Below are 57,671 nucleotides of genomic sequence, written 5' to 3' on the forward strand. Positions count from 1 at the left end.
GATAATTATCGGTGTAAACAATACTATCAGGCTTTACCTGCTCCCGAATAATGGGTAACAAGGTGGCAGATTGCGTATTTGGAACCGCAACGGTATAAACCTTGCCATTGTGCTTGAGAAGCCCGAATACCGCAATTTTCCCTGCCGCACCACGACCACGTTTGCCTTTGCGAGCACCGCCAAAATAACTTTCATCGGCTTCAATTTCACCTTCAAACATCTCTAAGTGAAGGCTGTTTTGATAGATGAGTTGGCGTAAACGATGAAAGTAATATGCGGCAGTCGTTTTGTTTACATTGACTAACTCTGCTGCTGTCCTTGCAGTAACACCTGCAACAAATAGCTCAATGAGTTTATTTTGTTTGTGCTGACTTAGACGACTTTTTCTCATTGGTTCATTCTAACCTAAATAGATTTTTTAGTTGTTATCTAGGACAGCCCCAAAGATTTTTAAAATAGGTTTAAAACTTTAAAAATGGCAATAAAGATTAAGCAAGGCGGTTTCAAGGAAATCGCCTTGTTTTTATGATGCTTAAACTAAACTATGTCCAATGTGAACTACTTGCCCAATGATTTGGAGATCTTGGGCTTCTTCTGCAGTAATTTTGATTGGGGGGTATTCTTCTTTGTTATCACTCACAAGCTCTACACCGTCCCATTTCATTTTTACACGCTTAACCCATACGCTTTCACCGTTTTGAACTAAGTAAATTTTATCTCCGCCTTTTATTTCGTTTTTACTTAAATCTACAAGTAGTTGATCTCCATCTTCAATAGTTGGGGTCATTGAATCACCATTAGCCCAAAATACAGCACATTTCTCTGGAATAACTCTTAGGCTTTGTAGTAAGGTATCTGAATAAGGTTCTTTCCCATCTGGCTTGGTTACTCCTTCATTAAAACTACCAAAGCCCGCAGATACATTAATTGAACTAAAACTTGTAATCATTGATATTCTTAAATTAGCTAATTCATAGCTTTGAGGAATATCTACAATGGGAGCAACATCTTTTTCTTTAAGTGATAATTGCAAATCCTCTCTATATGCTTCAATAGCATCTTTAAAACCTAGACTCATTTGGGCTTTTTTAGGGAAAGAGGAAATATGGTATTCATATCCCCCTCCTTTGGTTCCTACAGCATCTCTTTTATACCAAGATTCTTTCAATGCCTTACGAGTAATATTTGTTGCCAGTTTTGGCATTTCTGGAAGATCCAATTTTTCTAATTCTTTTGCTGAGTACCAAACTTTTTCTTGTGATTTCATAAACTACCCTTCTTAATCAATTTTAGAAAATGAGATTAAAATGATTAAGTTATTTAAAAACAATAACTTAACAAAAAGATAAGAAAATTTTGAAAATTTTTCTTAATCACCCATTGATTTACAAAGGATTAAGATATATTATTCTTAATCACGGTTAATCAAGTACTTGAATGCGTAGTTAAATAACTAACCCTACAGGATAGATCAAAATGAGCAAGAAAAAAAGAATTACTGATATGCAACGAGCTGATATTCGATATGAATTGATGAAGAAAGGTATTTCTCTATCTCAATTAGGAGTCAAGCACGGATTGGCTAAAACAACATTACGCAATGTTTTTGATAAACGCTATCCGAATGGAGAACGAATTATCGCAGAAGCGTTAGGAATGAAGCCGTGCGAAATATGGCCTAGCCGTTATCAAAAGAATAGCTAAGTAAAAAGGGTTAACTATGAAAGTATGGTTTAGTGCAAAAGAATTAGCTGGTGTAGCTGGATTATCTAAATACCCTACTAATGTTACTAGATTAGCTAAAAAAGAAAAATGGACATCTCGCCCATTAGTTGGTGTGAAAGGCGGTGGTGTTGAATACGCCCTTTCCTCTTTCCCTCAAGAGGTGCAAGAGGAAATCAGAGATAAATTTGCCACATCAGTGGTGGTAGCTAAACCGAAAAAATTGCCTGTAATGCGATCGGTTGCGTTGACTGAATTGACCGAAAAACAACGCCAAGCGGCGGAAGCAAGAATGGCGTTGGTGGCGTATGTGCTGAAGTTGGAAGAAGTGCAACCCCGTTATAAAGCAGTGAAGTTTTTTTGCCAACAGGCTAAACAACATTTGTTATCACCTGAATTAATGCAATTAGTGGCTAAGGCGAATAACAAAAAAGGTGAAAGCCGTGTGATTGGTGAACGCACCTTAAATCAATGGGTGTTGGATTATGAAAAAGCGACCACCCCAGAAGAGCGTTTAAAAGCCCTTGTACCGATGCAACGGGTAGCTAAAAAAGCGGAAGAAATTAGCTGGTTGCCTGATTTTTTAGCGGAATATCGCCAAACCAACGGCATTAATGTGGCAGAAGCCTATGGCTATTTTGCTCAACATTGGCGAGAGCGTTTTGCGGATCAGCCATTAATGCTTGAAATGTTGCCAAGCCTTGATCGTGTTAGACGGGTGCTTGCCAAACTGCCCCGCCACATTAAGGAAATTGGGCGTAAAATGATCTGCACCCCAAAAGTTGGACTAAACAACCAACTGATTAAGGTGCAGATTTTTTATGACTAAATATACTCAACGTTTCAAACAACAAGTGCTCGACTTTTATCATCAAAATGGAAAAAACCGTTCGCTTACTCGCCAGTATTTTCAGCTTCCCCAAAGCACGTTAGCACGTTGGATTGCGAAATTTAATCATAATGGAATCAATGGATTAGCTGTGTTAGGTAAAAAACGATGTTATTCTGTTGAGTTTAAATTAAAGGTTATTCAAGCTATCAAAAAAGGCCAGTGCTCCGCTGAAGCCGCCTGCTTTCGCTTTGATATCCCCAGTTCAGGGATAATTAGTCAATGGTTGCAACGCTTTGAAAAACAAGGTATAGATGGGTTATTACTCAAACCTAAAGGTCGTCCAAGTATGAAACTCAACTCACCTAAAATGCCACCAACGCCCAAAACAGAAGAAGAACGCTTGCGTTACCGAATTTTGGAATTAGAAGCGGAGAATGCAATGCTAAAAAAGTTGCAGGAACTCAACCAACAAAAAATGCAGAAAAAGCCGTCATCGTAAATGCCTTACGCTCGCGTTTCCCGTTGGAATTGTTACTCAGGCTAATCGGATTGGCACGCAGTTCGTTCTTTTATCATCTCAAGCCAAAGTCGGATAAAAATGTAGCGATTTCACAGAAAATAGAGGAAATTTATCGCAAAAATGACGAAAATTATGGTTATCGTCGAATTACCTTGGAATTAAGGAAATACTTGATTATCAACCACAAAAGGGGGCAAGCGATAATGCAACGTTTGGGGTTAAAAGGAAAAAGTAAGCAGAAAAAATATCGTTCTTACCAAGGCAAAGTGGGACACATTGCCGATAATCTGTTGCAACGGGATTTTACGGCAACGATGCCGAATGAGAAGTGGGTAACGGATATCACCGAGTTCAAATGTGCGGAAGGCAAAGTGTATTTATCGCCGATTAAAGACTTGTTTAATAACGAAATTATTGCTTATGATGTGGCGAGAAGTCCGAATTTTGAGCAGATAACTAGAATGTTGACCCAGGCGGTGAACCGATTAGCGGGGGAAAAACCGATACTGCATTCCGACCAAGGATGGCAGTATCAAATGATGGGTTATCGGGAGATATTGAAAAAACACGGTATTACGCAAAGTATGTCGAGAAAAGGCAATTGCCTTGATAATGGTGCGATGGAAAGCTTTTTCGGGCGATTGAAGACGGAATGTTACTTTGGCAAGCGGTTTGAAACCTTTGAACAGCTTGAAAAAGTGATTCACGAGTACATTCATTACTACAACAATGAGCGTATTCAAGTGAAGCTCAAAGGACTAAGCCCTGTGGAATACAGAACTCAGTCCTTGAATGAAATTAGAATATAGTCTAACTTTTTGGGGGCAGATCAAATAAGGGCGTTTATTTTTATCAAGATTTAGAATAAATAACTAAATTTGACACCCCAGTTTACGCCGTGCAATTTCGTTTTCGTATAATGTGTATAGCCAATCATTGTTTCTACGTTCACTTTATCATTGAGTTTTTTACTAAAATCCAAGTTGGCATATAACTTATATTCAGATAGATTTTTTCTATAAGTGCGGTCTTTAGATTGTACATAGTAAACTTTTCTATCCGCTTGTACTGTGCTAGAAGTATCGGATAAATCAATGGATTGATAATAACCTAATTTACCAAATTCATTGGTTTCACCGGAACGGAGTTTAAAATAAGCAGCACCTAAATCAAGCCCAATAGTCCAGCCATTTTGTTGATATTGAGTGAGTAAGTTTAATCCTACACTCTGAGTTTTTAATCATGGTGAAGTAAAATCTGCACCGAGGTAGTTAGTTTCAACCTCTTTACCTTGGGTATAGTTATATTGGTAAGTTAAACCTGGGGTGAGAGATAAAGCCGCTGTTGTTTGATAGGCATAGTCAGCCTTGAAAGTAACATTTCCACTATAAAGATGGTAACGAGCCGTTGGTGGGTAAACGGTGAAAATTTCAGATTGGTTTGCCGTGAAACTTTGGTTGTGGCGAATAATGTTGGTAAGTAATGCAATAGTACTTGCTCCCCATTTGTAGCTTGCATTAAAGCCAATTCCTATAGCCTCATCGTCTTTTGAATATTTGCTATTGCGTGAAATGCTATCTACAGCAAAGTTTGCAAATGTACCTAATTTCATATTGTTACCAATTTGATACTGGTATCCCACCACCAAATAAGGCATTTTTACATTAACTTCTTTCTCATAAAGCGAAGTATTTACTAAGTCAGCATAGGCTCCAGATTGGAACTTATTCATTTTATTCAACATATGTAAATTAAATTGCAACTCTGCATATTGACTGGCGATAAGATTTGGACCATGTTGAATATCTGAAAGATATGACATATTATTCTCTTCAAATTTTCTTAGTTTTTCAAAAAGTTTATAGTGTGTACTTGAGATAATAAGGTCTTTCGCAGTTTCTCCTATGTCTACCTTTTGGCTCTGAAAGAGTGATTTAAATCCTTGTAGTCTTGGGTCTGAAGAATTACTTATCATAAGCAATCTGTTGCCAAGTAGAGAAAATTGTTCTTGCTGGCTTAATGAATTAAAATCTTTAACACCATTAAGAATATAGGGTAAAAAAGGAGTTAATTTAGCTAGGTTGGGACGAGCTTTTTTACCTGACTCAATAGCCTTATTTAACTCAATTTGAGCATCACGGTGAATCTCATCTAGTGAGGATTTGGCTAAATTATAGTTTGCTTGGGCATTTGATGAAATAAGGAGACCCATACTAAAGCAACTGTATTCAGCTAAAAAGCAAAAATACAAATTCGTTAATTAAAGTGCGTGAGCGTCCCATTGCGAGTCATCGCGGACAATCGCATTTAAAATGGTGAGAAGTTTACGCATACAGGCGTTAATCGCCACTTTGAACGCCTTACCATTAGCACGTAAGCGTTCGTAAAATTGTTTGAGTTTAGGCTCAAAACGCACACAAACAAATGTTGCCATATACAGTGCATTTCGTACGGCTTTGCGACCACCTGAACAGCGGCTTTTCCATTTGGTGTTGCCACTTTCTTTAGGATGGGGTGCAACACCAACAAGTGAAGCGATTTGTTTATGTGTGTATTGACCTAACTCAGGCAACATTGACATCAAAACGGCTATTGTTTGTGTACCCAACCCTTTGATGTCTTTAAACTTTTTTATTGTATCGTCAAAATGTTTGAGATGCTGTTCGATTTCCCTATCCAGCTCATCAATACGCAGGCTGAGATAGTCGATATGCTGTTCAACACTGAATACTTGTGTGGAATGAACTTGTTCAAGGCGGTTTTTCTCCGCAAAACGCATTTCAACAAGCTGATTACGGCGTGAAACAAGGGCTTCAAGCTGTTCCTGCTCGGGAGTGGGTGGTATGTAAAGCTGCTGTGCTACATTATCACGCATTGCGAGCATTTGGGCGTAAAAAGCCAACATTTTGGCATCTTTATTGTCGGTTTTTGCTAGTGATTGCGACATCGCAAACTGATTGGTTTGTCGCGGGTTAGCAATCACCACACGAAAGCCTGTGCGGTGGAGTGCTTTAGCTAATGGGAGTTCAAGCCCACCGGTGCTTTCAAGGACAATTAAGTCCACACTGAAACGACGTAAATACTCAATGGTATGTGCAATCCCTTTCGGGTTGTTGGTTTCGGTCTTAGTTCGTTTTTGGGTAGAAAGCCCAATGACGAAATGACGTTTAGCAACATCAATACCACAATAAGTTTGTTCATTCATCATTAACCTGCCTTGCATTCGGGTTTAAGTCTGGCAACTGTTCGGTTTTTTGGTGAAATGTTATCTGCTCTCATTGCTACAACTCGGTTTGTTGCCTAGGGCGGACGCGAGATGCAGATAACGGGGTTTTGTTGCTATTTTATATTAATTTTAATATACAAGGGCGGAAGTAAAAATGTTGAGAGGTAATGTTTTCACATTTTTCATATAGATACCTGCTTTGTAATAAAGTTTAAGTGAAACTATAGGAAGTGAAAGAGCATTCTCCCCGCCCCCCTACAGGACGAAGCAGGAAAAAATTATACACAAAAATAGGTATATTTAAAGTTATTTTAAGATGTGGATAAGAATATTGTGGAATAATTCAAGTGGTTTTTATAACCACTTGAATAAGTATTTATATTATTTTGTTATAGATTCAATTTTTTCAATTGTTGCATCTTTAACATCAGTTGCTTTTTCTACTACAGCGTCTTTAACATCAGCGGCTTTTTCTACCACAGCGTCTTTAACATCAGAAGCTTGTTGTGCTACAGCTTCTTTAGTTTCAGCGGCTTTTTCAACTACAACATTTTTAACATCTGCTGCTTTTTCTACAACAGTATCCTTTAATTCAGCGGTTTTTTGAGTAATAGTTTGTTTGGTTTCTTTATCAAAGCAGCCTGTTGTTCCCAAAGTAACGCCTAGAATTAATGTTGCTAATAATGATTTTTTCATTTTTACTCCTAATTTTTTATATGAAGATAAGTATCAGAATTGGGTTGCATAGTCTGTAACAAAAATAAAAAAAAATAAACAATTAATTATTTGTTTTGTGTATAAAACAAGCATTTTAAAATTAAATTATTCTTTTTTTCTAGTGTAATACCTCTATTTGATTAATTTGACGTGTTGAAAAATTAACAAAAAATCAATGGATAAAGCGATCTATTTTCAGCTGTTACATTACAGTTTAGTTTGGTAATTGAAATATACAGGTTAGTTTTAGTTATTTTCTATTGCTAAATACTTTCCCCCAAATGAATTTCATAGCCCAAATTGATAATATGACTTTGCATCGGAATACCTTTTAAGCGATTTAATAGCTCTTGAGCGGCAATTTTGCCAATTTCCAACCTTGGTGTGATAACAGTAGCGAGTTGAGGTGTCATTGATTGCCCTACATCGTGACCGTGAAAGCCAGCAATGGCGATGTCTTGTGGAATTTTTATGCCTAAACGTTGGCATTCAAATAATGCTCCTATTGCTAAATCATCATTCGTACAGAAAATACCGTTGGTATCAGGATATTGTTCTAGGGTTTGACGCAATAAATTTGCCCCTAAAGTGAAAGATGATGGCTCGGATGTAATTAAACTATGCGGCATTAAACCGTGTTTTTTTATTGCATTTTCATAGCCTTGCATTTTTAGCTTCGTGCGTTTATCCATTCTTGCAGTAAAATAAACGACGTTTTTATGACCATAATGAATGAGCGTTTCTACCATTGATTGTGCAGCAGCCACATTATCAAATCCCACGACTTGTTGAATCCCCATTTCACTGCTATCCATAATTTCAATGATAGGAATATTTGCCACTTCCAGCATTTTCAAAGTGCGAGGGCTATGGTGATTTTCTGATAAAATCAGCCCATCGACATTGTAAGACAGCAGGCTTTCTATGCGTTGTTCCTCTTTTTCTACACTATATCCATAGTGTGCCACCATAGTTTGATAGCCTGCTTGATCTGTGATTAGCTCAATGCCTTTGAGTACTTCAGCAAACACTTGATTGGTAAGTGACGGAAGCAGCACACCAATAGCGAGGCTTTTTGCGTTGGATAAAATATCTGGTGCCCGATTTGGAATATAACCAAATTGCTCAATCGCCGCAGCGATTTTTTGTTGCGTTTCAAGTGCAACAGAATTTGGATTGCGTAAATAACGGCTGATAGTCATTTTGGTTAAGCCAAGATGGTCGGCAATCATTTGTAACGTAGGGCGTTTTCGTCTATTCATTGGCATATTATTGAAAAATAAGGATAAGCCATTTTAACTGATTTAAGCCAAAAATCTCACAAAAAATCACCGCACTTAATAAATCGGCGTATAATGCCAACATTCACTCATCAGTTGATGGTAAAGCGAGGAAAAAATGATGCAAGAAAACGCAAATTTTAATGATGTACAAAATGCCTTAAATCAAACCGTGGCAGAAACCGTTCGTTTAACTCAATACAGCCACGGGGCGGGCTGTGGTTGTAAAATTTCCCCCAAAGTGTTGGAAAGCATTTTGCATTCAGAAATGGAAAAATTTGTTGATCCTAATTTGCTAGTCGGCAATGAAACCAAAGATGACGCGGCGGTTTATGACATCGGCAACGGGCTAGGCATTATTAGCACAACAGATTTCTTTATGCCGATTGTGGATGATCCTTTCGATTTTGGACGCATTGCTGCCACCAACGCCATCAGTGATATTTATGCAATGGGGGGCAAACCGATTATGGCGATTGCCATCTTAGGCTTCCCGATTAAATTATTACCGCCAAGTGTCGCACAGCGTATTGTTGATGGTGGACGTTTCGCCTGCCAACAAGCGGGGATTGCCCTCGCGGGCGGACATTCCATTGATGCTCCCGAGCCAATTTTTGGTTTGGCGGTAACAGGCGTGATCGCAACGGATAAAGTGAAAAAGAATGCGTCTGCACAGGCAGGTTGCAAGCTCTATTTAACCAAACCGTTAGGCATTGGCGTTTTAACGACCGCCGAGAAAAAAGGCAAACTCAAAGCGGAGCATAAAGGCTTAGCCACCGCCACGATGTGCCAAATGAATAAAATTGGTGCGAAATTTGCCGAACTTGATGGCATTACCGCGATGACCGATGTAACAGGCTTTGGCTTGTTGGGGCATTTAAGCGAGATTTGCGAAGGCTCACACCTTAATGCGAAAGTGGATTTTGACAAAATCAAAACCTTAGAAGGCGTGCTTCGTTATATCGAAAAAGGTTGCGTACTGGGCGGCACAGGGCGAAATTTTGACAGCTACGGGCATAAAATTTCACCGATGACCGATCTACAAAAAGCCGTATTATGCGATCCGCAAACCTCAGGTGGCTTGCTCATCGCCGTGAAACCTGAAACCATTGATGAGGTTATCGCACTAGCTCAGCAAGAGGGCATTGCGTTGATCGAAGTGGGAGAACTAACCGATCAAGCCCAAGATTTTCTTATTGAAGTGCGGTAAGATTAGATCCTATTTTATGAAGGTAAAAATTTTTTACTCGATTTGGAAAAGAAACTACGTTGAAAATAATGTGGGGAAAACTTATAACTAGATAGATTTCGCATTCATACAAGCGTTGAGTAGAAAGCACTTAAAGTAACCTGATATGAATGCGAAAAACATTTTTCTATAACGATACGTTAAGTTTTATCAAGTCAAGATCGGTTTATTGGTAATGTAGAAAGTGCGGTCTATTTTTTCAACAAATCTTTCAACCCCTCTTTCATTGCCGACATTTGATGTTCATAGGCGACTTTGCTTTCTCGCTCATCAATCATATAAGTGATGGTTTCAGAGAGGGTCATTTTCATTTTTTTCGCATATTTTGAGAGGCGTAACCACACGGCATATTCAAGATCGATAGATTTTTTCTTGGTGGTTTGTTTTTCGCCATTAAAAAAACGTTTACGCCGCGCACGAATGGCTTGATCCAATTTCACCACTAACTTCGGTGAAAGGTGTGTTTTCACCCATTCTTCAATTTCCGCAGAATGGTTTTGTGCTGCAATAAGCTGGCGAATCATTTCTTGCTGTAAACTACGTTCTTCATAACGTGTAATTTGCTCCCCTTCACGGGCTTTTTTGGTTAAATAGAGCCATTTCCAATGGGCTTCTTGGTTTTCTAATTTTTGATATTTCATCGTCAATTTCCCCTCTCGTTACGCGGTAACTCGTTAAGTTTACGCTGTTCTCTTTTTTTTCGCCAGTAAATTTTTGATTTAGGGCGAAATATGCGATAATCACCCTTTTCAATTAACCAAGAGAGCCTTAAGCCTTGCCTGCATTATTTAATCAATCTTTATCTTGGCAGCATTTACGTCCTAGGTTGTCGGTGCAAACTGCCACATCGCAAGCGACGGATTTTTTTGCTTTACAGCCGCGTGCTAGTGCGAGTATCACGCAATTTATGCAAAATTCTGACCGCACTTTGTTAGTGTTGAAAGCGGATCAGCAAACGGAATATGCGGCACTATTGGCGGATTACGTCAGCAATTTACAGCCGCCAGCACTACCGATCCACGGTGTGCATTATGAGATTGAACAAGGCTCAGCACAGACATTTCCTCACATCACAATGCGGGCTGCTCAACACCACGAAGCCAACTTTGCCAATAAAAAAGCGGTTGCTAGTGCGATTTATTATGATAGCCAACGGCTCTTCGGCAATGTTCGCGTTCATTCTTCATCGCAACATATTGATTTACAAAGTGGCTTGGTGCATCAGTTAAACGGTGGTGTGTTGATTTTAAGCGTTGAACCTTTATTAACGCAGGTGGGCTTGTGGGAACGTTTGAAGCAGATCTTAACTGAGCAACAATTTCATTGGCAATCTTCGCCCCCTTATAAAGCCTTGCCTTGTGAAATTCCGAGCTATCCCCTTGCTTTGAAAGTGATTTTGCTCGGCGATCGCACACAACTTGCCTTATTAGAAGAACTGGACGAAACCCTCTATCAGTTGGCAGATTATAGCGAAATCGAAAGCTATTTTTCTTTAGAGAATGAACAAGATCAGCAACAATGGGGCGATTATGTGCGATCTTATGCACAATCTTTCGGGCTGGAAATTTCCGCAGAGGGGCTGAATAAATTGTACCAGCTCTTGGTGCGAGAAAGTGAAGATCGCTATTGCATTAGCATTTCCCCGCTGAAATTAAAAGAAATACTGAGTAACACCCGTACGCTGGTGCAGAAATCTTCATTAAGTGCGGTGGATTTTGAACAATATTTTCAAGCGAAACAACAGCAACAAGGCTTTTTGCAACAGCAAACTTACGCGGATATTCTGCACGAACAAATTTATGTTGCCACACAAGGGGAGGCAGTGGGGCAAATCAACGGGTTATCAGTGATTGAATATCCGGGTAGCCCCATTTCTTTTGGTGAACCCTCGCGTATTAGCTGTGTAGTGCAGTTAGGTGAAGGGGAAGTCGTTGATGTAGAAAGAAAAAATGAGCTAGCAGGGAATATTCACGCCAAAGGTACAATGATTGCTGAAGTGTGTTTGGCGAATATGTTAGATTTGCCTAGCCAGTTGCCTTTTTCAGCTTCTATCGCCTTTGAGCAGTCCTACAGCGAAATTGATGGCGACAGTGCGTCGTTGGCGTGTTTTTGTGTGTTGGCAAGTGCGTTATCTCAGCAACCGCTGCCACAATCTATCGCCATCACAGGGGCGATCGATCAATTTGGTTTGGTGCATTCCGTAGGGGGAGTTAATCAGAAAATTGAAGGCTTTTTCGCAATTTGCGAAAAGCGTGGGCTAACGGGCGAGCAGGGCGTAATCATTCCCACTGCCGTACAGCCTCAACTGAGCCTTTCTGAACAAGTCGTCAGTGCGGTGCAAAATCAGCAGTTTTTTATTTGGGCGGTGGAAGATGTATTCCAAGCCTGCGAAATTCTCTTCAAACGGCATTTATTAGCGGAAGAAGATTGCACTTACAATGAGGAAAACCAACCTTTAAACCTGCTGATTAATCAACGCTTATCGCTCCATTCCGAGCAACAAAAAAGTGGCTTTTGGCATTGGTTGTTTAGGCGGAAACATTAGCCGATAAAACGTGGCATCGTGCAACATCTCGAAAATAGGCGACAAGTGAGGTCGCCTATTTTTTTATTTGAAATGACATTTCAATCCCACTGATCCGATAAGTTGAGCTAACAAGTGTTAGCTCTATCTATTTTGTGAAATAGCTGATAGAATGCCTGAAAAGTTGATACAATCCGTATCGTCATCATTAAGAGGAATAAAAAATAATGAACACTTGTACACCGAATAAGAAGAGTAGCTACAGCTATGAGGATTTATTGGCATCAGGACGTGGTGAACTATTTGGTAAGCAAGGCCCACAGCTTCCCGCTCCCACAATGTTGATGATGGATCGCATTGTAGAAATGAGTGAAACAGGTGGCGATTTTGAGAAAGGTTATATTGAAGCAGAATTAGACATTCACCCTGATTTACCCTTCTTTGCTTGTCATTTTATCGGCGATCCCGTAATGCCGGGTTGTTTAGGGCTAGATGCGATGTGGCAACTTGTCGGTTTCTATCTGGGCTGGATCGGCGGCAAAGGAAAGGGCAGAGCCTTAGGCGTTGGTGAAGTGAAATTCACTGGGCAAATTTTGCCAACAGCGAAAAAAGTGATTTACCGCATTAATATGAAACGTGTGGTAAACCGCAAATTGGTAATGGGCTTAGCCGACGGTGAAGTTGAAGTGGACGGTCGAGTAATTTACACCGCCACGGATCTCAAAGTTGGATTATTCCAAGATACTTCAGCGTTTTAATTCCTTTTTGCATTCTCTATGATCTTGGCTCAAGCTGTTTTCCCCTTTTTCGCTTGAGCCTTTTTTATGTCTTCAAAATAAGACAAATCGAAATATGAGTTAGTCTTTCTCATCAAGAATATCGGCAAAGATCCCATTAATACAACGGGCAAGATCTTGCGGTGCGAGTTCAACGCTCAAGCCACGCTTTCCACCTGAAACGTAAATTTGCGTAAAGTCTAACGCGGATTGAGCAATCACAACTGTTTCTTTTGTCCTAAAGGGCTAATTCCCCCCACTAAATAACCTGAACTTTTCTGTGTCGCGTCTTTCTCTGCTATTTCTACTTTTTTCGCACCAATGGCTTTTGCCGCTTTTTTCAAATTGAGCTTATTTGCTGTCGGCAACACAAAACAAGCCAGTTTTTTCTGATCGCCATTTTCAGCAACAAGCAAAGTTTTAAAGGATTGCTCAGGCGGAATACCCAACTTTTCCGCCGCCTCATCGCCAAAATGCGTATTATTGGGATCGTGATCGTAATGATGAAGCACAAAAGGGATTTTTTGCTTTTTTAGTAAATCAATCGCGGGTGTCATTTTCCTTTCCTACAAAAATTCTGTAAAATACGGGGCTTATTTTACGCTGATTATCAAGATCAAGGGAGAAAAAATGTTAAAATTTGCGATTGCGGCAGAATTTGAGCTTGCCGAAAAACTCGCCGATAGCCTAGCCCAAAGTCAATTAGAGATTGCAGAGTTGGCTGTGGTAGAAATTTACCCATTTAATGAAGAACAAGGCATTCGTTTCAACAATAAAGCCGTTGCTCAGTTTTCACCCGAAGACGCGGACTGGTCAGCCTTCAATTATGTGTTTTTCGCGGGTGAAGTGGCTCACGCCAGCCATTTAGCCAAAGCGGCAGAAGCGGGTTGTGTGCTTATTGATCTGTTTGGCATTTGTGCCAGCTTGCCTGATGTTCCTGTGGTTATTCCAACGGTGAACGATCAGCAATTAGCGGAGTTGCGTCAGCGTAATATCGTTTCTCTCCCGAACCCGCAAGTTACGCAAAGCCTTTTGCCATTGGCGGACGTTTTACAAAATTATCCGTTAAAACAACTCATTATCAGCTCATTCCTGCCCGCGTCTTATATGGGTGATGAAAAAGTTGCTGAGCTTGCGGGACAAACTGCACGGCTTTTGAACGGCATTCCGTTAGATGAAAATGTGCAACGCCTAGCCTTTGATGTTTTCCCTGTGAAAAGTGCCAATTTATCTGCTCAAGTGCAAAAAATTTTCCCACAGCTTGATAATGTGGTGTTCCACCAAGTGCAAGTGCCCGTGTTTTATGGAATGGCTCAGCAGGTGAGTGCGTTTTTTGATTATGAGGTATCGAGCGAAGCCGTTGCGGAAATGTGGCAACAAAATGCCTTGCTTGATTATCAACCCGAAACGCTCATTACCCCTGTGATTAATGGGGAAAAGGAAAACGGCGAAAATGACGTGAAGCTGCATTTAAGCAACCTTAGCCAGATCGAAAGTGCGGTGCAAAATGGCATTGAATTTTGGTCAGTGGCAGATGACCAACGCTTTACCCTCGCTTTAATGGCAGTGAAATTAGCCGAGCAAGTGTATCAAGCAGGTTATTAAGATTTCAGCCCTACTTTATTTTGAGCTTCATTTTATTGAGCTTTAACGGCGATAATACACAGTAAAAAGTGCGGTCAGAAAAATAAGCAAATTTTCCACCGCACTTTGCTTTTTCTATTATCGTTATTTGATTGCAAAATAATACTGCCTTGCCTGATTTTGAATTGAAACAACGAGAAAAATTTGCGAAAAATCTATCGCGAAATCGTTTGCTTTCTGCTAGAATTGGCAGGAAAAACACCCTTCTTTAAGTCGCGTTTTTCATCTTTTTTATCAACGAAATTGGATTAAAAAATGGAAAATCAGTCTGTTCTACAAAAACTTTTTAAACTCAAGCAAAAAAATACCACAGCAAAAACAGAAATTATCGCGGGGATCACCACCTTCTTCACGATGGTTTATATTGTTTTTGTTAATCCGTCCGTGTTAGGCGAGGCGGGAATGGATAAACAAGTGGTGTTTGTTACCACCTGTTTAATCGCCGCTTTCGGCACGATTGCAATGGGCTTGTTCAGCAATTTGCCTATCGCACTCGCCCCCGCAATGGGGCTAAACGCCTTTTTTGCTTATGTGGTAGTGAGCAAATTAGGCTACTCGTGGCAAGTGGGAATGGGGGCGATCTTTTGGGGATCGGTTGGCTTATTAGTGCTAACGCTGTTCCAAATTCGCTATTGGTTAATGGCATCAATTCCGCTCAGTTTACGCGTCGGCATCGGGGCGGGGATTGGCTTTTTTATCTCCCTGATCGGCTTTAAAAATATGGGCCTAGTGGTGGCAAACCCCGCGACCTTAGTGGCATTAGGTGAGCTACACAATCCGCAAGTGTTAATGGGGATTTTGGGCTTCTTTATTATCGTTGTGCTAGCGGCACGCAATATTTATTCTGGCGTGTTGATCTCTATCGCAGTGGTTACAACTTTAGCCTTATTATTTGATGATAGCGTTGTGTTTCACGGGATCATTTCAATGCCACCAAGCCTTGAACCAGTGGTGGGTAAAGTGGATATTGTCGGTGCGTTGGATACCGCATTGCTCGGCATTATTTTCTCTTTCTTACTTGTCAATTTATTCGATTCTTCAGGCACATTGCTTGGCGTAACTGATAAAGCTGGGATTAGCGATGAACAAGGCCGCTTCCCGAAAATGAAACAAGCCTTGTATGTGGATAGCGTAAGTGCGGTGGCGGGATCCTATATCGGTACTTCTGCGATTAGCACCTATATTGAAAGTGGAGCGGGGGTTTCCGTTGGTGGGCGTACAGGAATGACCGCCGTTGTGGTTGGCTTGCTTTTCTTACTCACCATTTTCTTCTCACCATTAGCCAGCGTCGTGCCTGCGTATGCTACCGCAGGTGCGTTGGTTTATGTGGGAATTTTAATGGCATCAAGCCTAATTCGTGTGCAATGGGAAGATTTAACCGAAGCCACCCCCGCCTTTATCACCGCAGCAATGATGCCGTTCACCTATTCCATCACTGAAGGGATCGCCTTTGGTTTTATTAGCTACTGTGTAATGAAAGTTTGCACAGGTCGCTGGAAAGAAGTGAATGCCCCTGTTTGGGTGGTTTCCTTACTCTTCATTGCAAAATTTGTTTGGGTAGGCTAAGTTTAAATTTAAAGAAATTAAGTGGGCGAAACCGCCCACTTTTCACATCTCACCTCTAACAAAGGAAATCAAAATGCAAAAGCTGTTATTTATTCTTCATTCGTCCCCCTATGGTGACGAGCATTTTTTTAGTGCTTTGCGTTTAGCATTACAGCTACAAGAACAGCATAAAAGTGCGGTACAATTACGCTTATTTTTTATGTCTGATGCGGTGGTTGGTGGGTTAGCACAGCAAACGCCTGCCGAAGGTTATCATTTACAACAAATGATCGAAACCCTCACTGCACAAGGGGCGACCATTAAACTATGCAAAACCTGTGCCAATGCTCGAGGGATTCAAAACCTTGCTCTTGCAGAGGGCGTAGAAATTGGCACCTTGGCAGAACTGGCAGATTGGACGATGGAAGCGGATAAAGTCTTGAATTTTTAATTTATGATGACGACAAAAACAGAAATACTTAACCCAGCTACACTGCCCTTGCAAGGGGTGGGCTTGATTGAAGCCTCAGCAGGCACGGGTAAAACTTACACAATGGCTTCATTGTATATTCGTTTATTGCTCCAAGCGGGCGAAAATTGCTTTGACCAGCCGTTGCCTGTGGATAAAATTTTGGTGGTTACCTTCACGGATATGGCAACGCAAGAATTGCGGGAGCGTATTCGAGCAAGGATCTATCAAAGCAAGCAATTATTGCTTCAATATCAAGCCAGCAATGATCCGCAGGTTTTCATCGCGGGTGGTGATCCCCTATTAGGCGAGCTGGTTAAAACCTTGCCTGATTTATCGCAAAGTATTCAACGCCTGAGCTGGGCAGAGCAGAGTATGGACACCGCTGCCATTTACACGATCCATAGTTTTTGTCGTCGTATGCTAATGCAATATGCCTTTAACTCGGGCGTGCATTTTAATTTGGAATTGGTGAGAGATGAGAGCGAATTGCTCGAACGCCTCACCAATGAATTTTGGCGAGAAACCTTTTATCATCAGCCTCTTGCGATCGCACAGTTTATCCAAAGAGAACTCTATAATCCGCAAGAATTACTGAAAAAAATTGAGCCTTATTTAGGGGCAGAAACCTTTAACGTTGCCCTTTCTGACGCGAGTTTGCTGGATTTATCCCTTGATGAATTTTTTCAGCAACGCTTGCTTCCACTGTATCAATCCATTTCTCATTTCAAACAACAATGGCTGAGCAATGAACAAGCGTTGTTTGACCTGTTGGAAGAAAATAAATCTAGCCAAAAAAACTACCGCACTTCGTGGGTTGAAAGTCGGTTTAACAAAATGCGTCAATGGGCGAATAACCCCAATGATTTTGCGTTACCTGATGTTTTTGAGCATTTCACCGCTGCCAAAATTATTGAGAAAACCAAAGCGGGGAATACGCCGCTGCAACATTTTCTTTTTGAACAGGCGGAAGCCCTCGCTCAACAGCAGGAATGCTCAACGCTCAGCTTGCCACTGGTGCTGTATCATTGCATTACAGGCATTCGGCAGAAGCTCATTCACTACAAACAACAGCACGTTGAAAAAGGCTTTGATGATTTATTACGTTTGGTGCGTGATGGATTGTATGCGGAAAATGGACAAGAATTAGCAACGCTGATCCGCAATCAATATCCCTTTGCGATGATTGATGAATTTCAGGATACGGACGCACAGCAATATCAAATTTTCTCGAAAATTTATATTGAAAATGCCCCGCAACAGTCGGGCTTTATTATGATTGGCGATCCTAAGCAGTCTATTTATAAATTCCGTGGTGCGGATATTTTCACCTATTTTAAAGCCTCGCAACAGGCGGATCACCGTTTTACTTTGCAAGAAAACTGGCGTTCTACCGCAGAATTAATTGAATGCGTCAATGGCATTTTTAACTTTAGCTCGCAACCGCCCTTTTTATTTGACGGCATTCAGTTTTCCCCCGTCAAAGCGGGAAAAGCCTTGCCAGCGTTTAATCTTAACGGACAAGATGAGCCTGCATTAAGTTGTTATCTGAGCGAAAAAAATGATCGCCAAGCATTCGCCCAATATTGTGCCATTTCCATTCAACAATGGTTAAAAAGTGCGGTACAAAATCAAGCCCATTTTTCCGATCAACCGCTTAAAGCGAAAAATATCGCCGTGCTAGTGAGAAATCGCCACGAAGCGGAATTAGTCAAAACTGCCTTGCAAAATTTAGGCATTGCATCGGTGTATTTATCGGACAAAAGCAACGTGTTTGACAGCCCCTCCGCTCAAGAAATGGCATTGATTTTGCAAGCTTGCTTAAACCCGTTGAATGAACGCTATATTTTAAATGCCATCGCCACCCGTTTATTCAATTTAACCAGTGCGGAAATTTACCAAATCAAGCAAGATGAAAACGCGTGGGAGAACCTTGTTGAGCAATTTTTTGCCTATCAAAAAACCTGGCAACAAAAAGGCATTTTGGTGATGTTACACCAGCTCTTGCTCAACAGTGATTTAACCCAACGCTTGCTTGCCAATGCACAAAGCGAACGCACCATTACAGATTTTCTGCATCTTGCGGAATTATTACAACAAGCCAGCCGTCTGAATGAGAGTGAAGCGGGGTTATTGCGTTGGTTTGAAAAGCAAATTCAAGGCACAGATCGCCTTGAAGAAACCATTCGCCTAGAGAGCGAGCGAGATTTGGTGAAAATCGTTACCATTCATAAATCCAAAGGGCTGGCTTATGATTTAGTTTGGTTGCCTTTTATTTCCGCTCCTGCGAAAAACAAAAAAAATGCGATCAGCACTTATTATTCACCACAGCAAGAGAAAGTGCTGTGGGATATGGAAAATCAGCAACAAGATCAAGTGGATAAAGAAACCTTCGCGGAAGAATTACGCTTGCTCTATGTGGCATTAACCCGAGCCAAATACCAAGTGGCGATGTGCCTGCCAAAAACCTTTGAAGCTAGCTGGAATAGTTTTTTATATGTGCTAACGGAGGGGGAAATCGGGCAAGAAACGGCGTTGAAAAAGAAGGATTATCAAGTCGAGCCATTATTGCGAGCGTTGCAACAAAAAGTTGGCACGAACGCCGTTGCGTTGCGAGAGGCGAGTGAACTCACGCCAAGCGAAGCCATTATGCCAACCACAGCGGAGCAACATTTTAGCCCCGCGATATTTCGTGGCAAGATTGAATATCATTGGGGGGTAACCAGTTTTACCGACATCGTGCATAAACATCAACGTAATAAATTGAACGCCCTAGATTCCGCCCAAGATCAAAGTGCGGTGGAAATGTTTAACGTTTTTGATCAAAGCCGAGATTATGATTTTAATCTTCCCGCCGAAACCTCAATGGCAGAAAATGCGATCTTGCTAGAAGAAAATCCACTGCAAGATAGCCCTTATCCGCAAGGTTTTTCCCCTTTCGAGTTGCCAAGTGGCGTACGAGTGGGAACGATTTTGCACCGCTATTTAGAAAAAAACACCGCTCAATCAGCGATAGAAGAAGAGAACTTACAAAAACTGTGCAAGCAGTTACAACTTGATGAACAATGGATTTCACCGCTGAAACAATGGTTTGAGGCGATTTATCACAGCCCATTATTAGCGGGGGAAAGTCTCAGCTTGGCACAAATTCAACCGCAAGATTGCTTAAAAGAAATGCAGTTTTATTTGAAATTGAGCAAAAATTTTGACGCGACGGGCTTTAATCGAGCCTTGTCCCAATATCACCCTTACCCAAGCCAAGCCCTGATTTTTGAACGCTTGAAGGGAATGTTACGCGGGTTTATCGACCTCGTTTTTCGTCACAATGGCAAATATTATATTCTGGACTACAAATCGAATTTACTTGGCAATCAAGCGGAAAATTATCAGCCCGACCGCTTGCCCGCTGTGATGCAACAAGGCTTTTATGATTGGCAATATTTGCTTTATAGCCTCGCCTTGCACCGCTATCTTCGCCAACGTGATCCCCATTATCAGTATGAACGGAATTTTGGCGGCGTGATCTATACATTTTTGCGTGGAATGAACGGGCAAGATCAAACAGGCGTGTTTTTTGATAAGCCCGATTGGCGGCTCATTCAAGCTTTAGAGGAATTATTTTAATGCTCAGTCTTTTAAAAGAACTCAAACAAAAAAGCATTCTCAGCGAGGGCGATTACCATTTCGCCCGCTTGATTGCGGAAAAACAGCAAGGACAGCCTTATTCCCCTTTGCAACAAAATTTAGCCATTTTGCTTGCTGCACTTTGTCATTATTCCTATCAACAAGGGCATAGTTGCTTGCACTTAGAGGCGGATTTATTGCCCGCGTTGCTGAATTTGCCCTATAGCGAGCGGGATTATTTGCACCGTATTAATGAAAAAATTGAGCATTTGCCCGTTGAGCAGTGGCAATCTCAGTTGCAATCCCACATCGCCTTTACTCACCAGCCTCAAGACAAAGTTGCCCCGCTGGTGTTTCAATTTGAACGCTTATATTTTTATCGCATTTGGCAAGATGAATATCGCGTTGCGGAGTATTTCGCTAAAAGCACTCAGTCAATGAACGTGGCGAATGAAGCAACGCAAAAAATGCAAAGTGCGGTGCAAAATCTCGGCGTTTTTGACCGCACTTTAGAAAATGCACAAATTGCGGAGGTGTTGCAAAAATATTTCCCTGAAACGCCACAAAAAGGCGTAATCAACTGGCAAAAAATCGCGGTAGCAATGGCGATGAAACAGGCTTTCACCCTGATCAGTGGCGGGCCAGGAACGGGCAAAACCACCACCGTAACCCGCCTACTGCTCGCGTTGCAAACCCTTTATCAACAGCAGTTACGCATTAAACTGGTCGCCCCAACGGGCAAGGCAACGGCACGCTTAAAAGAGAGTATGGATAATTCCCTTGCTCGCTTGAAAAAGGAACTCGCTCTTGATGATGAATTGATCCAAGCCATTCCCACTCAGCCTGAAACCTTGCACCGCTTGCTAGGCGTGCGTTTTTTTGAGGAAAATCCAAAGCACAATAAGCAAAATCCGCTCTTGCTTGATGTGCTGGTGGTGGACGAGTCTTCAATGATCGACCTATCACTAATGGCGAAATTGCTCCAAGCCTTGCAACCGCAAACGAAATTAATTTTGCTTGGCGATAAAGATCAGCTTGCTTCAGTGGAAGCTGGGGCGATTTTGGCTGAGCTAGGTAAGTTTTTGGCTCAAGGATACAGCCCTGATTTTGTTGCCTATTTATCCCAGACCACAGGGCAAGCATTAGCGTCAAATCCAGCGGGCAATCCTATTCGCGATCACCTTTGCCATTTAACTCAAAGCCACCGCTTTGATGAACATTCAGCCATTGGGCGTTTAGCTAAGCTGATTAATCAAGGCAAAGCCGAAGAGAGCTGGCAATTTTTGCATAAAGACATCGCGATCACCCATTTTCAACAAGTCAGCCAGCAGGTAGATGATGAGATTAATTGTGATGTTGTCACAAATTCAGCCTTAAGCCTTGTGGATTTGGCACAATATCAGAGCGAAGAGGGGAATAGCCTTGTTTATCAACAACATTGTGCGAAAAGGGTAGTGCAAAGTGCGGTGTTAAATTACACCTATTTTTTGCAAGAAATCCAAAAGTTAAGCGAACAAACCTCGCCAATCACCCCTGAGCAAGTGCAACATATTTTTGCCGCCTTTAACCAAGTGCGTTACTTAACTGCGTTAAGAGTAGGCGAGTTAGGCAGCGAAAAACTCAATCAATACATCGCCGAAGGTTTGCGAGCAAAAGGGCTGGTGCAATTTCTCCAATCCCGCGAACATTATGTAGGCAAGCCCATAATGATTATACAAAATGACAGCAATGTGGGCTTATATAATGGCGATATTGGCTTATATCTCATTAGCCACGATGAACAAGGTATTAAACGCGGACGGTTTTATTTTGAAAACGGCAAACGCGAACTCGCCAGCCGTATCCCCAGCCACGAACCCGCTTTTGTGATGACCGTGCATAAATCGCAAGGCTCAGAATTTAACCACGCCCTAATGGTACTCCCCACCGACCCTAACCCCATTTTATCCCGCGAATTGGTGTACACTGGCATCACCCGAGCCAAAACCCAAGTTACCGTTTTCAGCACCGAACAAAGCTGGAAAACTGCCGTGCGAAAACAAACGAAACGACAGAGTGGCTTAGCGTTACAGCTACAACATCGCTGTGAATAAAACGGACTTTTCCCCCAAAAAACGCGGAGATTGAGTGAAAAACTCAGCGTTTTTTTATTGTGTAAAATAAGAAAAACAACCAAATTTTGTACCGCACTTAAAGTTTTACTTGAATTATTCGCTTCAGCCAATTTTACCAAACGCTGAGATTTTAAGTGAAAAACGCCGTGTTTTTTTATTGTGTAAAATAAGAAAAACAACCAAATTTTGCACCGCACTTAAGGTTTTGGCTAACATTCTTCGCCCTAAGCCAAAACAGCTAATGCAGTCAGAAACAGTCAAATTAGCCCAAGTAGTAAGAGGGATAGTAGCCACGATACACTAAATGGCTTTCACCTTTCTCAAGGGGGAAGCCTATGCCAGCACAAATCGTACAGTAAGGCGAGAAGTAACGCCAGAAAAGCGAAATAGAAAAGCGAATAGAAAAGCGAAAGAAGTGTAGCGATATGCCTTTCCTTGTGTGGTATTACTTCACATAAACGCCAAGCGAGCAAGTAAACACTCCAAATGATAGGTTATTCAGAGGGAAAAGAAAGGGAATTTCCCCGATGAATACACAGAAATAAAGGGCTTAGCAGTAAATTCTCCCTACCTCACTTTCTCTTTCCATTCACTAATGGCACGCAATGTCCGCAATAAACACGCCGAATTACAGGGCTGAGTTTGTGAAACGATCAGCAAGAAAAATCCCCGCTTTATCAGAATAAAATAAAATCAAACACATATCGCCTTAATTGAGAAAGCAAGAAATAAATACTAAAAAAGAGGTAATGAAATGCGAATAAAATCGTCAGCTAAAAAGCATTAATACATAAAATCACAAAAATAAAAGAAAAAATAATTTATAAAAATAACAATATTATTAATTACGGCTTTTTGGAATTTAAATATGCTATTTTTTAATATTATCGGGGGGGGGGTGAAAGCAAAAATGTAATATTTATATTGTAAATAAATCGGGGTATTTGTGTTAAGTTGTGTAAAGTATTTTTGTTATTTTTTGTTGTTTTGTTTTTGGGTTTGTGGCTTAACTTCTTATTTTTGTTATTTAAATGCGTTTTTTTATGTTATTTTACATAAATTAATACGTTGTTGTTTCTTGTTGAAAATTAAGAAGAAAATAAAAAGAGATAAGACAAATTCTACTCAATAAGTGTTATTTTCTGTTAGGGGCTTTTTCTATATATTGCGTTAAATTTTTTAATCGAAATTCCGCAAAATGCTCTGGTTATTTAAGGGGATTTGGGGTGATTTCAAAATGAAATAACAATGAAAATAATAAATTGGAGGAGTGCTTTTTATTCTAAGTTATTTCTGGCTGTTAATTAAAAACAGCAAAATGAAAAGGGGAATTTTTCGCCTTTTTTAACGTGTTTTCTCTCTGCCATCACTGCTTAGCAATCTGGATTTTCGCTAAATAAATGGGGGATGTGAAGGCAGAAAATAGTTATCAAATATTTTTTTTATTAAGGTTTTTATTATGAATAAGATTTTCAAAGTGATTTTTAACCGTGTAACCAATCGTCACGAAGTGGTGTCGGAATTTGCTCGAAATAGAGTGAAAGCCTCGTCGGGAAGCAGTCAAAGCACCTCAAGTTCTTTCCTTTCTCGCTTTAAACTTTCCACCCTCACCCTGATGTTATTCGGTTTAAGTGCCACATTGCCGAGTTATGCCGCAAGTTTAGTGATTAACGATACCATACCGAACGCAAATTCAGGCTCAACAAGTTCCAATGATACGGAAACCATAGAAACCTCAGGCGGTGGCTCATTGCCATCAGATAAATACATTTCCAAAAAATATGCGGGTTATCAAGCGGGGGGCGGAAAAACCGATGTGAGCTATGATCCTTCCGTGTGGAACACCCCAGATGGCTTTAACGAAAGCATTCACCGCGGTATATTGGGGCCAAACAATTCCGATGCTTCAGCGAGTAACCAGAAAAATTACACGGGAGCAAATGAAAAATATGCCAACTCCGTAGGGACGATTACCATTGGTGGCGGTGAGGAAGGGACAGAAACTCATTCCAGAAATAGTGTGGCTATTGGGGACGGGGCTTATGCGAAAGGCTCAATTGTATCCGTAAACAAAACCTATTACAGAACAGGAGATGGCGGCTTTTTGCCTTATAACCCTGCTGACCCAAGCAAGCCAGCAGTAAAAGGGGAGGGTGGAGAATGGATGGGGCCTGCCACCGCATTAGGTTATGCCGCCACTGCCGATGGTTCGGTCGCAACCAGTATCGGTGCATTCACTAAGGCAAAAGGAAGTGGGGCTGCGGCGTTAGGGCCTTCTTCACAGGCATTAGCAGACGGTGCCTTAGCCGTAGGGAATAAAGCGAAAGCTTTGGCAGATCGCTCCATTGCCCAAGGGACCGGGGCAAAAGCCACTGCAAAATATGGGGTGGCGATTGGTGACTATGCTCGAGTGGGAGACAGTGAAGAAATTAAGCAAAAAGAAAAAGAACTAGAAGAATACGGCTTAAACTATTTTAATGGGATTAAGCCAGACCAGTATACCAAAGACGGCTATGAACGAAAACAACAAGAACTGAAGGATTTATATAACCAAATCACCAATGCCACAGCCTTAGGTTCAAGTGCAATTGCAACCAGCCGAGGTTCGAGTGCTTTAGCAACTGTATTCCGCTAAAAAGCAAAAATACAAATTCGTTAATTAAAGTGATCTGCACCCCAAAAGTTGGACTAAACAACCAACTGATTAAGGTGCAGATTTTTTATGACTAAATATACTCAACGTTTCAAACAACAAGTGCTCGACTTTTATCATCAAAATGGAAAAAACCGTTCGCTTACTCGCCAGTATTTTCAGCTTCCCCAAAGCACGTTAGCACGTTGGATTGCGAAATTTAATCATAATGGAATCAATGGATTAGCTGTGTTAGGTAAAAAACGATGTTATTCTGTTGAGTTTAAATTAAAGGTTATTCAAGCTATCAAAAAAGGCCAGTGCTCCGCTGAAGCCGCCTGCTTTCGCTTTGATATCCCCAGTTCAGGGATAATTAGTCAATGGTTGCAACGCTTTGAAAAACAAGGTATAGATGGGTTATTACTCAAACCTAAAGGTCGTCCAAGTATGAAACTCAACTCACCTAAAATGCCACCAACGCCCAAAACAGAAGAAGAACGCTTGCGTTACCGAATTTTGGAATTAGAAGCGGAGAATGCAATGCTAAAAAAGTTGCAGGAACTCAACCAACAAAAAATGCAGAAAAAGCCGTCATCGTAAATGCCTTACGCTTGCGTTTCCCGTTGGAATTGTTACTCAGGCTAATCGGATTGGCACGCAGTTCGTTCTTTTATCATCTCAAGCCAAAGTCGGATAAAAATGTAGCGATTTCACAGAAAATAGAGGAAATTTATCGCAAAAATGACGAAAATTATGGTTATCGTCGAATTACCTTGGAATTAAGGAAATACTTGATTATCAACCACAAAAGGGGGCAAGCGATAATGCAACGTTTGGGGTTAAAAGGAAAAAGTAAGCAGAAAAAATATCGTTCTTACCAAGGCAAAGTGGGACACATTGCCGATAATCTGTTGCAACGGGATTTTACGGCAACGATGCCGAATGAGAAGTGGGTAACGGATATCACCGAGTTCAAATGTGCGGAAGGCAAAGTGTATTTATCGCCGATTAAAGACTTGTTTAATAACGAAATTATTGCTTATGATGTGGCGAGAAGTCCGAGTTTTGAGCAGATAACCAGAATGTTGACCCAGGCGGTGAACCGATTAGCGGGGGAAAAACCGATACTGCATTCCGACCAAGGGTGGCAGTATCAAATGATGGGTTATCGGGAGATATTGAAAAAACACGGTATTACGCAAAGTATGTCGAGAAAAGGCAATTGCCTTGATAATGGTGCGATGGAAAGCTTTTTCGGGCGATTGAAGACGGAATGTTACTTTGGCAAGCGGTTTGAAACCTTTGAACAGCTTGAAAAAGTGATTCACGAGTACATTCATTACTACAACAATGAGCGTATTCAAGTGAAGCTCAAAGGACTAAACCCTGTGGAATACAGAACTCAGTCCTTGAATGAAATTAGAATATAGTCTAACTTTTTGGGGGCAGATCAATCGCTTGCCTTTTTTATTTATTCTAAAAATAAAGTGCGGTAAGAAATTCGTGGTTTTTTCTAAGAAGTTCTATGATGATTTTGGCTTGTGGTTATAAATTTAAAGAGAAATTGTGCTAGAATAGTACCGTTTTTTGTCAGTGGATTTTATAGGTTAACAAATGAAACCCTCTATTATTAGTAAATTAGATAGCTTAAATGAACGCCACGAAGAGCTTGAAGCACTATTGGGCGATGCTTCAGTGATTAGCGATCAAGAGAAATTTCGTGCCTATTCAAAAGAATATGCACAGCTTGAAGACGTAGTGAAATGCTTTGCACGTTGGAAACAGCTGAATAGCAATATGGAAGAAGCCCAATTATTGCTCGATGATCCGAGTATGCGTGAAATGGCACAAGAAGAAATTGAAGAATGTAAAGCCGAAATTGAGCAAGTGGAAGCACAATTGCAAATTTTATTACTGCCGAAAGATCCTAACGATGAATATAACTGCTATTTAGAAATCCGTGCAGGAACGGGCGGTGATGAAGCAGGGATTTTCGCAGGAGATTTATTCCGTATGTATAGCCGCTATGCAGAAAGTAAGCGTTGGCGTGTGGAAATGCTCAGTGCCAATGAAAGCGAACAGGGCGGTTATAAAGAAGTGATCGTCAAAATCAGCGGCGAAAATGTATATGGTCAGTTAAAATTTGAATCAGGTGGGCACCGAGTTCAACGTGTGCCAAAAACGGAATCGCAAGGGCGTATTCATACTTCCGCTTGTACCGTGGCGGTAATGCCAGAATTGCCAGAAAGCGAATTGCCAGAAATTAACCCAGCAGATTTGCGCATTGATACTTATCGTTCATCGGGCGCAGGAGGTCAGCACGTTAATACTACCGATTCAGCGGTGCGAATCACCCATATTCCAACAGGCATTGTGGTGGAATGCCAAGAAGAGCGTTCACAACATAAAAACAAAGCCAAAGCAATGTCCGTGCTAGCTTCTCGCATTGTGCAAGCTGAACAAGAAAAACTTGCCGCAGAACAAGCGGATACACGCCGTAATTTACTGGGTTCGGGTGATCGTTCAGATAAAATCCGTACTTATAACTACCCGCAAGGGCGTGTTACGGATCATCGCATTAACCTTACGATTTATCGTTTAGATGAAGTGATGAATGGCAAAATGGATGAATTAATCCAACCGATTATTACCGAATATCAAGCTGATCAATTAGCTGCATTGTCTGATCAGGGATAGATACTTAAAGACTAAAAAGGTAGTGGAATTACATTATCTTTTTAGTTTTATTTAACTGTGAAGAACACAATCAAAACAGCAAATTTAAGTTCATTAGAATAATATAGATATACTTTGGAGCGGGAAACGAGGCTCGAACTCGCGACCCCGACCTTGGCAAGGTCGTGCTCTACCAACTGAGCTATTCCCGCATATTTCGTAAAGAACGAGGCGTATTATACGAAAATTTTTTTATCTCGCAAGGGGAAGAATAAAAAAATAATTCACTTGCTTGGTTTTTGATCAGAAAGCCACTATCCTCCGCTTTTTTTATGGAGGATAGGGGGAGGTTAAGGAGCTTTGATGAAATGTTCTCTATAAAAGGCAAGCTCAGCGATAGATTCGCGAATATCATCTAATGCAAGATGTGTATTTTTTTTGCTGAAGTTGTTGAGGATTTCAGGATTCCAACGGGAGGCAAGTTCCTTTAATGTGCTGACATCAAGATGACGGTAGTGGAAATATTCCGCTAAATCAGGCATATATTTAAACAAGAAGCGTTTATCTTGTGCTACGCTGTTGCCGCAAATAGGCGATGCCCCTTTGGGAACCCATTTTTTAAGGAAATCAAGGGTTTGCAATTCCGCGGCACGTTCGTTGAGTTTGCTTTGTTTCACCCGTTCAATCAAGCCATTTTCGCGGTGAGTTTTTTGACACCAATCGCTCATTTTTGCGAGCAAGCTGTCGGGTTGGTGAATGGCAAGCACAGGGCCTTCGGCAAGGATATTGAGATCTTTATCGGTTACAATGGTAGCAATTTCAATGATTCGTTCTTTTTCGGGATCTAACCCCGTCATTTCTAAATCAATCCAAATAAGATTTTGTTTATCTAACTGCATAAGTTATCCTATAATTTGTGTTAATTTTGAATATTTTAACTGAAAACTAACCGCACTTTAAGGATTTATCGTTGAACAAACAGAAATTAACCCACAATCAACAGCGTCGAATTAAATCAAATAATGTGAGAGCCTTGCAACGCCATAAACTCAAAATGAAAAAAGAAATTGAATGGCAAGATGAGATGCTTGGTCCAACACAAGAGGGAACGGTCGTTACGCGTTATTCTGTCCACGCCGATGTGGAAGACGAGCAAGGACAAATTTATCGTTGTAATTTACGCCGTACGCTATCTAATTTAGTCGTGGGCGATAAGGTCATTTGGCGAAAAGGTAATGAGCAATTACAAGGGGTTAGCGGAGTGATTGAAGCTATTCATCCGCGTAAAAATGAAATTACTCGTCCTGATTATTACGATGGTTTGAAAGTGATTGCGGCGAATATTGACCGAATTATTATTGTGTCAGCGGTTGTGCCAGAGCTTTCGTTGAACATTATTGATCGCTATTTGGTGGTTTGTGAAAATGCCAATATTCCCGCGGTGATTTTATTGAATAAAGTGGATTTATTGTCCGAAGAACAGCGTCAGCAGGTTGAAACGCAGTTGAAAATTTATCAAGACATTGGCTATCAAACGATGATGATTTCTGCCAAAACGGGAAAACATATGCAGGATCTGACCACACTTTTATCGTCGGGAACCTCTATTTTTGTTGGGCAGTCTGGGGTTGGGAAATCCAGTTTGATTAACGCGATTTTGCCTGAAGTGAATGCACAAGTGGGCGAGGTGAGCGAGCTGTCGGGGCTAGGCAAACATACAACCACGTCATCACGGCTTTATCATTTGCCACAAGGTGGAGATTTAATTGATTCACCTGGTATTCGTGAATTTGGTTTGTGGCATTTAAATGCGGAGCAAATTACGAAAGGTTATCGTGAGTTTCAATACTTTTTAGGGACTTGCAAATTTAGAGATTGTAAACATTTAAACGATCCTGGATGTGCTTTGAAAGAAGCTGTTGAAAAGGGCAAAATTCATCCAATTCGCTTTAATAATTATCATAATTTAATTGAAAGCTTGTCTAATATTAAAGGAAATAGGCACTTCGTTATTCAAGATAATGGTTAAATAAAGGTTAATGATCGCATAAAAAAACGTCGTCTTGGGCTATTTTTTGTGATTTAGTTCAAATTTTATGTTGATTAGGGTTGATTATTCTCTCGTTAAGTTTAATACTACGTCGAGATTTATTTTGAATAATGAAATAAATACAAAAATTAAGCAATATTGTAATGTGTTTAATTTTAAAATGACACTTATATAAAAACAATTTATCAAGAGGATTTTACTATGTACTCAAAAGATGTTGAAATTACTGCTCCAAATGGTCTACATACTCGTCCAGCGGCACAGTTTGTAAAAGAGGCAAAAGCATTTGCTTCAGATATTACAGTAACTTCTGGTGGAAAAAGTGCAAGTGCGAAAAGCCTTTTCAAATTACAAACTCTAGGTTTAACTCAAGGTACAGTGATCACAATTTCTGCTGAAGGTGAAGATGAGCAAAAAGCAGTAGATCACCTAGTTGCGTTGATTCCTACATTAGAATAATTTGAATTTAGCCACAGATATTTGCTGATATAGCCTATTTGTGGCTATTCTTTTATTTAATGTACTTCGTATTTATTTTTTAGTTCGGAAGGTTATTATGATTTCAGGTATTCCAGCGTCCCCCGGTATCGTATTTGGTAAAGCTCTTGTTTTAAAAGAGGAAAAAATTGTTCTTGATACCCAAAAAATTCAAGATGATCAAATTGAAGCGGAAGTTGAACGTTTCTATGCTGGTAGAAATGCCGCAGTAGAGCAACTTACTGCGATTAAAGATCGGGCTTATGCTTCGTTAGGTGAAGAAAAAGCAGCAATCTTTGAAGGTCATCTAATGATTTTAGAAGATGAAGAGTTGGAAGAGGAAATCATTGATTATCTTCGTTCAAATAAAGTGAATGCAGGCGTTGCGGCGAGTACCATTATTGCTCAACAAGTGGCAATGCTATCAGAAATTGATGATGAATACCTAAAAGAACGTGCGGGAGATATTCAAGATATTGGGAATCGTTTGATAAAAAATATTTTAGGTATGAAGATCGTTGATCTTGGTGAGATTAATGAAGAAGCAATTTTAGTTGCCTATGATTTAACGCCTTCAGAAACTGCACAGCTAAATCTTGATAAAGTATTAGGTTTTATTACTGATATTGGTGGACGCACTTCACATACTTCCATTATGGCTCGTTCTTTAGAGCTTCCTGCAATTGTTGGAACGAATACGGTTACCCAACAAGTCAATACGGGAGATTTCTTAATTCTTGATGCAGTGAATAATCAGGTCTATATCAATCCAACACAGGAAGAAATTGATCGTTTAAGAAAACTAGAGCAACAATTGAAAGAGGAAAAAGAAGAGTTATCGAAATTAAAAGATTTACCAGCCTTAACATTAGATGGGCACCGTGTCGATGTGGTGGCGAATATTGGGACAATCCGAGATATAGATGGTGCAGAGCGTAATGGTGCCGAAGGGGTAGGACTATATCGTACCGAATTTCTCTTTATGGATCGTGATCAGCTTCCGACAGAAGAAGAACAATTTATTGCTTATAAAGAAGTAGTTGAAGCGATGAATGGCCGCTTAGTGGTATTAAGAACAATGGATATTGGTGGCGATAAAGAGTTACCTTACTTAAATCTTCCAAAAGAAATGAATCCATTCTTAGGTTGGCGTGCAATTCGTATTGCATTAGATCGTAAAGAAATTTTACACGCTCAATTAAGAGCGGTATTAAGAGCATCGGCTTTCGGTAAATTGGCTGTAATGTTCCCAATGATTATTTCTGTGGAAGAAATTCGAGCATTAAAAGCAGAAATTGCTTTATTGAAAGAACAATTACGCAATGAAGGAAAAGCGTTTGATGAAAATATTCAAATTGGTGTAATGGTAGAAACGCCATCAGCCGCAGTGAATGCGAAATTCTTGGCGAAAGAAGTGGACTTCTTTAGTATTGGTACAAATGACTTAACCCAATATACTTTAGCGGTAGATCGTGGTAATGAATTAATTTCTCACCTTTATAATCCAATGACACCATCTGTGCTTAACTTAATTAAGCAAGTAATTGATGCTTCACACGCTGAAGGGAAGTGGACAGGAATGTGTGGAGAACTTGCTGGTGATGAAAAAGCGACATTATTATTACTTGGTATGGGATTAGATGAATTTAGTATGAGTGCGATTTCTGTACCTAGAATTAAGAAATTAATTCGTAATGTAAATTATCAGGATGCAAAAGTACTGGCTGAGGCTGCTTTGGAACAACCAACAGCAGCAGATATTGAAAGATTGGTAACCGATTTTTTAGTGGAAAAAGCGTTAAACTAAATACCAATTATTCAGATTTTGGGATAGAATAGCTCAACTATCTATCTAGTAGGAGACTAAAAATGGGTTTTTTTGATAAATTATTTGGTTCAAAAAATAGTAAAACAGTTGAAGTAGAAATATATGCACCGCTTTCTGGTGAGATTGTAAATATTGAAGATGTGCCTGATGTTGTTTTCTCTGAAAAAATAGTAGGTGATGGGGTTGCAATTCGCCCGACAGGTAATAAGCTTGTGGCTCCTGTTGATGGTGTGGTAGGGAAAATCTTTGAAACAAATCACGCATTTTCAATGGAATCAGAAGATGGTGTTGAATTATTCGTACACTTCGGTATTGATACTGTTGAACTTAAAGGGGAAGGCTTTATTCGCGTTGCTGACGAAGGTCAAAAAGTAAAGCGTGGTGATACCATCATTGAGCTTGATTTAGAAGTATTAGAATCTAAAGCTAAATCAGTACTTACTCCAGTAGTGATATCAAATATGGATGAGATTAGCCATATTGAGAAGAAGACGGGGGAAGTGATTGCGGGCGAATCTATTATACTTATTCTAAAAAAATAGAAACTCTAGTACGGAAAACCCATTTATTGATATAAATGGGTTTTTTCTTATCTTACACAAATAATACTAATATTGACTATTTTATTTTTAAACAAGGAGTTATTGAGTACTTTTATTGTAATTGATCCTGATATTTCATTCCTAATTTTCCAAAATTTTTAAATTTCAACAAAACTCATATATTTTATTAATTTTGTTAATTATTTGTAAACGCCTTTTAATAGTTGTAGAATAGGTAGGTTATAAGTATTTAATTATCTATTCGTTGTTTAGCTTTCCTAAGAGACTAAACTTAACTTTAACTTGATAAATAAGGAAAAGACTATGTCAGAAATGTTAACAAATGACGTAGATCCGATCGAAACCAATGATTGGTTATTAGCGATCGACTCAGTAATTCGTGAAGAAGGTGTTGAAAGAGCACAGTTTATTATCGAGCAATTAATGCAACACGCTCGAGCTAATTCTGTTTCTTTACCAACAGGGGTAACAACGGATTATATTAATACTATCCCTACTTCAGAAGAGCCAAATTATCCAGGAAATTTAGATTTAGAACGCCGTATTCGTGGTGCGATTCGTTGGAATGCGATTATGATGGTATTACGAGCATCTAAAAAAGATTTAGAGCTTGGTGGACATATGTCTTCATTCCAATCTTCAGCAACCATTTATGAAGTTTGCTTTAACCATTTCTTTAAAGCGCGTACAGAAAAAAATGGCGGAGATTTAGTTTTCTTCCAAGGTCATATTTCTCCGGGGATTTATGCCCGTGCATTCTTAGAAGGACGTTTAACAGAAGAGCAACTTGACAACTTCCGCCAAGAAGTTCACGGCAAAGGGCTTTCTTCTTATCCGCACCCTAAACTAATGCCTGAATTCTGGCAATTCCCAACCGTATCTATGGGATTAGGTCCATTGAATGCCATTTATCAAGCACGTTTCTTAAAATACTTACATCATCGTGGCTTGAAAGACACCGCTGACCAAACCGTTTACGCTTTCTTAGGCGATGGCGAAATGGACGAAGTGGAATCTCGTGGTGGACTTGCGTTTGCAGCACGTGAGAAATTAGATAACTTAGTTTTCGTGATCAACTGTAACTTACAACGCTTAGACGGCCCTGTAACAGGTAACGGCAAAATCATTCAAGAATTAGAAGCTCAATTCAACGGCTGTGGTTGGGAAGTGATTAAAGTGATTTGGGGTCGCCGTTGGGATCGTTTATTACAACGTGATACCTCAGGCAAATTATTACAATTAATGATGGAAGTGGTTGATGGTGACTATCAAACCTTTAAATCTAAAGATGGTGCTTACGTTCGCAAACACTTCTTCGGTCGTTATCCTGAAACTGAAGCTTTAGTGGCAGAAATGACAGATGATGAAATCTGGGCATTAAACCGTGGTGGCCACGATCCATTAAAAGTTTTTGCTGCATTCAATAAAGCAAAACAAGTTAAAGATAAACCTGTCGTGTTATTAGTGAAAACCGTAAAAGGCTACGGTATGGGTGAGTCAGCCGAAGGTAAAAATATCGCACACCAAGTGAAGAAAATGGATATGTCGGGTGTTAAACACGTTCGTGACCGTTTCAATATCGCTGTGTCTGATGAAGATATTGAGAAACTGCCTTACATTAAATTTGAAGAAGGTTCTGAGGAATACAAGTATCTTCACGAACGCCGTCAAGCATTAAATGGTTATGTGCCAACTCGTTCACCACGTTTCAGCCAAGCACTTGAAGTGCCAGCATTAGAAGAGTTTGCACAACTATTTGAAGCACAATCTCGTCCGATTTCAACCACAATGGCGTTTGTGCGTTCATTAAATGTATTGCTGAAAAATAAATCTGTTGGTAAACACATTGTGCCAATTTTGGCTGATGAAGCTCGTACTTTCGGTATGGAAGGTTTATTCCGTCAAATCGGTATTTATAATCCACACGGTCAAAACTACACCCCACAAGATCGCGAGCAAGTGGCTTATTATCGTGAAGCCATTGATGGTCAAGTGTTACAAGAAGGGATCAACGAACAAGGGGCAACCGCGTCTTGGATCGCGGCGGCCACTTCATACAGCACAAACGATGTACCAATGATCCCATTCTTTGTGTACTACTCAATGTTTGGTTTCCAACGTGTAGGTGATTTAATGTGGTTAGCAGGTGATCAACGTGCACGTGGCTTTATGATTGGCGGAACTTCAGGTCGAACCACCTTAAATGGTGAAGGGTTACAACACGAAGATGGTCATAGCCACATTCAATCCGCAGTGATTCCAAATTGTATCTCTTACGATCCTGCATTCGCGTTTGAAGTGCCTGTTATTATCCAAGACGGTATTCGCCGTATGTATGGCCCAGAGCAAGAAGACGTGTATTACTACATCACCACCTTGAACGAAACCTATGACCAGCCGGCAATGCCGAAAGGGGCTGAAGAAGGTATCCGCAAAGGTATTTATAAATTTGAAACCGTAACAGGTCAAGGCAAAGGTAAGGTGCAACTATTAGGTTCTGGTGCGATTTTACGCCACGTTCGCGAAGCAGCGAAATTATTAGCCGATGACTTTGGCGTGACTTCAGATGTATATAGCGTAACTTCATTTACTGAAGTAGCGCGTGATGGTGCAGATGTAGAGCGCTGGAACTTATTACACCCTGAAGCAGAGCCAAGAACTGCATACATTGCTCAAGTGATGAATGATGCACCAGCCGTGGCTGCAACAGATTACATCAAACTTTATGCAGAGCAAGTGCGTGCATTTGTTCCAGCGCAAAGCTATCGCGTTTTAGGTACTGACGGTTTCGGTCGCTCAGATAGCCGCGAAAACTTACGCGAACACTTTGAAGTAAATGCACATTATGTTGTGGTTGCAGCCTTAGCTGAGCTAGTTAAACAAGGTATCTTTGACAAGAAAGTTGTGGCTGAAGCGATTGCAAAATATGGCATTGACGCGGATAAAATTAATCCACTTTACGCATAATTAACATCGCTCCCCTTACTTTGGTTGGGGGAGTTTTGAGGAAAAAGAAAATGGCTAAAGAAATTCAAATTCCAGATATTGGTGGCGATGAAGTAACCGTTACCGAAGTGATGGTAAAAGCTGGTGATACGGTTGAAGTTGATCAATCAGTAATTAATGTAGAAGGCGATAAAGCTTCAATGGAAGTACCTTCACCAGAAGCGGGTGTAATCAAAGAAGTGTTAGTAAAAGTTGGTGATAAAGTATCAACCGGCACGCCAATGTTTATTTTAGAAAGTGCTGATTCAGCACCAGCTTCTGCTCCAGCAGTGGAAGAAAAAGCCGCTCCAGCTTCAACGGCCCCAACGCAAAGTGCGGTTAGTTCTGTCATCGAAATTCACGTTCCGGATATTGGCGGCGATGAAGTAAATGTAACCGAAATCTTGGTAAACGTAGGCGATAGCGTTGCAGAAGAGCAATCTATTCTGAACGTAGAGGGCGATAAAGCCTCAATGGAAGTGCCAGCACCAGTTGCGGGCGTGGTAAAAGAAATTCTTATCAAAGTAGGTGATAAAGTTTCAACAGGTTCATTAGTAATGAAATTTGAAACTACTGCCGCAGCGCCAGCAGCTCAACCAGCGGCTGAAGCACCAGCAGCACCTGCTGCAGTATCTGGTGGCGTACAAGATGTTCACGTTCCAGATATTGGCGGTGATGAAGTAAACGTAACTGAAATTATGGTTGCTGTGGGTGATAGCGTTTCTGAAGAGCAATCATTAATCACTGTTGAAGGCGATAAAGCCTCAATGGAAGTCCCTGCGCCATTTGCCGGTGTAGTGAAAGAAATCTTAGTGAAATCAGGGGATAAAGTTTCAACTGGTTCATTAATTATGCGTTTTGAAGTAGCAGGTTCAGCGCCAGCTGCAGCCCCAGCTGCTCAACCATCAGCGACAGCACCTGCACAAACTCAAGCGGCTGCACCTGCTGTGTCAGCACAATCAGCGCAGCCTGCTAACCAAGCAGAAGTTACAGCAAGTGCAAGTTTTGCTCACGCACCCCCTGTGGTTCGCCGTTTAGCCCGTGAGTTTGGGGTAAACCTAGATAAAGTGAAAGGAACAGGCCGTAAAGGTCGTATCCTGAAAGAAGACGTTCAAGCCTATGTGAAAGCCGCAGTGAAAGCGGTAGAAAGTGGTTCTGTATCTGCAGCATCAACAGGTGCAGCGAATGGTGCAGGTTTAGGCTTACTCCCTTGGCCGAAAGTGGACTTCAGCAAATTCGGTGAAGTAGAACAAGTTGAATTAGGCCGTATCCAAAAAATCTCTGGTGCGAACTTACACCGTAACTGGGTAATGATTCCACACGTAACACAATGGGATAAAGCAGACATCACAGATTTAGAGCAATTCCGTAAAGAGCAAAATGTGCTTGCGGAAAAACAAAAACTTGATGTAAAAATCACCCCACTTGTATTCATTATGAAAGCGGTAGCGAAAGCCTTAGAAGCTTACCCACGCTTTAATAGCTCATTATCTGAAGATGCACAAAGCTTGATCTTGAAAAAATACATCAACATTGGCGTAGCGGTAGATACACCAAACGGTTTAGTTGTGCCTGTATTTAAAGATGTAAACAAAAAAGGTATTATCGAGCTTTCACGTGAATTAGCAGAAATCTCGAAAAAAGCGCGTGCAGGTAAATTAACTGCATCTGATATGCAAGGTGGTTGTTTCACCATTTCAAGCCTAGGCGGTATTGGTGGTACACAATTTACCCCAATTGTGAATGCGCCAGAAGTAGCCATTTTAGGTGTGTCTAAATCTGAAATGACACCAGTGTGGAACGGTAAAGAATTCACCCCACGCTTAATGTTACTATTATCGCTCTCTTACGATCACCGCGTGATTGATGGGGCAGACGGTGCAAGATTTATCACCTTCATCAATGGTGTATTAAGCGATCTTCGTCGTTTAGTAATGTAATTCCTTAGCGTTTCTCATTAATAATGGGATACGCTGTTTAGTTAAAGTGCGGTATAAAAATCGCAACAATTTAACGAGGTAAAAAATGAATAAAGAGATTAAAACACAAGTTGTTGTACTTGGTGCAGGCCCAGCAGGCTATTCTGCGGCATTCCGTTGTGCGGATTTAGGTTTAGATACGGTGATCGTTGAACGTTATTCCACCCTTGGCGGGGTGTGCTTGAACGTGGGTTGTATCCCATCTAAAGCCTTGTTGCACGTTGCCAAAGTCATTGAAGAAGCAAAATCTTTAGCAGAACACGGTATCGTGTTTGGCGAACCACAAACTGATATTGACAAAATCTGTGGTTGGAAAGAAAAAGTAATCAACCAATTAACCGGCGGCTTAGCGGGAATGGCTAAAATGCGTAAAGTGCAAGTGGTAAATGGTTACGGTAAATTCTCAGGCCCTAACACCATTATCGTTGCAGGTGATGAAGGCGAAACCACCATTCATTTTGATAATGCTATTATCGCAGCAGGTTCACGTCCAATTCAATTGCCATTTATCCCACACGAAGATCCACGCATTTGGGATTCAACAGACGCACTTAAATTAAAAGAAGTGCCGAAAAACCTATTAATTATGGGCGGTGGTATTATCGGTCTTGAAATGGGTACGGTATATCACGCACTCGGTTCTAACATTGACGTAGTAGAAATGTTTGATCAAGTGATCCCAGCAGCGGATAAAGATATTGTTCAAATCTACACAAAACGTATCGAGAAGAAATTCAACTTATTACTTGAAACCAAAGTAACCGCAGTTGAAGCGAAAGAAGACGGTATTTATGTATCAATGGAAGGCAAAGCAGCGAACGAAACACGCCGTTATGACGCTGTGTTAGTGGCGATTGGTCGTACACCAAATGGTAAATTGATCGATGCCAATGTGGCAGGCGTAGAAGTGGACGATCGTGGCTTTATCCATACAGATAAACAAATGCGTACCAACGTACCACACATCTTCGCGATTGGCGATATTGTGGGACAACCAATGCTTGCTCACAAAGGCGTACACGAAGGCCACGTTGCAGCAGAAGTTATCGCAGGACAAAAACACTATTTCGATCCGAAAGTGATCCCATCTATTGCATACACTGAGCCAGAAGTAGCTTGGGTAGGTAAAACCGAGAAAGAATGTAAAGCCGAAGGCATTAACTACGAAGTGGCGAAATTCCCTTGGGCGGCATCAGGTCGTGCGATCGCCTCTGACTGTGCAGATGGTTTAACCAAATTGATCTTCGATAAAGATACTCACCGCATTATTGGTGGTGCGATCGTAGGAACAAACGGTGGTGAATTGCTAGGTGAAATCGGCCTTGCGATTGAAATGGGTTGTGATGCAGAAGATCTTGCATTAACTATCCACGCTCACCCAACCTTACACGAATCTGTGGGCTTAGCGGCAGAAGTGTTTGAAGGTTCAATCACCGATTTACCAAATCCAAAAGCGAAAAAGAAAAAATAATTTTCTAAGTTCTTCTCAAAAGCCTTTCTGATGAAAGGCTTTTTTATGCGAAAAAGAAAGTTTTATTAATTCTAATAGTGCAGTAAAAAATTTTTGATTTTTTCACCGCACTTTTGTTTTAATCGTTACTCAATAACAATTATTTTGCAGAGTAATAGCCGCCCATTGCGCTATATACGGCGTTTTCGCTTTGAATGAGATTGTATTTTGCATTCAAAATAGAAAGCTCGGAGTTGCGTTCGGTGCTTGCGGCGTTTAACCATTCTCTTAGTTCTGCAATGCCTGCATCATAGCGGTTTTTGTAATATTGCGTGATGCGTTTGTTGTAGTTGTAGGTTTGCTGCAAGTTGGCGAAGTTTTGACGCACTTGGTTGTAAGCAAAATAGTTGGTATCAATATCATTTAAGGCTTTGGTGATGCTTTGTTCAAAGTTGACAAGTGCAAGATCATAAGCCGATTCTGAAATTTTTACGTTCCATTTCACGGTGTTCCAGCTCAAGAATGGCAAGCTAATTCCTACCGTTCCGCCAGCGATAGGGGTGTTGAATGCGTTGTCAATTTTATTGCCGCTACCTAAACTTCCGCCCAAGGTAATGGTTGGGAACCAGCTTTTTTGCATTGCTTTGGCATCTTTGAAAGCGCTGTTTAAGCGATATTGATAGCCTTTCACGTCTGGACGGTTGGCAATGGCAGAAAGAGGCACATTAAGGTTTACCCCCACATTTTTCACTTTAAGAATATGCGGATAGTTCACTTTTAATGGATCACTTGGTTTTAAATTCAATAAGTTACGCAAGGTGGCTTCTGCCGTTTTCTTTTGCGTTTGGTAATTGATTAAGCTGTTACGCGCTGTTAAAACCGCTTGTTGTGCTTGATCGGAGCTTGCGCGATCTGCCACGCCTTGGCGGAATTTATTTTGCATAATGCGGTTAATTTCGGAATAGTAGTTGATAGTTTTATTCACGGTATTAATCGCATCATTTAAGTAACCAAGTTGATAGTAGGTTAAGATTACGGAGTTGATTAATGAAATGCGCGCTGCTTCAAGATCTTGCTCGCTTGCCGCGTGTCGCCATTCGGCAGCAGAAGAGGCATCAGCCAAACGACGCCACAAATCCAGAGTATAGCTGACATTTAATGAGCCGCCGTGGCTGATAGTGGAGTTTCCACCTGTGTTAATATTTTTGCTAGCTGAGGAAGAAAGCGAGCCACTGAAACTTGGCACTAAATTCGCACCGATTAAATTCGCATTATAAAGTGCGGTATTGACGGCGATCGCGGCTTTAGCTAAATCTTTATTGTTTTCAAGGGCTTGTTGAACTAGCTGGTTAAGTTGTGGATCGTGATATAATGTCCACCAATTTTCTTGAATATTGTATTGCTTGGTTAATTCTTCATATTGTTGAAAATCTTGCTGTGAGGTTTTGTAGGAATCATCAAGATTTGCACAGCCAGCAAGTAATACGGAAAAGCCAATGGCAAGAGAGAGTTTTGAGCGTTTTAACATCATTTTATCCTTTCATTAAAAAAGCTATGGAAGAAAAGTGCGGTGTTATTTTGACACAGTTTTTCTTTCATAAGGGTTGAAATTCTATCAAAAAATTATTCCTGAGCTAAAGCAATAATTGGATTTAATTGCGAAGCATTTTGGGCTGGCATATAACCAAAAATTACGCCAATTAAGCTTGAGCAGAGCAGGGCGGCGACAATGGAAAAGGTGGAAAAAATCATTGTGAAGTCTTGCACAAAGAGATTAAACACCGTTCCGATTAAGAGTGATAACAGGACGCCCGTACTGCCGCCGATTAAGCAAATTAGCACCTCCTCAATTAAAAATTGTTGCAAAATATTGAATTGTCTTGCCCCGATCGCCATTCGCACGCCAATTTCTTTAGTGCGTTCTGTACCTGAAACTAACATAATATTCATTACGCCAATGCCGCCCACTACAAGAGAAATCAACGCGATAGAGGAAATCAGCAATTTCATTGTATTAGTAGTGCTTTCAATGGTTTGCTTGATCGTATCCGTATTCATCACAAAAAAATCTTTTTTGCCGTGGCGTACGGTAAGCAAATTGGTTAAATCTTTTTCCGCCACTTTGGAATTAATTTCATCGCGAATTTTTACCGTAATAGAGCTAATTTTCTGGTTGCCTGAAATTTTATTCATCGCGGTGGTGTAGGGAATGTAAATATTCAAGCTGGAGCTGTTCATTCCAAAATTATTACTCTTTGCAACGCCAATGACACGCAGCGGTTTTTTGTTCATCATTAAAATTTTGCCGAGCGGGTTTTGATGATTGAACACATCTTTTAAGGTATTTTCATCAATCACTGCCACTTGTTCGCTGGTTTTCACTTCATCGGCAGTAAAAAAACGCCCTTGTGCGAGAGCCAGTCCTTTCACGTTAAAAAACTGTTCACCAACGCCCCGCACTTGTGCGGAAAAACTTTGGCTACCATAAGTTAGCGTGCCACTGACGGAACTATTGGGCGTAACGCTATCAATATAGCTTTGTTTGGCTAAAATATTGGCATCGCTCACGGTGAGATTTTGATTTTTCGCCGCTCGCTGATCGCCAAAGCCCGTACCGTTGTAAATGTCCATCGTATTTGTACCAATGGCATTGATATTGCTAAGAATTTTTTGTTGCGAACCATTTCCCAATGCCACTACGCAAACCACAGAAGTGATGCCGATGATAATGCCGAGCATTGTCAGCAAGGAGCGTAATTTATGTGCCACAATGGCATTAATGGACATTTTGAAAGATTCGACAAATTGATCGCGATAAAACTGCAAGGGTTTTTTACGAGATTGCACGCTAACGGCTTGCTTTTCGCTAATTTGCTCGGCTTTACGGCGATCTTCAATAATTTCTCCGTCTTTAATTTCAATGATGCGATTGGCGAAATTTGCCACATTTTTGTCGTGGGTAACGAGAATAATGGTATGCCCCTCGCTATGTAGCTGGGTGAGAATTTCCATTACCGTTTCGCCACTTTTGCTATCCAACGCCCCTGTGGGTTCATCGGCAAGAATGATTTCCCCGCCATTCATCAAAGCACGAGCAATACTCACGCGTTGTTGTTGCCCGCCTGAAAGTTGGTTTGGTTTATTTTCTAAGCGATCGCCCAGCCCCAATTTTTCCAACAGGCTTTTTGCTCTGGCAAGGAGGGTAGGCTGATCAATGCCCGCATAAATGGCAGGCAAGGCGACATTTTCCACTGCACTGAGGGTGGAAAGCAGGTTATAGCGTTGAAAAATAAAGCCAAATTTTTTCTGGCGTAAATTAGAAAGGGCGTCGCGATCAAGCTGGCTGACTTCTTGCCCTGCGATTTGATAAGAACCCGAGGTTGCCGTATCTAAACAACCAATAATATTCATTAGGGTAGATTTGCCCGAGCCTGACTGCCCAATAATGGCGATAAAATCCCCTTTTTGAATGTTGAGATTAATATTTTTCAGCACCTGTGTGCGGTTTTCGCCCTCGCCGAAAAACTTATTGATGTGCGTTAATTCAATAATATTCATAAAAAACCACCGCACTTTATAAAATCCGAGGGCCGCGGAAGTTGTTTCCGACTTTTTCGTCGCTGCTTACTTGCGAGGAAATCACTTTTTCCCCTTCGTTTAAGCCACTAAGAATTTGCGTGTTCATTTCATCATTTAACCCCGTAACAACGGCACGTTTTTCAACTTTATTGTTTTCTGTCAAGAGATTAACAAAGGTTTCTTTTCCCTCTTTGTGTAACGTAATGGTAGGAACAAGCAAGGTGTTTTCTTCGTCCGCAATGATAATGGTATTTTGCGTAGTCATACCAATTCGCAAATGATTATCGGGATTATCAACCAGTACATTGGCGTAATAATACACCGCACTGGTGTCAGAAACGCTTTCGGAATATTCATTATCAGTCAGCGTGGTTACCGCAGGATCAACAGAATAAATAGTGGAATGATACACTTTGTCGGGATCAGAAAGGGTGGTAAATTCCACTTTCATTCCCGCTTTCACTTTGGTGATGTCGCCCTCTGAAATTTCAGGCTTGATTAAAATCTTAGTTAAATCCGCCACTTGAACAATGGTTGGAGTGGTTTGGTTTGGTTGGCATTGACCGTTTGCCCCTCCGAAACGGGGATTGAAATTACCGTGCCATCAAGGGGGGAAAGAATTTTGGTATATTCTAAATTAGTTTTTGCCGTATCTACTTGAATTTTAGCCCGTTGAATATAAGCCTCAATTTCTGAAATCGCGGCTTTAGCTGCGGATAAATTATTTTTTGCCGCGTTTAATTCATCTAACGAGGTGGATTTATTGGCGTACAATTTTGATAAACGATCATAAGAAGATTTTGCTACATTGTAAGCCACCTGTTTGGCTTCTAACTGGGCTTGATAGGATTTCAGTTCCGCTTGGGCTGAATTGAGCGTATTCACCTGATTTTTTGAATCAATTTCGGCGATGAGATCGCCTTGTTTAATTTTTTGCCCGAGCACAACGTGGATTTTTTCAATTTTTCCCGAGGCTTGCGCCCCCACCTGAACCCGATTATACGCCCGCACTGTGCCAGCGGTGATCACCGATTGCTTGATATTACCGCGATGAACGGTTTCGGTTAAATAAGTGATGTCAGCTTGGTCGCGATGAGCAAAATAACTATAAGCACCAAAGGCAACAAGCCCGCTAATCAGCACGGTAAAAATTAATTTTTTACGCATAAAAACTCCGAAATACAATAATTGCTTAGCTTGATGATTATAGTTGATATCAGCTTAAAAATTCCTTAAGGAAAAAATTTTTATAGTGAATGAACGTTCGTTCATTTTGGTGCGGGCATTGTATCATTTATCCACCGAAAAGCAACCGCACTTTTGAATTCTGCCGTTAAACATAGTAGAATGGACAACAATTTTTTTACAAAAATCGAGAATATTTTGAGGTCAAAATGAGCCATATTATAGAGAACGAACATCAACCTACCAATTTTATTCGTCATATTATTGATGAAGATTTGGAAACAGGGAAAGTAAACCTCGTTTACACCCGTTTTCCGCCTGAGCCAAACGGCTATTTACACATCGGACACGCCAAATCCATTTGCTTAAATTTCGGCATTGCGGAAGATTATAAAGGGCTGTGCAATTTACGTTTTGATGACACCAATCCCGTTAAAGAAGATGTGGAATATGTGGATTCCATCAAACAAGATGTAGAGTGGTTAGGTTTCCACTGGGAGGGCAAAGCACGCTATGCTTCCGATTATTTTGACGCACTTTATGGCTATGCCATTGAATTAATTGAAAAAGGCTTGGCTTATGTGGACGAGCTTTCCCCAGAGCAAATGCGTGAATATCGTGGCACGCTGACCGAGCCGGGAAAAAATAGCCCATATCGTGATCGCAGTGTGGAAGAAAATCTTGCTTTATTTGAAAAAATGAAAAATGGTGAATTTGCCGAAGGAAAAGCAAGCTTGCGTGCCAAAATTGATATGGTATCGCCATTTATGGTAATGCGTGATCCTGTGTTATACCGCATTAAATTTGCCAAACATCACAATACAGGCAACAAATGGTGCATTTATCCAATGTACGATTTCACCCACTGTATTTCCGATGCGATTGAGGGCATTACCCATTCACTTTGTACCCTTGAGTTCCAAGATAACCGCCGTTTATACGACTGGGTACTAGAGCATATTTCCATTCCACGCCCATTACCACATCAGTATGAGTTTTCCCGTTTAAACTTGGAATATACCCTAACCTCTAAACGTAAATTATTGAAATTGGTAGAAGATGAAATTGTGGACGGTTGGAATGACCCGCGTATGCCAACCATTTCTGGCTTACGCCGCCGTGGCTACACACCCGCGTCAATTCGTGAATTTTGCCGTCGCATTGGGGTAACCAAGCAAGATAACGTGGTGGAGTTCAGCGCGTTAGAATCTTGTATCCGTGATGATCTTAACCAAAATGCTCCGCGTGCAATGGCAGTGATTAATCCATTAAAAATCGTGATTGAAAACTTTGACGGGCAAGAAATGCTCACCGCACCAAATCACCCAAATCGTGAAGAGCTAGGGCATCGCCAACTGCCATTCACGAAAGAAATTTATATCGACCAAGCGGATTTCCGTGAAGAAGCGAACAAACAGTACAAACGCCTTGTACTCGGCAAAGAAGTGCGGTTGCGTAACGCTTATGTGATCAAAGCGGAGCGGGTAGAAAAAGATGCTGAAGGCAATATCACCACCGTTTATTGTACTTATGATCCTGAAACCTTAGGTAAAAATCCAGCGGACGGACGCAAAGTGAAAGGCGTAATCCACTGGGTATCGGCAACGGACAACGTGCCTGCGGAGTTTCGTTTGTACGACAAATTATTCACCGTGCCAAACCCAAGTGCGGCAGAAGAGCTTTACGAAGTGTTAAATCCAAATTCATTGATTGTAAAACACGGCTTCGCAGAAAAAAGCCTTGCTAACGCCAAAGAAGAACAAGCATATCAGTTTGAACGCGAAGGCTATTTCTGTGCCGACAGCAAAGACAGCCACCCTGAACACCTGATTTTCAACTTAACAGTGAGTTTGAAAGAAGGGTTCTAATTCTTTTCTAAACAATAAGTGCGGTGAAAAATTGAGAAAATTTTTACCGCACTTTTTTATTGAATAATAACAATGCAATTAGAAAAAAACTTTTGGCAGCATAAATCGCTGTTAGAAATGAATGAAGCAGAATGGGAAGCCTTGTGCGATGGTTGCGGCAAATGCTGTTATCGTAAATTTATTGAAGGGGGAGGGCGGCGGAAAAAGTTATATTTTACTCGTATTGCCTGCAATTTATTAGATTTAGAAACAGGAAAGTGCGGTAATTATTCGCAACGTTTTCAGCTTGAAGCCGATTGTACCAAACTCACCAAAAAGAATTTGCCTGATTTTCACTGGCTTCCTAATACTTGTGCTTACCGCTTGCTATACGAAAATAAACCGCTGTTTGATTGGCATCCGTTAATTTCTGGCGATCCCAATAGCGTAAAGCTCGCACATATTCCTATTGCCAACGGCATTCACGAAAAAGAGGTGATTGATTGGTTTGAGTTTGTGATTGATGATGAGTAAAGATAAATAAAAAAGTGCGGTAAAAAACTACCGCATTTTTTCTATATAATGAATTTAGCGTGGGGGACTTGCTCATTCACTGGATTTTTAGGATCTTCGCCAAAGCGGTTTTTACCTTGTGTTCCATCTAAACAAGCAAAGACGACTAGCACTATAAAACCGATTACTGGAATAAAGGCAATTAATAACCACCAGCCAGAGCGATCGGTATCGTGCAATCGTCTTACTCTCACTGCCAAAGAAGGAATTAAGGTTGCAAGTCCATAAATGCCACTAAATCCGAAATCGTTATTAAGTAAAACAAAATCGAGTAAACCTAAAATTACATACAGTAAAAAATCAACCGCCACAAACCACCAGAATTCTTTACGCCTTGCACGCCCATTAAATTGAGCATAGTGTTTTAGCACATACAAATACCAATTCATTTTTATCCTTTAATTACTCACAGAAGTTTCATTATTCTAGAAATTGGAAATATCTCTGTCAATTAGCAATCTTTTGTCTTTAAAAGAAAAAATCTTTATTTGACAAAGATCACGAATTTAAAGGAAACCGTTTGCTTTTAACCAACGCATTTGTAGAATAAAGTTAATTCTCCAGTTTTTATGGTTGTTGGGAACGCAAATGGATATGACGACACAAATTCAATCAAGGGCAGAGGAGTTAGGCATTCAGTTTTCCCATTATGATATTGAGGGGCGGTTGATTTATGCTAACCCTGATAGTTTGGCGTATTTTACTGAGCTACTCAGCCAAACGCCTTATCAAAATGCACATCATCGGGATAATCAGAATAACCATCAGAATAAAAGTGCGGTGCGATTTGATGACGTTTTTTTAGCGCAGGAAAATGAGCCGATAAGCTATCCTGTTGAACGTTTAAATTTGCCAAGTCCGTCCCAAGCCATAAAATACGCCGTATTATTGAATGAACAACATCAACCTTTAGCCTCAATTTCGCTTTCTGAACCTTATCTTTCGCTTCCTTCTCTTCCTTTTGGTTATTATCTTTTACAGCTCACCACTGCCGATAAAACTTACCACGTTCGCTTACTGGTTAGCCCAAAAACGGCGTATCAAGCTGAAATTTTGCAACAGCAAAAAGTGTGGGGCTTGAATGTGCAACTTTATAGTTTGCGGTCGGATCGAAATTGGGGAATTGGGGATTTTGCCGATCTCGCCTATTTGGTGGAACAGGGCGTGATTTATGGAGCAGAATTTATTGGTATTAACCCGTTACACGCAATGTATTCTGCCGTGCCGGAATGGGCAAGTCCTTACAGTGCCAATTCAAGGCGTTACCTAAATTGGCTGTACTTAGCCATTGACGAGCTGCCTGAATATAAATTGTGTAAATCCGTGCAAAATTGGCTGAAGCAAGCGGAGGTTCAAGAGAAAATTTCGGCTTTACGCCAAAATGAGCAAGTAAATTATGCAGAAATTCTGCCCTTAAAATTGACCGCACTTGAAAAATTATATGCCTATTTTCAGCGTAGCCGTGCGGCGAAAATGCAAGCTCGGCAGAAAGCTTTTAAGGATTTTGTGCAACAGCAAGGTAAGGGCTTGTTATACCAAGGTTTATTTGAAGTTTTAGATCAGCAAGCCACACATCAACACAAGGAAGACGAACAGCATATTGGTTGGCTCGGTTGGCAAAAATATCAACAACTTAATGATACACAAAGGGATAAATTAGTTCGTCAGCATAAAGAAAATGTGATGTTTTATTGTTGGCTACAATGGCTCACCCACGAACAGCTTAATGGCGTGCAAAAATTATGTCGTCATAAAGGAATGTCGCTAGGCATTTATGGCGATTTAGCGGTGAGCAGTTCAAGAGGCAGTGCCGATGTGTGGGCAGATCCTGATTTATATTGCATTCAGGCTTCTGTCGGCGCACCGCCTGATCCTTTAGGGCCTGTGGGACAAAATTGGAATATTCCGCCTTATAATCCGACTGAGTTGAAAGCTCGAGGTTTCCAACCGTTTATTGAATTATTGCGTGCCAATATGCAACATTTTGGCGTGTTGCGTATCGATCATATTATGGGGCTGTTCCGTTTATGGCTTATTCCGCCAGAAAAAACCGCAGCCGATGGACTTTATGTGCATTATCCTTTCGCTGAATTAATGGCGATTTTAGCCATTGAAAGCCAACGAAATCAATGCCTTGTCGTGGGTGAGGATTTAGGCACTGAGAACATCCACACAAAGTGAGAAATTAGGACTTATGTTGAATTAAACGGAATTAAGTGGGTCAGAAGTCTTATAGAATAAGGGGTTGAGAGAGGTCAGCCCCCTTTTTTTATGGGTAAAAGTTAGAAAAACAAAATGAGAAAAAAAGTGTAAAAAGCCGTAAAAAATACACATAAAGTGAGAAAATTTAACGGCGATTTAAATAGCGTTTAAATGGTTTTAAAATATGGCATCGTTACTTGCTTGTTTATCAAGATCCATTTGCAACCATTGCGATGTTTTCATCCTTGTCATCATCGCTGGCACTACTAGTTACACAGCCTAGCATTGTGTAAGAAAGCGTTAAAATAGCTTCCCTTCCTCTATCATCCGTTTGCCGATAATTTCGTATCACGGTCATCTCTTCCACTTTTAACGGCACGCCATCAAGCACGAGGTTATCTTTTGGCTTTTGCCTTTCTATGGCTTGTTGTAAGGCTTGTAAAGCCTGTTCTACGGTAAGTTGATTAGATATATTTGCTGGTTCAGCTTTTATAACTTCTTCTTTATTCCCAGTTAATAGATAAGTTGGGGTAGTTTTTAGTATCTCGGCTAATTTAATTAGAACACCTGCCTGAGGTTCCCTTTCATTTTTTTCCCATAATGTTAAGGTTGTTAAAGATATACCTCCAAGCATATCGCAAACAACATTTCTGCTTAATCCTAATGCTTCCCTGCACTCTTTAATACGAGTTCCTATATTGAATTCATTTTTAAACTTAGGTTTCATTACTTTAAAAAATCCAAATAGACCACTTTAAAGTTTTAAAGTATAAGAAAATCAATCACATAACTCTTTTGTGTTTATTTTTTGTCAAAAATAACTTTAAAAAGCTCTTTTTAAACTTTACTTAAACATTAAAGTGTAATATTATTTACTTAGTTAAACAAAAGAGGTTATCTAATGAATACATTAAATAATGATAAAAAAACAGCGAATGATTGGCATAGAGCCGATATCATCGCTGCTCTTCACAAAACGGGTTGGTCATTAAGACAACTCTCTTTAAAACACGGTTATAGCCAAGGAAGCACATTAAAGAATGCTTTAGATCGACCTTGGCTTAAAGGTGAACGTATTATTGCTGAAGCCATTGGTATTCCCGCAGAGGAAATTTGGGCTGCACGTTACGCTCACCGTAACAATAAAAAATTTGCAGATAGATAGTTTAAAGGTGAATGTATGGTAAAGGCACACTTAAAAATACACTATTCTGCAAAAGAATTACTAGATCTAAGTTTAAACTGTTTACCTAATAGTGTGCAAGGTATTTTATATCAAGCTAAAAAGAATGAATGGAAAGGCAGAAAAAGATCAGGTCAAGGCGGAGGAATAGAATTTGAACTTTCCTCTCTTCCAGTAGATGTCCAAGCCGAAATTTTACTTAAAAACACCACCTTACCAGAACCAAGTGCGGTGAAAAAACAGGCTGAAAAGCAAATGACCGAAAGTGCTTGGAATGTCCTCGCTTCGGCTACTAATGAACAAGAACGCCGTGCTGAACGTCGTTTTAATGCGGTGATGAAGCTCAAGGGGTTGTTGGATATGCGCCTTAAATTAATGGACGCCATGGATCGGGTGGTTGAGCATTTTGCGGGGCAAGAAGGTGAAGCGGTGAGCCGTGGAAGTCTGAAGCGTTGGTGGTACAAAGTGAAAAATCACCCACAAAGCAACTGGTTGCCGTTGTTGTTAGATAGAGTTGAGCGCGACACCACAAGCCGCTATGCCAAGATTGACGAGCTTGCGTGGCAATTCTTTTTGGGGGAATACTGTCGTCAATCGCAACCTAACTTTGCCATTTGTTATGAAGAACTGATGTATGCAGCGGAGGAAAACGGCTGGGCAGTGCCAAGTCTTAACACCTTAAAACGCAAATTTAACCGAGAGCTGACGCCCGCCCAAATTGCCCTTATGCGGGGCGGTGATCACGCCCTGCGTGAGTTGGTTAAACCGCAACGCCGTAGCGTCGCCCACCTTGAAGCTCTTGAGATTATCAATGGCGATGGCTATCAGCATAACGTGTTTGTGGATTGGTATGAGGACGGCAGCCGCCCTATCCGCCCGAAAACCTGGTTTTGGCAAGATGTTCGCACCCGTCGCATTTTGGCGTACTGCGTGGACGACAGCGAAAACGGCGATCAAATCCGTCAAGCCACCCTGCGATTAATCAAACAATATGGCATCCCAAAGAAAATTTTAATGGATAACACCCGAGCCGCCTCTGATTTGCAAACCTCCACCCAAACCAAACGAGGTAAGCGGAATAAAGCCATTGTGGTTGATGGGTTGTTTGAACGCCTTGGTATCCAAGTGATCCGAACCCTTGTATTTAAAGGGCGAGGCAATGGACGAGCCAAGCCGATTGAGCGTGCGTTTAGACGTGATGGATTGCCCGCTTACATTGACCGAAACCGCCGTTGCGAAGGCTTTTTTACGGGGGATAGCCCAACGGAAAAACCCGAAAACTACCAATACAAAAAAGGCTTAGATAAAGCGACATTTTTACAAATTGTTGAAGAGGGTGTGCGTAAGTGGAACGCCAAGAAAGGACGCCAAAGTGAGCTAGGGCAAGGCATTTACAGTGCCGATGAGTTATGGGCAAGGGATTATGCCCAAGTTGAAGTGATAAAACCTACCGATGAGCAGTTACGCCAATTAATGATGTTAGGCGAAAGCACCAAAGTGGACAAATACGGCTGTTTTACCCTCAAAGCAGGCTACCGCCTAGACGGCGAGAAAAACACCTACTATGCCGAAGCCTTACAGGGCGGGCAATACCCTTATGTGGTGGTGCGGTTTGATCCCGATGACTTACACGGCACGGTGTATGTGTATGACTTAAATGGCGTGTATTTGTGTGATGCGATATGTGATAAGCCACTTGCCTTTGACAGCATGAAAGGGGCGGCAATGCAACGTCGCTTAGAGGCACAAGAAGCACGCCAAACCAAAAAGCAAGTACAAACCCTAGAGAAAATGGACAAACACCAACACGAACAATACCGCAAGCATTTTGACGACGTACCAGAGGCGGAGTTAGTTGAGCCGAAGAAAGTCAAGCGACTAGCAATGTTCGAGGGGAATTTACAACGCAAAGTCGAAGAAATGGATTGGGTGGTGGATGACGATCCCCCTACCGAAAACGGATTTGCCAAAGGTGTAGCGAAGTTTAAACAGTTATTAAATGATGATTAAAGCAACAGGAGAAAGTGATGAAACAACGAAATCTACAACGTAAAAAGAGCCTAAAGGTCGCAAACGTACTCAAAGCCCTTGAACGTGAAAATACAGAACAACTCAATCAAGCAAAAGAAAACGAGGAAGTTGTCGCTCAACTTGAAAGGCAAGCCTTGAGTAGCGTTGCAAGAAAGTGGGAATTGACTGAACAATTTCTTGCCGATACGACACTTCCCCGCTCTTTGCAAGTCGCGTTGAAAGACTATCAAGCCGCGTTAAGTATCGCCATTTCGCGAAGAGTAAAAGTAAATAGACGTCTTTTGGGGGTATTTTGAAATGACGGCTAAACCAGTAAACCAAGTTGACTTGATGTTCTTCACTCTTTGCATAGGTAAATTCTTCAACGTAAGGCAAAAAACGCTGTTCAATAAGAGTGTAACGGGAAAAGTTAATTTTATGCAAGATGAAATTTAAACGTTTTTTAACTGATTTAGGAATGCCTTTAAACACTGTTCTTTGATGTTTTTGGGCAAATTTAATAATAACACGATCCATAAGCTGATCCACTAGAACAAGGGAATGACATTATGACATTAATTGAACAAATCAAGCAAATTATTGAAAGCGGTGAAATTAACCGTATGCAACTTGCAAAAGAAATTGGGGTAACGCCACCTGTTATCTCAAGTTATCTCAATGGTAAATATACAGGGGATAATGACAAAATCACCCAATCGCTAGAAAGTTGGCTAGAACAGCGTGAAATAAAACGCAGTCAATTTATGACCGCACCTGAGTTTATTAAAACCCCAACCGCCGAGCTTATTCACACCATTATTAGTTATGCTCATGCGTTAGGCTGTATTACCACTGTGTTTGGAATGAGTGGTGCAGGTAAAACAGTCGCCGCACGGGAGTATCAAAAACGCCACCGTAATGTGTGGCTGGTTACCGCCCACCCAAGCCGTGCCAGCCTTGCGGAAATGCTTTATGAAATCGCTCTTGAATTGGGCGTGGGCGAACCGCCAAAACGCAAGGCAGCCCTTGCACGCTTAATTGAAAGCCGAATGAAAGGCACAAAAGGCTTGCTGATTGTTGATGAGGCGGATCACCTCTCTTATGAAACGCTGGAAGAGTTACGTCTTATTCAGGAAGCCTGCGATGTAGGAATGACTTTAATTGGGAATGACAAGGTTTACACCCGTATGCGTGGTGGCATTAACCAAAGCCACGATTTTGCCCGCCTTTGGTCGCGTAGTGCGAAAAACGAAAGCATTCAGCATTGCAAAAAAGAAGACATTGTCGCCATTGCCAATGCGTGGCAACTGGATACCACAGATAAAAAACTGATCAGCTTATTAGCAGAAACAGGCAAGCGAGGTGGTGGCTTACGCATTTTAACCCAAGTGCTACGCCTTGCGTGGTTTAGTGCCAACGGCGACAACAAACGCCTTGATTATGACTACATTTTAGCGGCGAAAAATGAATTGCAAGGGGGAACGGTATGAAACGCACCACATTAACCCACCCAAACCCTGTTTTACGAGGCAATAACGAGATGGTGTTGAACTACCTAAGCCAAGTGCAAAAGTGCATTAGAAAGCTGGAAGAAATGGGCTTGCACGTGATTAATGTGCATTTTGAACATATCAAACCAAAAGTGCGGGTGCAACCCAACCATAACACCAAAGAACTAGAAAAAACCGCTCAAGCGATGCGGTATATCCTCGGCAATGATGGACAACGCTTTGACGAGTGGCAAATGATAGTGGAAGGCATTAAGGTGGTTTGGAGGAGTTATGCCAACTAGAAAGTGCGGCGAACGGGGGAAAGCAAAATGCCATACCGTTTATGCAATCTATAAAGGCGAAATCAATATCGCTGATGGCACAGCCGCAGAGCTAGCAAGACGATTAAACAAAAGCCAAGGTTATATCCGTATGCTAGCCAGTAGCAGAATACATAAGTTAGCAGAACAAAATCCAAACCGCTTAATGGCAATCAAAATCGGTTATACCACCGATGAACTATAAGGAGAAAAAAATGAAAAAACTCACCCTAATTTGCACCGCACTTTTATTGGCAGGGTGTGATGGACAAACCCGTGCCAAGTTTACCGACGTGCGAATTGCGGAAATTTGCAAAGGTGGCGTGGTGTATTTAGTTGTTAATAATGGCGGCATCACCCCAAAAATCAACGCCAATTATGACGTTTATACCTGTAATCAATCAGCTAACCCATAGGAGAAAACAATGAGTAAAACCAAACTAAAAAGCGACACCATCCGCTATCAAACCCGAGAAGAAGTGGAGATTGCGATTAAAGATATTGGCGATTTGCAACGTGAGTTACAACGCCTTGCGACCCACCAAAATGACGAACTGGCAGCGATTACCGAAAAATATGCCCCAAAAATCACCGCTCTTCAGGAGCAAATGAAGCCTTTACAAAAAGCTATCGAAGTGTGGTGTGAAGCCAACCGTGCGGAGCTGACACAAAACGGTAAAACGAAAACGGGCAGCTTTAACACGGGCGAAGTGCAATGGCGACAACGTCCACCGAGTGTATCAATCCGCAAAGCGGACGAAGTGTTGGCAAGATTGCGTGCGTTAGGATTAACTCAGTTTATCCGCACCAAAGAAGAGCCAAACAAAGAAGCGATGCTCGCAGAGCCAAATATCGCATCAACGGTCACGGGCATTACGATTAAAACTGCCGTGGAAGATTTTGTGATCAAACCGTTTGAACAGGAGGTGTAAATGGGTGATGTGATTATTGTGCTGGGCTATTTTGCCTTAATGGGTTGGATTATGTGGCTATTTACAAAGAGTTAAAACCCTTTTCAACGCTCTTTAAACCTGATTTAAGGGGCGTTTATAAAGTGTTTTAAATCAAAAAATAGGAGCAATGACAATGAATTATCACGCTGAAATAGACGTTAAATTGACTTTGGGTATTGAAGCTGAAACCAAAGACGATGCGATATGTTATATCGACCAACTACTGGAAGAAATCCATGAAGGCTACGCTATTGGTCTGAAGTATCGAATTAATTTTGTCAATGAGGAAGGCGAAGATGAAGAATAAATACCTTGTCAGAGTTTATGGAATGGTTGAAATCACCGTAGAAGCCGAAAGCATTGAGCAGGCGGCGGAAAAATGTGATTTAAACACCTTAGACCTGAATAAATTGCCTCATCAGATTACGGAAATTGACGAGGTTGTGGAGGTTGAAGAGCTATGACAACGCAAAAGCAAAGTGAACTTGCACTCAAGCTGGATATGATGATCGGACAGCTTCAACAAGCAGTCAGAGCGATTAATACGGGCAACTATATTGCGGCGGGGGTGTATCTGGAGCTGGTGCAAAATCAGTTGCCCAAAGCGAGATGGCAAGTAGTGAGGGGATAAAATGAAACGCGAAAAACTATTAAGAAAAATAAAAAAGTTGCTTGCACTAAGTAAATCAAGCAATCCTCACGAGGCAGCAAAAGCGTTAGAGATGGCACAGAAATTAATGGCTGAACATCAAATAAATCAGGTTGATATTGAGGTGTCATCAATACATAACCAAAAGAGATTTGCAATGAAGACTGCACGATATGTCTTAATGCTTTCAGGCGTAATACGCAAAGCATTTGGGGTTGAAGCCTATGTCGCTAATTATTATGACGATGGTAGCGAATATGGCGAAGGTCTATGTCACATGGTGTTTTTCGGTGTGCAAGAAAAGCCCACTATCGCCTCATATTGTTTTGATGTGCTATATCGACAATTACAAAAAGCCCGAAAAGCTTTTAATGCAAAACAAAATAAGAAATTAAAACGCAGTACATTGATTGCGAGAGCCGATGCCTTTTGCGAAGGGTGGGTAATGGGTGTCGCTAAAAATGTGGAAAAATTTGCTGTATCTGAAGAAGAAAGCCAATTGATGAGTGCTTATTATAAAACAAAAGTGGAATCCGCAAGAAATTTTGGGAAGTGCAAAAGTCGAGAAAGCGGAAATACAAAAGAAAAAAATGATAACTCTCGTTGGCTTGGTTTTGAGGAAGGGCGAAAAGTTGAGTTAAATCACGGTGTAAATGGAACCGAAACAAAGAAATTAGGAGCAAAAAATGAAAACGATATTAACTAATCAAGAACGAGGCAGTATTTGGATCTCAATGGATATTGCTGATGATTGCCTAAATGAGGCTTTAGCTCTGTGGGATCGCTATATTGATGGCGAAGTACAGCAAGAATATGAGGCAATTAAAGCGATTGAGCTAGCAGAGGGGGAAACAGTAGAAACGCTTTCTGCGGATTGTATTTCCCCCTTAGATTGCCTAGAGCTTATTGTGATGGATTTAGATGAAGCGATGCGATATATCAAACACGTTCGCCCAATTTTGAAAAAATTGATTAAAGCCCAACGTAAGCACCCCGAACAGACTATTAAAGAAGTGATGTGGGGAACAATGGGGCAAGCAGATTAAAACCCATTTACCGCCCTTTTAATCTCCCCTAGCCCCTCTTTACAAAAGAGGGGAACTGAGAGGGCGGAATAATGTGTTTTAAGGGAGGTCTAATGTACACTAAACCCAAATATATCCAGCTTATCCATATCGCCAAGCAAAAGCTCGGTATAGATGAGCTTAGTTATCGTGCAATGCTAGAACGGCTCACGGGCAAAAGCTCAACGAAGCAAATGACGATTAAAGAACTTAGTCAGGTTTTACACGAATTGGAAGATAAAGGCTTTCGTAACACCGCAAAAAAAGCCGTTCGGACAACAGGCAAAATGAGAACTGCGAAACCGACTATTGTGGATAAAATCCGCGTGCTTTGGCGAGCAATGCACAAGCAGGGCATTATTCGTGATGGGTCAGATACCGCCCTTGACCAGTTTGCCCGCAATATTGTCAATGTTGAGCTAGTGAAAAAAGGCAATAACGTGCTGATTATGACGGTGGCAGGGTTAAATGGGGATAACAAGTTGGCGACACAGGTGTTAGAGCGGTTAAAACAATGGCAAAAACGGGTGGAGAGGAAAAATGGATAAAGACAAATTAGATGTGTTTGAACGCAAAGCCCCAGAAGTGTTGGCAGATTTAGCAGCTCATGTTGAGCAAGAGTTAATCAATCGTTATGAAATGCCCGAAGAACAAGCCAAACAAGCGGGAGTTGATGTGGCAATGCGGATTTCAAGAGCTTGGGCGGGGGAGATTATTTATATCCCTCGTGCTTTGCTATTAGCATTATCTGAACGTGATTTGAAAATTTGGCGTGAGTTTAACGGGGTTAATCACCGTGAGCTTGCCCGTAAGTATGGCGTATCAATGCAATGGGTATATCAGATAGTTAAACGGATGCAAAAGGAAGAGATCGACCGTCGGCAGTTTGATATGTTTAAGTAAAAAATCTTTAAACCACTTTAAAATAGTTCTTTAAACAAAATCTTTAAACTCCTTTTAAAAGCATTTAGAAGGAGTTTATGTTATATGCCCTTTCCCATTACCAAAATCGTGATCCACTGTTCTGCCACGCAGAACGGTAAATCCTTACGCAATAAAACAAAATCCGCCGCTCAAGTGATTGACAGCTGGCATAAGCAGCGTGGTTTTAAGCGTAACCCTATCAACACCAAACATTTTAACCCGCACTTGCCACATATTGGCTACCACTTTGTTATTGATACCGATGGCACGATTGAAACTGGTCGTCAAGAGGGAGAAAACGGGGCGCATGTCAAAGGGCATAACGCCCACAGCCTAGGGATTTGTCTGGTGGGTGGCATTAGCATTACAGGCAAAAACTACGGACGCTACACCGCCAAACAATGGCAAGCCTTACACAAGCTATTACAAGAGTTAGAGGCTAAATATCCAGATGCACGAATTTGTGGACATCGCGATTTAAGCCCAGACCTTAATGGCGACGGCACGATTACGCCCAATGAGTGGCTCAAGGATTGTCCGTGCTTTGACGTTTGGAGTTGGCTTGATAGCGAGCAGATTATTAACGTAGATCATCTGTTTAAGGGGTAAAAATGCGTGCATCAATACAATTTTATTGGGGCAAAAAATTTACACGCGGATGGCGAATGAGTAATAACGCCAAACGTAATAAGGCAATTAATGGTGGCCGCACAGCGGCACAAAAATTTTACTTATTATGGAGTTACTAATGGCATTAAAAGAATTAATTACTAACGACAACGGTCGCCTTAGCACCACGGCATTTATCCA

The 57,671-nt window shown here is 41.0% G+C and carries 51 protein-coding genes, 1 tRNA gene and 4 pseudogenes (2 of these 56 running past the window's edge); 41 read left to right on the forward strand and 15 right to left on the reverse strand.

The annotated features are described in order from the left end of the window. Window positions 1–391 carry the 5' portion of an IS1595-like element ISHpa1 family transposase gene (locus tag DXZ23_RS14900; RefSeq protein WP_035695512.1) on the reverse strand. The gene continues 260 nt to the left of window position 1, outside the view, so only the first 391 of its 651 coding nucleotides appear in the window; the start codon lies at window positions 389–391; the stop codon falls past the left edge of the window. A gap of 141 nt (window positions 392–532) precedes the next feature. Beyond that, complete coding sequence (locus DXZ23_RS14905; RefSeq protein WP_021724732.1) at window positions 533–1,267, reverse strand: helix-turn-helix domain-containing protein; 735 nt, start codon at window positions 1,265–1,267, stop codon at window positions 533–535. Window positions 1,268–1,476: 209 nt separating this feature from the next. On the opposite strand from DXZ23_RS14905, the gene DXZ23_RS14910 reads away from it, so the two are divergent. The 3 genes and pseudogenes from DXZ23_RS14910 (at window position 1,477) to DXZ23_RS14920 (ending at window position 3,883) form a co-directional block, all read left to right on the forward strand. Beyond that, window positions 1,477–1,704: a helix-turn-helix domain-containing protein gene (locus DXZ23_RS14910; protein WP_017805661.1), complete on the forward strand. Its 228-nt coding sequence runs from the start codon at window positions 1,477–1,479 to the stop codon at window positions 1,702–1,704. Window positions 1,705–1,720: 16 nt separating this feature from the next. Continuing rightward, window positions 1,721–2,485 (forward strand): annotated as a pseudogene (locus tag DXZ23_RS14915) (DNA-binding protein); the annotation flags it as partial. 58 nt (window positions 2,486–2,543) lie between these two features. Then, window positions 2,544–3,883 (forward strand): IS3 family transposase gene (locus tag DXZ23_RS14920; RefSeq protein ID WP_114995388.1). Its coding sequence is split into 2 segments (ribosomal slippage): window positions 2,544–2,994 and window positions 2,994–3,883, totalling 1,341 coding nucleotides; the frame shifts between segments, so codons are not numbered across the junction. Window positions 3,884–4,314: 431 nt separating this feature from the next. Here the strand turns inward: DXZ23_RS14920 and DXZ23_RS14925 are convergent. The 4 genes from DXZ23_RS14925 to gntR form a co-directional block, all read right to left on the reverse strand. Next, complete coding sequence (locus DXZ23_RS14925) at window positions 4,315–5,286, reverse strand: autotransporter domain-containing protein (RefSeq protein ID WP_017807537.1); 972 nt, start codon at window positions 5,284–5,286, stop codon at window positions 4,315–4,317. A 48-nt stretch (window positions 5,287–5,334) separates the two neighbouring features. Further along, the gene (locus DXZ23_RS14930) at window positions 5,335–6,282 is read right to left on the reverse strand and encodes an IS110 family transposase (protein WP_017805811.1); all 948 of its coding nucleotides are present in this window, start codon (window positions 6,280–6,282) and stop codon (window positions 5,335–5,337) included. 399 nt (window positions 6,283–6,681) lie between these two features. Continuing rightward, entirely contained in the window at window positions 6,682–6,996 is a 315-nt protein-coding gene (locus DXZ23_RS14935; RefSeq protein ID WP_017807293.1) for a hypothetical protein, read from the reverse strand. Between the two features lie 284 nt (window positions 6,997–7,280). Beyond that, the gene (gene gntR, locus DXZ23_RS14940; protein WP_026138609.1) at window positions 7,281–8,279 is read right to left on the reverse strand and encodes a gluconate operon transcriptional repressor GntR; all 999 of its coding nucleotides are present in this window, start codon (window positions 8,277–8,279) and stop codon (window positions 7,281–7,283) included. 190 nt (window positions 8,280–8,469) lie between these two features. Between gntR and selD the strand changes: the two genes are divergently transcribed. Next, window positions 8,470–9,507, forward strand: coding sequence for a selenide, water dikinase SelD (selD, locus tag DXZ23_RS14945; protein ID WP_026138608.1), 1,038 nt, complete (start codon window positions 8,470–8,472; stop codon window positions 9,505–9,507). A gap of 230 nt (window positions 9,508–9,737) precedes the next feature. Here selD and matP read toward each other — a convergent pair whose 3' ends face one another. Beyond that, window positions 9,738–10,187, reverse strand: coding sequence for a macrodomain Ter protein MatP (gene matP / locus DXZ23_RS14950; protein WP_017807289.1), 450 nt, complete (start codon window positions 10,185–10,187; stop codon window positions 9,738–9,740). A 191-nt stretch (window positions 10,188–10,378) separates the two neighbouring features. Here matP and DXZ23_RS14955 point away from each other — a divergent pair, with 191 nt between their 5' ends. Continuing rightward, window positions 10,379–12,091, forward strand: a complete 1,713-nt coding sequence (locus DXZ23_RS14955; protein WP_017807288.1) for an AAA family ATPase — start codon at window positions 10,379–10,381, stop codon at window positions 12,089–12,091. A 206-nt stretch (window positions 12,092–12,297) separates the two neighbouring features. Beyond that, window positions 12,298–12,828 (forward strand): bifunctional 3-hydroxydecanoyl-ACP dehydratase/trans-2-decenoyl-ACP isomerase, encoded by a 531-nt coding sequence (gene fabA / locus DXZ23_RS14960; protein WP_017807287.1) that lies wholly within the window; start codon window positions 12,298–12,300, stop codon window positions 12,826–12,828. Window positions 12,829–12,927: 99 nt separating this feature from the next. On the opposite strand, the pseudogene ybaK reads toward fabA, so the two are convergent. Further along, window positions 12,928–13,403, reverse strand: a pseudogene (ybaK, locus tag DXZ23_RS14965) (Cys-tRNA(Pro) deacylase). A 73-nt stretch (window positions 13,404–13,476) separates the two neighbouring features. Between ybaK and DXZ23_RS14970 the strand changes: the two are divergent. The 8 genes from DXZ23_RS14970 to prfA all read left to right on the forward strand — a co-directional run bounded on the left by DXZ23_RS14970 (window position 13,477) and on the right by prfA (window position 27,571). Next, window positions 13,477–14,451 (forward strand): oxidoreductase, encoded by a 975-nt coding sequence (locus DXZ23_RS14970; protein ID WP_017807286.1) that lies wholly within the window; start codon window positions 13,477–13,479, stop codon window positions 14,449–14,451. A gap of 294 nt (window positions 14,452–14,745) precedes the next feature. Then, entirely contained in the window at window positions 14,746–16,056 is a 1,311-nt protein-coding gene (locus DXZ23_RS14975; protein ID WP_017807285.1) for an NCS2 family permease, read from the forward strand. 73 nt (window positions 16,057–16,129) lie between these two features. Next, a complete protein-coding gene (locus DXZ23_RS14980) occupies window positions 16,130–16,486 on the forward strand; it encodes a DsrE/DsrF/TusD sulfur relay family protein (RefSeq protein WP_017807284.1) in 357 nt (118 codons plus the stop codon). A 6-nt stretch (window positions 16,487–16,492) separates the two neighbouring features. Further along, complete coding sequence (gene recB / locus DXZ23_RS14985; protein ID WP_035696062.1) at window positions 16,493–20,128, forward strand: exodeoxyribonuclease V subunit beta; 3,636 nt, start codon at window positions 16,493–16,495, stop codon at window positions 20,126–20,128. Further along, window positions 20,128–22,221 (forward strand): exodeoxyribonuclease V subunit alpha, encoded by a 2,094-nt coding sequence (recD, locus tag DXZ23_RS14990; protein WP_021724723.1) that lies wholly within the window; start codon window positions 20,128–20,130, stop codon window positions 22,219–22,221. Before recB ends, recD begins: the two co-directional genes overlap by 1 nt. Before the next feature lie 1,480 nt (window positions 22,222–23,701). After that, window positions 23,702–24,877, forward strand: a complete 1,176-nt coding sequence (locus DXZ23_RS14995) for an ESPR-type extended signal peptide-containing protein (protein WP_017807280.1) — start codon at window positions 23,702–23,704, stop codon at window positions 24,875–24,877. Between the two features lie 87 nt (window positions 24,878–24,964). After that, window positions 24,965–26,304 (forward strand): IS3 family transposase gene (locus tag DXZ23_RS15000; protein ID WP_114995559.1). Its coding sequence is split into 2 segments (ribosomal slippage): window positions 24,965–25,415 and window positions 25,415–26,304, totalling 1,341 coding nucleotides; the frame shifts between segments, so codons are not numbered across the junction. Between the two features lie 184 nt (window positions 26,305–26,488). Then, window positions 26,489–27,571, forward strand: a complete 1,083-nt coding sequence (gene prfA / locus DXZ23_RS15005) for a peptide chain release factor 1 (protein ID WP_017807277.1) — start codon at window positions 26,489–26,491, stop codon at window positions 27,569–27,571. Window positions 27,572–27,686: 115 nt separating this feature from the next. Here prfA and DXZ23_RS15010 read toward each other — a convergent pair. Both DXZ23_RS15010 and orn read right to left on the reverse strand, forming a co-directional pair. After that, a tRNA-Gly gene (locus tag DXZ23_RS15010) sits at window positions 27,687–27,762 on the reverse strand. Window positions 27,763–27,900: 138 nt separating this feature from the next. Next, window positions 27,901–28,449, reverse strand: a complete 549-nt coding sequence (orn, locus tag DXZ23_RS15015; RefSeq protein WP_017807276.1) for an oligoribonuclease — start codon at window positions 28,447–28,449, stop codon at window positions 27,901–27,903. A gap of 71 nt (window positions 28,450–28,520) precedes the next feature. On the opposite strand from orn, the gene rsgA reads away from it, so the two are divergent. The 7 genes from rsgA to lpdA all read left to right on the forward strand — a co-directional run bounded on the left by rsgA (window position 28,521) and on the right by lpdA (window position 38,903). Further along, entirely contained in the window at window positions 28,521–29,579 is a 1,059-nt protein-coding gene (rsgA, locus tag DXZ23_RS15020) for a small ribosomal subunit biogenesis GTPase RsgA (RefSeq protein ID WP_017807275.1), read from the forward strand. Window positions 29,580–29,801: 222 nt separating this feature from the next. Next, a complete protein-coding gene (gene ptsH / locus DXZ23_RS15025; RefSeq protein ID WP_017807274.1) occupies window positions 29,802–30,059 on the forward strand; it encodes a phosphocarrier protein Hpr in 258 nt (85 codons plus the stop codon). A gap of 97 nt (window positions 30,060–30,156) precedes the next feature. Next, a complete protein-coding gene (ptsI, locus tag DXZ23_RS15030) occupies window positions 30,157–31,884 on the forward strand; it encodes a phosphoenolpyruvate-protein phosphotransferase PtsI (RefSeq protein WP_017807273.1) in 1,728 nt (575 codons plus the stop codon). 62 nt (window positions 31,885–31,946) lie between these two features. After that, on the forward strand, window positions 31,947–32,447 hold the full coding sequence (gene crr, locus DXZ23_RS15035; protein WP_017807272.1) for a PTS glucose transporter subunit IIA: 501 nt from the start codon (window positions 31,947–31,949) through the stop codon (window positions 32,445–32,447). A 324-nt stretch (window positions 32,448–32,771) separates the two neighbouring features. Next, window positions 32,772–35,435 carry a pyruvate dehydrogenase (acetyl-transferring), homodimeric type gene (gene aceE / locus DXZ23_RS15040; RefSeq protein WP_017807271.1) on the forward strand — a complete coding sequence of 888 codons (2,664 nt, stop codon included), beginning with the start codon at window positions 32,772–32,774 and terminating at the stop codon, window positions 35,433–35,435. Between the two features lie 50 nt (window positions 35,436–35,485). Further along, window positions 35,486–37,393 carry a pyruvate dehydrogenase complex dihydrolipoyllysine-residue acetyltransferase gene (gene aceF / locus DXZ23_RS15045; protein ID WP_017807270.1) on the forward strand — a complete coding sequence of 636 codons (1,908 nt, stop codon included), beginning with the start codon at window positions 35,486–35,488 and terminating at the stop codon, window positions 37,391–37,393. Between the two features lie 85 nt (window positions 37,394–37,478). After that, window positions 37,479–38,903: a dihydrolipoyl dehydrogenase gene (gene lpdA, locus DXZ23_RS15050; protein ID WP_017807269.1), complete on the forward strand. Its 1,425-nt coding sequence runs from the start codon at window positions 37,479–37,481 to the stop codon at window positions 38,901–38,903. 139 nt (window positions 38,904–39,042) lie between these two features. Here the strand turns inward: lpdA and tdeA are convergent, their stop codons facing one another. From tdeA to DXZ23_RS15065, 3 genes and pseudogenes are all read right to left on the reverse strand, one after another. Then, window positions 39,043–40,410 carry a toxin/drug exporter TdeA gene (gene tdeA / locus DXZ23_RS15055; protein ID WP_017807268.1) on the reverse strand — a complete coding sequence of 456 codons (1,368 nt, stop codon included), beginning with the start codon at window positions 40,408–40,410 and terminating at the stop codon, window positions 39,043–39,045. Window positions 40,411–40,505: 95 nt separating this feature from the next. Further along, the gene (locus DXZ23_RS15060) at window positions 40,506–42,440 is read right to left on the reverse strand and encodes a MacB family efflux pump subunit (protein ID WP_021724717.1); all 1,935 of its coding nucleotides are present in this window, start codon (window positions 42,438–42,440) and stop codon (window positions 40,506–40,508) included. A gap of 16 nt (window positions 42,441–42,456) precedes the next feature. Then, window positions 42,457–43,628: pseudogene (locus DXZ23_RS15065) on the reverse strand (efflux RND transporter periplasmic adaptor subunit). Window positions 43,629–43,855: 227 nt separating this feature from the next. Between DXZ23_RS15065 and glnS the strand changes: the two are divergent. Together glnS and DXZ23_RS15075 are read left to right on the forward strand one after the other, a co-directional pair. Further along, window positions 43,856–45,514, forward strand: a complete 1,659-nt coding sequence (gene glnS / locus DXZ23_RS15070) for a glutamine--tRNA ligase (protein ID WP_017807267.1) — start codon at window positions 43,856–43,858, stop codon at window positions 45,512–45,514. A gap of 72 nt (window positions 45,515–45,586) precedes the next feature. Continuing rightward, the gene (locus DXZ23_RS15075; protein WP_017807266.1) at window positions 45,587–46,027 is read left to right on the forward strand and encodes a YcgN family cysteine cluster protein; all 441 of its coding nucleotides are present in this window, start codon (window positions 45,587–45,589) and stop codon (window positions 46,025–46,027) included. A gap of 41 nt (window positions 46,028–46,068) precedes the next feature. Here the strand turns inward: DXZ23_RS15075 and DXZ23_RS15080 are convergent, their stop codons facing one another. After that, window positions 46,069–46,455: a DUF805 domain-containing protein gene (locus DXZ23_RS15080; protein ID WP_017807265.1), complete on the reverse strand. Its 387-nt coding sequence runs from the start codon at window positions 46,453–46,455 to the stop codon at window positions 46,069–46,071. Window positions 46,456–46,654: 199 nt separating this feature from the next. Between DXZ23_RS15080 and malQ the strand changes: the two are divergent. Next, window positions 46,655–48,226: pseudogene (malQ, locus tag DXZ23_RS15085) on the forward strand (4-alpha-glucanotransferase); the annotation flags it as partial. A gap of 250 nt (window positions 48,227–48,476) precedes the next feature. Here malQ and DXZ23_RS15090 read toward each other — a convergent pair. Then, window positions 48,477–48,995: a helix-turn-helix domain-containing protein gene (locus DXZ23_RS15090; RefSeq protein WP_017807263.1), complete on the reverse strand. Its 519-nt coding sequence runs from the start codon at window positions 48,993–48,995 to the stop codon at window positions 48,477–48,479. 174 nt (window positions 48,996–49,169) lie between these two features. Between DXZ23_RS15090 and DXZ23_RS15095 the strand changes: the two genes are divergently transcribed. The 17 genes from DXZ23_RS15095 to DXZ23_RS15160 form a co-directional block, all read left to right on the forward strand. After that, complete coding sequence (locus tag DXZ23_RS15095; protein WP_017807262.1) at window positions 49,170–49,433, forward strand: helix-turn-helix domain-containing protein; 264 nt, start codon at window positions 49,170–49,172, stop codon at window positions 49,431–49,433. 15 nt (window positions 49,434–49,448) lie between these two features. Continuing rightward, window positions 49,449–51,461 (forward strand): transposase domain-containing protein, encoded by a 2,013-nt coding sequence (locus DXZ23_RS15100; protein WP_035696055.1) that lies wholly within the window; start codon window positions 49,449–49,451, stop codon window positions 51,459–51,461. A gap of 17 nt (window positions 51,462–51,478) precedes the next feature. Next, a complete protein-coding gene (locus DXZ23_RS15105; protein ID WP_017807476.1) occupies window positions 51,479–51,778 on the forward strand; it encodes a hypothetical protein in 300 nt (99 codons plus the stop codon). Window positions 51,779–52,030: 252 nt separating this feature from the next. Then, window positions 52,031–52,951, forward strand: coding sequence for an AAA family ATPase (locus DXZ23_RS15110; protein ID WP_021723751.1), 921 nt, complete (start codon window positions 52,031–52,033; stop codon window positions 52,949–52,951). After that, entirely contained in the window at window positions 52,948–53,253 is a 306-nt protein-coding gene (locus tag DXZ23_RS15115) for an HI_1482 family protein (RefSeq protein WP_035695611.1), read from the forward strand. The genes DXZ23_RS15110 and DXZ23_RS15115 overlap by 4 nt, the downstream gene beginning before the upstream one ends. Next, entirely contained in the window at window positions 53,243–53,476 is a 234-nt protein-coding gene (locus tag DXZ23_RS15120) for a hypothetical protein (RefSeq protein ID WP_021723750.1), read from the forward strand. Before DXZ23_RS15115 ends, DXZ23_RS15120 begins: the two co-directional genes overlap by 11 nt. A 10-nt stretch (window positions 53,477–53,486) precedes the next feature. After that, the gene (locus DXZ23_RS15125) at window positions 53,487–53,687 is read left to right on the forward strand and encodes a hypothetical protein (protein ID WP_017806106.1); all 201 of its coding nucleotides are present in this window, start codon (window positions 53,487–53,489) and stop codon (window positions 53,685–53,687) included. Between the two features lie 9 nt (window positions 53,688–53,696). Then, the gene (locus tag DXZ23_RS15130) at window positions 53,697–54,203 is read left to right on the forward strand and encodes a host-nuclease inhibitor Gam family protein (RefSeq protein ID WP_017806105.1); all 507 of its coding nucleotides are present in this window, start codon (window positions 53,697–53,699) and stop codon (window positions 54,201–54,203) included. Window positions 54,204–54,357: 154 nt separating this feature from the next. Continuing rightward, window positions 54,358–54,531 (forward strand): hypothetical protein, encoded by a 174-nt coding sequence (locus DXZ23_RS15610; protein ID WP_017806104.1) that lies wholly within the window; start codon window positions 54,358–54,360, stop codon window positions 54,529–54,531. Continuing rightward, the gene (locus DXZ23_RS15615; protein WP_017805652.1) at window positions 54,521–54,688 is read left to right on the forward strand and encodes a hypothetical protein; all 168 of its coding nucleotides are present in this window, start codon (window positions 54,521–54,523) and stop codon (window positions 54,686–54,688) included. Before DXZ23_RS15610 ends, DXZ23_RS15615 begins: the two co-directional genes overlap by 11 nt. Then, the gene (locus tag DXZ23_RS15620; RefSeq protein WP_017805651.1) at window positions 54,685–54,855 is read left to right on the forward strand and encodes a hypothetical protein; all 171 of its coding nucleotides are present in this window, start codon (window positions 54,685–54,687) and stop codon (window positions 54,853–54,855) included. Before DXZ23_RS15615 ends, DXZ23_RS15620 begins: the two co-directional genes overlap by 4 nt. Window position 54,856: 1 nt before the next feature. Continuing rightward, a complete protein-coding gene (locus DXZ23_RS15135; RefSeq protein WP_017806103.1) occupies window positions 54,857–55,579 on the forward strand; it encodes a DUF2786 domain-containing protein in 723 nt (240 codons plus the stop codon). Next, window positions 55,560–55,919 carry a hypothetical protein gene (locus DXZ23_RS15140; protein ID WP_017806102.1) on the forward strand — a complete coding sequence of 120 codons (360 nt, stop codon included), beginning with the start codon at window positions 55,560–55,562 and terminating at the stop codon, window positions 55,917–55,919. The genes DXZ23_RS15135 and DXZ23_RS15140 overlap by 20 nt, the downstream gene beginning before the upstream one ends. Window positions 55,920–56,011: 92 nt before the next feature. Continuing rightward, window positions 56,012–56,485 (forward strand): gp16 family protein, encoded by a 474-nt coding sequence (locus DXZ23_RS15145; RefSeq protein WP_017806101.1) that lies wholly within the window; start codon window positions 56,012–56,014, stop codon window positions 56,483–56,485. Then, on the forward strand, window positions 56,478–56,840 hold the full coding sequence (locus tag DXZ23_RS15150) for a Mor transcription activator family protein (protein ID WP_035695609.1): 363 nt from the start codon (window positions 56,478–56,480) through the stop codon (window positions 56,838–56,840). The genes DXZ23_RS15145 and DXZ23_RS15150 overlap by 8 nt, the downstream gene beginning before the upstream one ends. 84 nt (window positions 56,841–56,924) lie before the next feature. Further along, complete coding sequence (locus DXZ23_RS15155; protein ID WP_114995436.1) at window positions 56,925–57,470, forward strand: N-acetylmuramoyl-L-alanine amidase; 546 nt, start codon at window positions 56,925–56,927, stop codon at window positions 57,468–57,470. Between the two features lie 139 nt (window positions 57,471–57,609). Continuing rightward, window positions 57,610–57,671: the 5' end (the start) of a DUF2644 domain-containing protein gene (locus DXZ23_RS15160; RefSeq protein WP_103846694.1), read on the forward strand. It continues 178 nt past the right edge of the window; the window shows 62 of its 240 coding nt (coding positions 1–62); its start codon is at window positions 57,610–57,612; its stop codon lies off the right edge, out of view.

It is taken from the genome of Avibacterium paragallinarum (assembly GCF_900450705.1).
Lineage (GTDB): Bacteria > Pseudomonadota > Gammaproteobacteria > Enterobacterales > Pasteurellaceae > Avibacterium > Avibacterium paragallinarum.

Coding starts and splice junctions, on each gene's coding strand:
- ptsI (WP_017807273.1), top strand. CDS start 30,157: ATGATTTCAGGTATTCCAGCGTCCCCCGGTATCGTATTTGGTAAAGCT.
- DXZ23_RS15150 (WP_035695609.1), top strand. CDS start 56,478: ATGGATAAAGACAAATTAGATGTGTTTGAACGCAAAGCCCCAGAAGTG.
- DXZ23_RS15060 (WP_021724717.1), bottom strand. CDS start 42,440: ATGAATATTATTGAATTAACGCACATCAATAAGTTTTTCGGCGAGGGC.
- DXZ23_RS14930 (WP_017805811.1), bottom strand. CDS start 6,282: ATGATGAATGAACAAACTTATTGTGGTATTGATGTTGCTAAACGTCAT.
- DXZ23_RS15120 (WP_021723750.1), top strand. CDS start 53,243: ATGCCAACTAGAAAGTGCGGCGAACGGGGGAAAGCAAAATGCCATACC.
- DXZ23_RS14910 (WP_017805661.1), top strand. CDS start 1,477: ATGAGCAAGAAAAAAAGAATTACTGATATGCAACGAGCTGATATTCGA.
- DXZ23_RS15620 (WP_017805651.1), top strand. CDS start 54,685: ATGACAACGCAAAAGCAAAGTGAACTTGCACTCAAGCTGGATATGATG.
- DXZ23_RS15080 (WP_017807265.1), bottom strand. CDS start 46,455: ATGAATTGGTATTTGTATGTGCTAAAACACTATGCTCAATTTAATGGG.
- recB (WP_035696062.1), top strand. CDS start 16,493: ATGACGACAAAAACAGAAATACTTAACCCAGCTACACTGCCCTTGCAA.
- tdeA (WP_017807268.1), bottom strand. CDS start 40,410: ATGTTAAAACGCTCAAAACTCTCTCTTGCCATTGGCTTTTCCGTATTA.
- DXZ23_RS15130 (WP_017806105.1), top strand. CDS start 53,697: ATGAGTAAAACCAAACTAAAAAGCGACACCATCCGCTATCAAACCCGA.
- DXZ23_RS14925 (WP_017807537.1), bottom strand. CDS start 5,286: ATGGGTCTCCTTATTTCATCAAATGCCCAAGCAAACTATAATTTAGCC.
- DXZ23_RS14935 (WP_017807293.1), bottom strand. CDS start 6,996: ATGAAAAAATCATTATTAGCAACATTAATTCTAGGCGTTACTTTGGGA.
- aceF (WP_017807270.1), top strand. CDS start 35,486: ATGGCTAAAGAAATTCAAATTCCAGATATTGGTGGCGATGAAGTAACC.
- matP (WP_017807289.1), bottom strand. CDS start 10,187: ATGAAATATCAAAAATTAGAAAACCAAGAAGCCCATTGGAAATGGCTC.
- DXZ23_RS15135 (WP_017806103.1), top strand. CDS start 54,857: ATGAAACGCGAAAAACTATTAAGAAAAATAAAAAAGTTGCTTGCACTA.
- DXZ23_RS14995 (WP_017807280.1), top strand. CDS start 23,702: ATGAATAAGATTTTCAAAGTGATTTTTAACCGTGTAACCAATCGTCAC.
- orn (WP_017807276.1), bottom strand. CDS start 28,449: ATGCAGTTAGATAAACAAAATCTTATTTGGATTGATTTAGAAATGACG.
- DXZ23_RS15145 (WP_017806101.1), top strand. CDS start 56,012: ATGTACACTAAACCCAAATATATCCAGCTTATCCATATCGCCAAGCAA.
- DXZ23_RS15075 (WP_017807266.1), top strand. CDS start 45,587: ATGCAATTAGAAAAAAACTTTTGGCAGCATAAATCGCTGTTAGAAATG.
- DXZ23_RS15140 (WP_017806102.1), top strand. CDS start 55,560: ATGAAAACGATATTAACTAATCAAGAACGAGGCAGTATTTGGATCTCA.
- DXZ23_RS15100 (WP_035696055.1), top strand. CDS start 49,449: ATGGTAAAGGCACACTTAAAAATACACTATTCTGCAAAAGAATTACTA.
- DXZ23_RS15125 (WP_017806106.1), top strand. CDS start 53,487: ATGAAAAAACTCACCCTAATTTGCACCGCACTTTTATTGGCAGGGTGT.
- DXZ23_RS15155 (WP_114995436.1), top strand. CDS start 56,925: ATGCCCTTTCCCATTACCAAAATCGTGATCCACTGTTCTGCCACGCAG.
- DXZ23_RS15115 (WP_035695611.1), top strand. CDS start 52,948: ATGAAACGCACCACATTAACCCACCCAAACCCTGTTTTACGAGGCAAT.
- lpdA (WP_017807269.1), top strand. CDS start 37,479: ATGAATAAAGAGATTAAAACACAAGTTGTTGTACTTGGTGCAGGCCCA.
- DXZ23_RS14975 (WP_017807285.1), top strand. CDS start 14,746: ATGGAAAATCAGTCTGTTCTACAAAAACTTTTTAAACTCAAGCAAAAA.
- prfA (WP_017807277.1), top strand. CDS start 26,489: ATGAAACCCTCTATTATTAGTAAATTAGATAGCTTAAATGAACGCCAC.
- DXZ23_RS15610 (WP_017806104.1), top strand. CDS start 54,358: ATGAATTATCACGCTGAAATAGACGTTAAATTGACTTTGGGTATTGAA.
- DXZ23_RS15110 (WP_021723751.1), top strand. CDS start 52,031: ATGACATTAATTGAACAAATCAAGCAAATTATTGAAAGCGGTGAAATT.
- crr (WP_017807272.1), top strand. CDS start 31,947: ATGGGTTTTTTTGATAAATTATTTGGTTCAAAAAATAGTAAAACAGTT.
- DXZ23_RS15095 (WP_017807262.1), top strand. CDS start 49,170: ATGAATACATTAAATAATGATAAAAAAACAGCGAATGATTGGCATAGA.
- DXZ23_RS14905 (WP_021724732.1), bottom strand. CDS start 1,267: ATGAAATCACAAGAAAAAGTTTGGTACTCAGCAAAAGAATTAGAAAAA.
- recD (WP_021724723.1), top strand. CDS start 20,128: ATGCTCAGTCTTTTAAAAGAACTCAAACAAAAAAGCATTCTCAGCGAG.
- glnS (WP_017807267.1), top strand. CDS start 43,856: ATGAGCCATATTATAGAGAACGAACATCAACCTACCAATTTTATTCGT.
- DXZ23_RS15090 (WP_017807263.1), bottom strand. CDS start 48,995: ATGAAACCTAAGTTTAAAAATGAATTCAATATAGGAACTCGTATTAAA.
- DXZ23_RS14970 (WP_017807286.1), top strand. CDS start 13,477: ATGTTAAAATTTGCGATTGCGGCAGAATTTGAGCTTGCCGAAAAACTC.
- DXZ23_RS15105 (WP_017807476.1), top strand. CDS start 51,479: ATGAAACAACGAAATCTACAACGTAAAAAGAGCCTAAAGGTCGCAAAC.
- DXZ23_RS15615 (WP_017805652.1), top strand. CDS start 54,521: ATGAAGAATAAATACCTTGTCAGAGTTTATGGAATGGTTGAAATCACC.
- aceE (WP_017807271.1), top strand. CDS start 32,772: ATGTCAGAAATGTTAACAAATGACGTAGATCCGATCGAAACCAATGAT.
- gntR (WP_026138609.1), bottom strand. CDS start 8,279: ATGAATAGACGAAAACGCCCTACGTTACAAATGATTGCCGACCATCTT.
- fabA (WP_017807287.1), top strand. CDS start 12,298: ATGAACACTTGTACACCGAATAAGAAGAGTAGCTACAGCTATGAGGAT.
- ptsH (WP_017807274.1), top strand. CDS start 29,802: ATGTACTCAAAAGATGTTGAAATTACTGCTCCAAATGGTCTACATACT.
- DXZ23_RS14980 (WP_017807284.1), top strand. CDS start 16,130: ATGCAAAAGCTGTTATTTATTCTTCATTCGTCCCCCTATGGTGACGAG.